The organism is Saccharopolyspora spinosa NRRL 18395 (assembly GCF_000194155.1).
GTDB classification, from domain to species: domain Bacteria; phylum Actinomycetota; class Actinomycetes; order Mycobacteriales; family Pseudonocardiaceae; genus Saccharopolyspora; species Saccharopolyspora spinosa.
The window spans coordinates 2,722,126-2,777,728 of the sequence record NZ_GL877878.1 but is presented as its reverse complement, the minus strand read 5'-3'; the positions used below and the strand labels follow the sequence as shown (position 1 = coordinate 2,777,728).

Here is a 55,603-nt window from a genome sequence, read left to right as displayed (position 1 = left end):
GGCGCGTACGCGGATGGCTCGTCGTGGTCGGACGTGATCGAGCGACTGCAAGCGGCCGGCCTGAACGTAACCTCGGTGCAGAATCCGCTCACCTCGCTAGCTGACGACGTTGCGGCAACTCGGCGTGCCCTCGCTCGCCAGGAGGGACCGACGGTCCTGGCCGCTCATTCTTGGGGAGGAACGGTCATCTCGGAGGCGGGACTTTCCCGAATGTCACCGGTCTGGTTTACGTCGCCGCTCGTGCACCAGACGTCGGCGAGGACTACGCCGCCCTCGCGGCGCGGTTCCCGCAGCCGCCTGCGAATTCCGGAATCGTCAAATTCGGCGACTTCGAACAATTGAGCATGGAATCGTTCCTGCGCGATTTCGCTGGCGACGTGCCCAGAAGTCGCGCGCTTGGCCTCTACGCCGTGCAAGGCCCCATATCCAATTCGCTGTTCTCGTCGAAGACGAGCGTCGCGGCGTGGAGGCACAAACCGACCTGGTACGCGGTGTCGAAGAATGACAGGACCACGACGCCCGATCTTGAGAGGTTCCTCGCTGCGCGCATGGGGGCGACGACCATAGAACTCGACTCCAGCCACCTGTCGATCGTGTCGCACCCCGAAGCGATCGCGGATCTCATTCTCAACGCCGCAGGTGTTCGCCCCCGGGTTCCCTCGGCGCCATCGCCCGCGCCGGTTCCCATGCACCACGCCGTGACCGGCTGAGCCGGCCAATGGGCAACCTAGATCAATGAGTCCAATACATGTTTTCAGCTGATCTATCTCGATGCACGATGGTTTGACCGAGCAACCGGAGGTCGACCTCCACCGGCTTTCATCCGAGGTGTTCGTGGACTTCACGGCGGGAACCGCCAGCCGTGCCCAATCCGACCTGGCGGTCTCGGCGGCGGGCCTCGACCGCGATGTCGCCTTCGAAGTGCAGGCCCCCGATCTCACGGCGAAGCTCATCCGGCAGGGCCTGGGCATCGCGCTGCGTCCGTCCACCTACGTCCCCCAACTCGCCGGCGCGCGCACCATCCCCGTGTCCGACGCGTCGGCCCGCGTCGAGCACCTGGTCTGGAACGATGTCGGCCTGACACCCGCGGCGAAGGCCTTCCTGGCCGTCCTCGACACCCCGACCGAGCACTTGGCGGAGCGATCCCGAGGCGCGCCCGCAATGAAGAACTCGCATTGTTCCTGGTCAGGGCCGTGCCGGTCCGCCGCGTGCAGGGGCGGGGAAGAATTTTTGTCCCGGGTGTCCATACGGGCGTTCCCCGTTCGTGGTTGTGTCGTGCGGCGACGCTGCCGCACTTTAAAACGGACGCCGAGGGAGTCGGACCATGAAGTACATGCTGCTGATCAACGCCGGTGCGGTTGGCGAGAGCGGCGGGGCCGCCGAGTGCAACGTCGAGGACTGGATGGCCTACGACAAGGAGGTGCAGGAGGCGGGCATCCTGGTCGCCAGCGAATCGCTGGCGGACCTGGTCACCGCCACGGCCGTGCGGGTCGACGAGGACGGTCGGCGGACCGTGACGGACGGGCCGTTCGCCGAGACCCGCGAGATCCTCGGCGGTTTCTACGTCATCGACGTGCCCAACCTCGACGCGGCGCTGGACTGGGCCGCGCGTTGCCCCGGCGCGCGGGGTGACGGGTCCGTCGTGGTGCGGCCGGTCGCCGACTTCGGGGCCTGACGTGCGGGACGAACGGGCCGCCAGCGCCGCCATGCCGGTGGTGGAGGCGGTGTTCCGCGAGGAACGCGGTCTGCTGCTGGCGGCCCTCGTCCGCCGCTTCGGAGATCTCGACTTGGCCGAAGAGGTCACGTCCGAGGCCATCGAGGCGGCGCTGGCCAACTGGCCGGTGCACGGCGTTCCGCCCAAGCCCGGTGCCTGGCTGATGACCACCGCGCGGCGCAAAGCGGTCGATCGGCTGCGGCGCGACCAGGCGTTCGCCGCGCGGTTGGCCATCCTGCAGGTGGAGGCGGAGCGAGCGGAACGCGTCGCCGGGGCGGACGTGGGCGGTGACCTGCCGGACGAGCGGCTGCAGCTGTTCTTCACCTGCGCCCACCCGGCGCTTGCGGCCGAGGACCACGGTGCTTTGACCCTGCGGTGCCTCGCGGGGTTGACGACGGCAGAGGTCGCGCGGGCCTTCCTCGTTCCCGCGGAGACGATGGCCAAGCGGATCGTGCGGGCGAAGAAGAAAATCCGTGAGGCCAGGATCCCGTTCCGGGTGCCCGGTGCCGACGAGTTGCCGGAGCGGCTGCCGGGCGTCCTCCAGGTGCTGTACTCGATCTTCACCGAGGGGTATGAGGCCAGCTCGGGCCCGCAGTTGCAGCGGCTCGATCTGGCCGAGGAAGCGATTCGGCTGGCCCGGATATTGCGTCGGCTGCTGCCACCCGAGCGAGAGGTGGCCGGGTTGCTCGCGCTGATGCTGCTGATCCACGCCCGGCGGGACGCCCGGACCGGGCCCGACGGCGAGCTGGTGCTCCTCGATGAGCAGGACCGGGGCCGTTGGGATCGCACGATGATCGAGGAGGGCCGTTGCCTGGTGCCCGTCGCGCTAGTCGGCGGCGCACCTGGCGCGTACGGCGTGCAGGCCGCGATCGCCGCCCTGCACGACGAGGCAGCGGATGTCGCCACCACCGACTGGCCGCAGATCGTGGCGCTCTACGACGTGCTGTTCGCGCTCACGCCTTCACCGATCGTCGCGTTGAATCGGGCGGCGGCAGTGGCGTTGCGCGATGGCCCGGAAGCGGGCCTGGCACTGCTCGACGAGTTGTCCAACGAGCCGCAGCTGCGCGCCTACCACCCCTACCCGATGGCGCGGGCCGACCTGATGCAACGGCTCGGCCGGTTCGCCGAGGCCGCAGCGGCGTACCGGGAGGCGCTCGAACTGGCCGGTACCGAACCCGAACGCGCGCATCTGCGGCGCAGGCTGCATGAGGTCGAGCCGACCGACCGTTGACGCGGTCAGCGTTGTTCGGTCACGGCCAGGCGGATTCCGAGACCGCTGAGGTCGGTCGCCGTGATCCGTTGGCGCCACTGGGCGAACCTGGCGTTGCTCGCGAGCCTTTTCGACATCGCTCCGGCCGTGATGCTCCAGGCGCAGTCCTACAGCACCGACAGCCACACCAGGCAAACCGCTCGATCTTCATCGCCGTGAACGCGGCCGCAGAAGTCGTCAGCACTGCGGACAGTCCCGCTGCCGCGGCTGTCGCGTGCAGCAGTGTCGCGGCGTTCAGCCCAATGTGGTGACCGCGCCTGCTCGCCGACGGCCGTTGGCGACCCCGGCCAGCACCAGCGCCTAACCAGCCCAGGCAGCAGCACGATTGTCGCTGCTGCGGCGAGGAATCCGGTCAACGTCGCTACGTCGAACATGCCGCCAAGCTAGGGCGCACCATCGACAACTCGTGGTTCGCGCCAAATGCGGTTGCAGGTGGGACCGCCTTTCGGGAGCGCCGTCGGATCGTCCAGCGGCTTGAAGCCGTATCGTTAGTAGAGGGCTTGGTTTCGCGGCGTGCTCGCTTCCAGGTACGCCGGTTGCGCATCGGCGTCGGCGCGTGCGAGGCGGTGCCGCAGGACCGCAGATGCCGTCGACCCGGCCCAGCTGGATAAGTGGTTCGAGTTCGGCCTGCAGCGCGTGCTCGACGGGGTGGCTGCGTTGCTGCCGTGTCACCGGACTGCCCGTGAGAACCTGTAGTGGGAAAGGGTTTTCGGTCCCCACATGACAATGGCCGCAGTCGCCACGATCAGCATGACCAGGCTGGTGACTGCAGGGTTGTGGGACCAGCCGTCGGTCGACACCGAGTAGGTCACGTTCATCGTGGCGTGGAAAAGGACCGCCGCGAACACGCTGTTCCCCGTGTTGTTGTGGAGCCAAACGATGATCACCCTGGCGACGATCGTGAAAGCGCACTGCCCGAGCGCCCAACTCGGTTCGTGCAGCTGGAGGTACGGCAGGAAGTGCCACGCCGCCCACACGGTTCCGATGATCACGCTGCCCCCCGAGCGCCCCACCGCTGCTGCGCCGGGCCGGTGGCGTAGCCGGTACAGCCCACTTCTTCGGCGACGCCCGCGACGAAGTAGAGCGCGAAGTAGACCAGCACCGCCGCCGACAACGAGATGTGCGGTTCGGGGAGCGGCTCCCCGGCGATGCGCATCAGCCAGTACGACACCAACGTGACCACGGGCATGATGAGCAGGATCGGCGCGTACCACGCCCGCTTGATCCTCTAAGCGTCGAAGGCGCTTCGGAGCAGCCTGCGCACCCCGCCGCTGCCGTCGTTGAGGTGGACGAGGATCACCGCCGCTACCAGCGGGACGACGAACTGCAGGGCGCTCAACGGCATGTTCGCCGGAAACCGCACGTCGGAGAGCTCGCCGAGGAGAGTGAACGGGGCGCCGAGGACGAAGACCAGCGCAAAGAACGTCCACGGCGACCTCGACCAGGACGTCCTCACGCAAGACTCCCTCGATCGTTCTACTCAGGACGGGAGAATCCTCCGGCTGTCCCTTCGCCCGCGTATCGGGGAGAAACCCCGATGCGTCCAGGATTTGAGCCCGGGTGTCAGCGGAGCGCTTCGGCGAGTGCGCGGTAGGACGGCAGCGGGTCGTCGCCGAGGGCTTGGATGCTCACGTGGTTCGCGCCCGCATCCAGGTGCGCGTTGATGCCTTCGGCGATCTTGGCCGCGGTGCCGTGCAGAGCGACGGCGTCGATCAGGCGGTCGCTGCCGGGTGGCGCGATGTCGTCGTCGGTGAAGTCGAAGCGGCGCAGGTTGCGGGTGTAGTTTCTCAGGTTCAGGTACATGCCCACCGAGGCGCGACCGGTGGCGCGGGCCCGGTCCCGGTCGGTGTCGACCACGACCTTCTGCTCCGGGGCGAGCACCGGTGCGTCGCCCAGGATCTCCCTGGCCTGCCTCGTGTGCGCGGGAACCGTCAGGTACGGGTGCGCTCCCGCAGCCCGGTCACCTGCGAGCTTGAGCACCTTCGGGCCGAGCGCGGCGAGCACCCGGTCGGTCTTCGGTACCCCGGCGGCGTCCAGGTGGTCGAGGTAGTCGACCAGCGCCTGGTACGGCTTGGTGTAGGTGTCCGTCATCTCGCGGTGCCCGGCGCCGACGCCGAGGACGAAACGGTCCGGGTGCTTCGCGGCGATCCGGTGGTACGACGCGGCGACGGCCTGCGGGGCGGAATTCCAGATGTTCACGATCCCGGTGGCGACCGTGATCGAGTCGGTGGCGTCCAGCAGCCGTTCCGCCAGCGCCAAGTCCGCTGGTGGCGAGCCGCCAATCCAGATCGTGCCGAATCCGAGCTTCTCGACCTCGATCGCCAGTTCGGGGTCGAGTGCCGTGGAAATCCGCCAGATGCCGAGCCTGCCGAGGGTTGCGGTCATGTCACTGGCCAACGGAGGCGGTCGGTCAGACATTCCCGGTGTCGCCGAACCGGGTCATTGCCGGCGGGCCTTCATGACTGCGGCCAGCCCGCCGTCGACGATCGTGAGCACGGCCATTCCGATCACGCCCGCCGGGGAGCGCTGGGTCCGGTAGTGGTTGGCAATCACCAGGTTGAGCGCCGCCCGCCCGGCCATCCACGGCCAGCGCGGGCGGCCGCGCAGCAGGCCAGGGGTGATCGCCAGATCGCCAGGTCGATGATTCCGGTGGCGTGGGCGAAATCTGCGTGCTCGCCGTATCCGAGCGCCTTCGCGACCGGCCGCGGGGCGGCGGTCAGCCGGCACCGACCACCAGGGTCCCCGCGCCGACGACGTTCGCGAGCTGTTCCGCGTTCACCCGACTCGTGATCACCACACTCGTCGACCGGGTGCCGAGAGGCAAGGGCGAACGTCCGGGCTCAGTTCGGGACCAAGGAGCCGGTGAATGTTTTTCGGTGTCCTAGCGCCCAAACGCACTCACCAGCCACGGAAGGATCAGCCGTCCTTGCGCCAGACGTAGGCGGCGGAGATCGGGTGGTTGCGGAAGCGCTCCCACTTCGGCTTCACCGCGACCCACGCGTCGCCGATCACCCCCTCGTGCAGCTCCGCCAGTCGCCAGCCCGCCGCCAGCGCCGCCGCGACGTGGTCGCTGACGAGGTGCACGTTGGTGGTGATGGCCACCGATTCGCCGGCGCTGTTGGTGTAGTGGGTGGGCATGCCCGAGGTCATGATGAAGTGCGGGTGGAACGTCACCAGGACGAACGCGGCCTTCGGCGCGGCCAGCCGCCACGCCTCCCGGTACAGCCGGTTCAGGTCGTCGAGGTGCTCGTCGATCAGCGAGGAGATCACCAGGTCGTAGGCCGAGTCCGCCAGGCCGGTGGCCGCGACGTCGGCCTCCACCAGCCGGTCGTGGGCGCCGCGGCGCTGCGCTACGGCGAGCATCTCCGGGGTGAGGTCCACCCCGTCGATCGCCGGAACTCCCTTGCCTCGCAACCACTGCCCGGTCCGGCCAGTCCCGCAGCCGAGGTCGGCGGCCCGGGTGACGGCTGCCCACGACGGCTCCTGGAGCCGGTCCAGCAGCGCGAGGTCCATGACGTCCTCGACGGTCTGCTCGTAGTTGGCGACCCACTCGCCGTACCCGGTGCGCACGTCAACGGTGCGATAACCCCGCGCGTCGAAGTTCCTGAACTCCATTGCACCAATTATTCCGCCGGCGCCCCCGCCGCGAAACAGATTTTCCACCGGCCGGTTCAGTGCAGCGGGAAGCCGACGTAGTTCTCGGCGAAGGTGGTGGTTGCCGCGGTGGAGGTGCGGAGATAGTCGAACTGGGAGCGTTGCAGGGTGGCGGTCGAAGGACGCGTCCGGGCCACCGAAGCGGTGCATCATCGACGGCATCCACCAGGAGAACTGCTGGACCCGCCAGACCCGCCGCGGGCAGGCCACGGAGTATTCGTCCAGGCCGGTGGTGCTGCCGGTCCGGTAGTGGCCGGCGATCACGGCGGTCAGACTATCCACATCGGACACCGCGAGGTTGTGGCCCTTGGTGCCGGTCGGTGCGCTCGTAGGTGGTGCGCGCGTCAGTCGGGATGGCATTGCGGCAGCCGCGCGAACAGCACCTGGCCGCCGTCGCGCTGGCGGAAATCGCCGAGGTCCTTCACCACTCCTGCTGGCCGTACGCGGTGTGATCGCGCGGCCGGTGAGTTCCGGGACCGGGATGTTCCGGCGCGCCTCGTCGAACTGCAGGTGCGCGCCGCCGTGCACCTAGCCCTCGCGCAGCATCCGGTCACCGACGAGCGCGTCGCGGAGCAGGTCCACGGTGCCCTGTTCCAGCGCCCCGGCGCGCACGTGGCGCTGGACGTGCTCCTGGCTGCGCCGTTCCAGCACGACGGAGTCGATCCCCTGCTGGTGCGGCAGGTGGGAGAGCGGCAGCCTGGCGGGGGCCGCCGCCGACGATCGCGACCTGGGTGCACAAGGCAGCTCCTTTTCGCCGCTAGCACCGCTTCGCTGCCGGTTCCCGGATGGTGCAAGTGGGTTCGGGTGCTTCCGCTGGTCGGAACCCGGCTGCCCGGATTCGCGATTTCAATGGAAGTCGGCGTGCCGATTTCCATTGAAATCGCCACCCGCCAGGATGGGGTGGTGGCGAAGGCACAGCGCGCCGGGCGGCCCCGGGACCCAGCGGTGGACACGCGCGCCCTGGCGGCGGCGCGGGCTGTGTACGCCGAGCGCGGCTGGAGCGGTTTCTCGCTTGACGAGGTCGCCCGGCGCTCCGGGATCGGGAAGGGCTCGCTCTACCTGCGGTGGCCGAACAAGGCCGCGCTGCTGGTCGCCGCCGTTCGGGAGCGCACCCGGTTCATCGCGGAGATCGACACCGGCGAGCTGCGCGCGGACCTGGTCGAGTTCGCCCACGGCTGGCTGGAGTACCTCGGCGCCGACGAAGGCGCGCTGACCTCACGGCTCGGCGTGGACGCGCAGTTCTCGCCCGAGCTGGCGGAGTCGTTGGCAGACGACCCGTACCCCGAGCACATCAGGGCGACCCGTGCGATCGTCCGCCGCGGCATCGAGCGCGGCGAACTGCCGGCCGGCGCTTCGGTGGCGCTGATCGCGGACCTGATCGCCGGCGCGGTGTCCAACCACGTCCGCGCCACCCCGCGCCACCTGCGGGGCCAGGTCCGGGCCGGGTCTGTGGACTACGTGACCGAGCTCGTCGACACCGTCCTCGCAGGTGTGCGCGCTCGGGCTATTACGGACGGGAACCGTCGGAAATAGCGTGCGGCGCGTCGGACTCAGTGCGGAACCGGGGGAGGTTGCGAATGAGCCACTGCCGCGACGACGATCCGCCCGCTCCGCTGCGGGGCCTGCGCGTGGTCGACACGACCGACGGTCGGGCCGGGATGTGCGGGCGGCACCTGGCCGGCCTCGGTGCCGAAGTGGCCCGGGTGGAACCCCGGGCGAGGGCCGGTACCGGTACCCGGGACGGCCTGGCCGGTATGGCGGTATCAGCCTCCGGGAGGCCACCTACAACGCCGGGAAGTTCGGCGTAACGCTCGACCTCGACGATCCGGCCGGGCACGCCGGCCTGGTGCGCCGACTGGTAGGACTTATGTCCACTTCGGACACCTGGGTGACTACGGTGCGGACGCTGGACTTCACCGAGATCCGCCGTCGGGTAGATCCTGGTGATCGTGTCCATCACCGATTTCGGACTCACAGGCCCCTACCAGCGCGTGCAGGTGGAGCTCAAGCAGGGCCCCTCGTCTTCGCTGGCGTCGCTGGGGAAGCTGCTGATGTCGCGGCTGCTGCACGAGACCGGCGGGGTGCAGACGGCGATCGTCGGGCGGAGGCGATGCTGGAAGGAGCGGATCACCCCGACGGTTACGATGCCAACTTCGCCGCGATGAACGGCTACTGCAACTCCATCGGCGGGAGCGCGGACCAGATCCAGCGCAACGTCATCGGCGAGCGGATCCTCGGTCTGCGCAGGGAACCCGAACCGTTCGAGGACGTATCCTTCAGGAATATCCCCAAATCGGGGTGACCGCTGCCGACGTGGTTCGTCCGGTGAAGCGAACGGACTGTTCGCCTCGTTCTGCGGAGCGAACGGTCCGTTCGCTCCACATCCACCCCACATCGCGGCCGGTCGACAGCTCGGATGAGAGGACTTCAGAACTGACTCGAATTCCACTTCCTCGGCCGTGGTCTGGCCGCCGACACTCCCAGTGCACAGTCAACTGGACTGACCGAACTTGTTGTTCTTGAGGCCTTGCATCAAGGAGTCGGCCTGGACGCGCGTGAAGAGCAGAACACCGGCTTTGGGAGCCTTGCCGTCGCGGATAGCGAGCCAGCCGTCCCTTGTCCACGCGACCTCGACGCAGTTGCCGCCGCCGACGCCGCCACCACCGGAGTAGCTGCTCTTGCGCCAGTTCCCAGGACGTAACGCGCCCTGCTCGATCATCTTCGCGGCTAGTCGGGGTGGGTCAGGTGTCTTCGGGGCATCCACCCGACACGTTCGTCGTTGATCCATCGGGAAAAACTCCGATGCGCAGCGCCGAACAGTTCGCTGTGGTCGCAGAAGATCTGGTTGCTGATGCGGCGTCCAGTCTGTTCGCGGTTCTCCAGGAGTACGGCGAACGCGTGGATGTGCGTATTGCCGCCTGGGGCATGGCATTCGGGTAGCGGGTCGAGGTCATCAGCCCCGACCGCAGGCTCCTCATGGGGGGGGGGGAGTCCAGTGTGCCTACAGCTGGGGTAGCCATATCTCGGGCCGTTTGGTGTGGGCCCGGTCATTAGCGCGGAAGAAATGAGTGAGGGGCGCCCGTGACCGAGTAACCCGGTCACGGGCGCCCCTCAGCGGGTTCGGCGAAGCTAGCAGCAGCGGGAGCCGGGGGTGGCGTCCTGGCGGTCCACGTGGCGGCGCCAGAATTCCCGCTCCTTCAGCGGTACTTCGTCCGGATGGTTTCGGCGGTGGTGGTCGAGGTAGCGCTCGTAGGCGTTCTCACCCACCACGCCGCGCACGATCTGCCAGGCCGTGCGGGCGGACCCGCGCAGCCTGGCCAGGATCGGCGTGCCGGTCATGTGCTGGCCTCGGCCTTCCCGGCCGCTGCCAGCTCCTTCTGGGTCTGCTTCTCCTCCACTGTCGGGATCAGCCCGGACGGGGCCCAGATCTTCGACTCCACGTGCGGTGCCTCGGTGCTTGGCAGCGGCGCGCTCGTGCGCAGCGCCTTGATCCAGATCCGGACCGCGTCCACCAGCACGATCACGATCAGCAGCGCGAACAGGATGCTGAGCACACCGTCCACAGTGGAGTTGATCACGACCTTCTGCATCTGCTCGACGGTGTGCGCCGAGCCCTTGCTGGTCTGCCCGGCGTCCAGCGCCGCCTGGTAGGCCGCGCGCTGCGCGAAGAAGCCGATCTTCGGGTCGGCGGAGAAGATCTTCTGCCAGCTCGCGACCAGCGTCACCGCCGCGTCCCAGGCCAGCGGCACCAGCGTCACCCACGCGTACTTCGCGCGGCCGGACTTGATCAGGATCGTCGTGGCCACCGCCAGCGCCACCGCCGCCAGCAGTTGGTTGGCGATGCCGAACAGCGGGAACAGCTGGTTGATGCCGCCCAGCGGGTCGTTGACCCCGGCCCACAGGAAGTAGCCCCAGGCGCCGACGATCACCGCGCTGGCAATCCAGTTGCCCGGCTTCCAGCTGACGTCGCCGAAGCGCTTCCAGACGTTGCCCACGGTGTCCTGCAGCATGAACCGGCCCACCCGGGTACCTGCGTCCACAGTGGTCAGAATGAACAGCGCCTCGAACATCACCGCGAAGTGGTACCAGAACGCCTTCATCTCGTCCCCGCCGATGACCTGCGAGAACACCTCGGAAAGCCCGACGGCCAGGGTCGGTGCGCCGCCGCTGCGGCCGACCAGCGTGTGCTCGTCCACGGCCGCCGCGGCCGCCGCCAGCTGGTCCGGTGTGATCTGGAAGCCGATCCCGGCGACCGCCTGCGACGCCGACTGCAGCGTGTTGCCGAGCGCCGCCGACGGCATGTTCATCGCGAAGTACAGGCCGGGGTCGATGATGCACGCCGCAGCCAGCGCCATGATCGCCACGAACGATTCGGTCAGCATCGCGCCGTAGCCGACGACCCGGACCTGCGACTCCTTCTCCAGCATCTTCGGCGTGGTGCCCGAGGACACCAGCGCGTGGAAGCCGGACAGCGCACCGCAGGCGATCGTGATGAACACGAACGGGAACAGCGAGCCGGAAAACACCGGGCCCTGCCCGTTGAGCGCGAAGTCGGTGATCGCCTCGGTCTTCATCATCGGCATCGCGATCAGGATCGACACCGCGAGCAGCACGATGACGCCGACCTTCATGAAGGTGCTCAGGTAGTCGCGCGGCGCCAGCAGCATCCACACCGGCAGCACCGAGGCGATGAAGCCGTAGGCGACCAGCGCGAAGGTCAGCTCGTTGCCGGAGAGCGTGAACATCCCGGCCAGCGACGAGTCCGCGACCCAGCTGCCGGCGACGATGCTCAGCAGCAGCAGCGCCACGCCGATCACCGAGGTCTCGACGATCTTGCCCGGACGCAGGTAGCGCAGGTAGAAGCCCATGAACAGGGCAATCGGGATCGTCATGCCGATGGAGAAGGTGCCCCACGGGGAGCCCTTCAGCGCGCCGACCACGACCAGCGCCAGCACCGCCAGCAGGATGATCATGATCGCCAGCACCGCGATCAGTGCCGCAATGCCGCCCACCGGGCCGATCTCCTCGCGGGCCATCTGCCCGAGGCTGCGGCCGTTGCGGCGGGTGGAGAGGAACAGCACCACCATGTCCTGCACCGCGCCGGCGAAGATGACGCCGAGGATGATCCAGATGGTGCCCGGCAGATAACCCATCTGCGCGGCCAACACCGGGCCCACCAGCGGGCCGGCCCCGGCGATCGCCGCGAAGTGGTGGCCGAAGAGGACCCGGCGATCGGTCGGCTGGAAGTCGGTGCCGTTGTTCAGCCGCTCCGCCGGCGTCGCGCGGGTGTCGTCGACCTTCAGGATCTTGTACGTGATGAACCGCGCGTAGAAGCGGTAGGCGATCGCGTACGAGGCGAGCGCCGCGAAAACCAGCCAGGCCGCGGAGATCTCCTCGCCGCGGACCAGTGCGATGACGCCCCATGAAATCGCGCCGACGACCGCCACCAGTACCCAGATGGCGATTTCCTTGGGACTCATCTTGCGCTTCCGAGCCGCCCCAGTGCTCGGTGCCGTTATCTCAGCCACCGTCCCCGGACCCCATTTCTCCGTTGTACTGTGCGATTCGACTGGCACAGCAGACACGAGGATCGACTCGCATGTCCCGAATGTCCAGCACATTGCCCGGAAGTAACCAGGATGTAAGGCACACCTGAATTCAGGTCACCGGCGTCCAGCGAGGTTTGCGACCGCTCGTTCAGCCGAGATTTTCGGCGAGTTCGGCCAGTTCGTCCAGCCTGCGCGAGGATTCGTCGCGCGGCCGGGTCGGCAGGTAGAACAGCGTGCGGTCCACCCCGGCCGCCGCGTAGGACTCCAGTACCGCCGGATCGCACGGCGCCGCGTAGACCGCGACCGGCACCCGCCAGCCCGCTCGGTCGCGTACCTTCGCCACCAGTTCTCCGAGGTTCTCAGTGCCGCCGCGCGGAAGCCAGCCGCCGCCGTACTCGGCGACCCGTGCGAACGACCGCTCGCTCTCCCCGCCGACGTAGATCGGCGGGTGCGGCCGCTGCACCGGCTTCGGCCACGAGTAGATCGGGTCGAAGTCGACGTGCTCGCCGTGGAACTCGGCCGCGTCCTTGGTCCAGATCTCCCGCATCGCCCGGATCCGCTCGTCCATCAGCGCGCCGCGGGTCGCCGGGTCGGTGCCGTGGTTGCGCATCTCCTCGCGGTTCCAGCCCGCCCCGACGCCGAAGATCACCCGGCCGCCGGAGATCAGGTCCAGGCTGGCGACCTCCTTGGCGGTGGTGATCGGATCGCGCTCGACGACCAGCGCGATCCCGGTGGCTACCAACAGCCGCTGCGTGACCGCGGCGACCGCCGCTAGCGCGACGAACGGGTCCAGCGTGCGGTAGTAGATCCGGGGCAGCTCGCCGCCGGCCGGGTAGGGCGATTCCCGGCTGGCCGGGATGTGCGTGTGCTCGGCGATGAACAGCGAGTCGAACCCGCGTTCCTCGACGGCCTGGCCCAGATCCGTCGCGCCGATCCCCTCGTCGGTGATGAACGTGGAAATCCCGAACTTCATCGCATCCTCCTGAAGGCTGTCGCCGGACTCGTTTGCGTGACGGTGCGGGTGGCGGAACCTTGGGCTCCGGAATCCCGAGTCGTGCGTGTCCGATGCGGAGCGCTGGGGACTGGTCTCGCCAAGAGCCCCGATCGATTGGGCCGAGCCCCTTCGGCGCTTTGAAGGCGAGGTTCGAAGCTATTTCCAATGCAGCCTCCCGCCACGTCAGCACCACAGGCCTACCGCCGGGGACGGCCGGCGGCAATATTTCCCATCGGAGGCTGCCGCTTACCCCAGTCGCGCGCGGCGGTAGTGCATGGGGCTGACCGGGCATGATCCATCTGGGTGTCGGGGCCCGCAGAAGCCGCCGGGAGATCATCATCGACTGGTGCGCCGGTAAACTTCGCCGCCGTTGGGCGCAGCCAATTGATAACGAGTGAATTCCGGCCGCAACCAAGGAGGGGGTCTTGGGCGTCGTGCAGATATGTGACGGTGTCGATCGCATTGCCCGTGACCGCCTGGCCGGGCGACGGGCTGGCGGCAATGGATGAACTGACTAGCAAGCTGACCGACCTGTACCAGGAGCACTACCGGCGACTGCTGCGCATCGCGATCCTGCTGGTGGACGACCGCGCCTCTGCGGAGGACATCGTGCAGGACGCCTATGTGCGGGTCTTCGACTCCCGCTCCCGGCTGCGTGATCCGGACAAGGCGCTCGCCTTCCTGCGCCAGGCGGTGCTCAACCGGGCGCGGTCCATGCTGCGGCGCCGGTTGATCGCCAAGAAGTACCAGCCGAAGCTCGCCATCGAGGACAGCCAGCCGGACGACACGGGACGCGGGGTGGACCGCGCGGTGCTGGCAGCGGCGCTGGCGAAGCTGCCGCGCCGGCAGCGGGAGGCCGTGGTGCTGCGCTATTACGCAGATCTCAGCGAGGTCCGCACCGCCGAGATCATGGGCTGCAGCCAGGGTGCGGTGAAGTCGTACTGCTCGCGTGGGGTTTCGAGACTGTCGGATCTGCTGGGGGAGTGGGTGTGAACGACGGGAACAGCACAGGGGACGTGGACCTGCTGAGAGCGCAGCTGCACCGGCTGGTCGAGGACGTGGAACCCAAGCCGGACGCGCTGCCTCGGCTGCTGGCGGCCACGCGCCGGCGGAGGTCGCCGCGCCGCCCGCTGCTCGCCCTGGTCGGCGCGGTGGCCGTTGCGGCGGCCGCGTTCGTCGTGGCCTCGCTGGTCATTCCCGGCCAGCAGGAACCCGAGCCGGTCAGTGTCCAGCCGGACAGCTATCTCGCCGCGCCAGCGCCCGGCGTGATCGCCTCCTTCGACGTGCGGTCCGGCCGGGAGAACCAGGAGGTCGCCCGCGTCGACGGGGCCGACGCAGGTGTCCTGGCCACCGACCACGACCGGGTCTACACCACGGTGTCCACATCGGACGGTCGCCGGATCGTCGAGGTGCTGCTGCGCGGCGGGCAGCGGGTGCTGCCCGGCGACGTCGGCGACGGGCGGTTGCTGACCGCGGGCGGCGAGCGCGTCGCCTACCTCGACGGGAACGCCGTGGTGGTCGTGCAAGGCGGCGGCCAGCGGCAGCGGATCGCGATCCCGCCGGAACTGCGGGTGGACGACCTGGCGTTGGCCGATGACGGCCGCCTCGCGGTGCTGGCCGGGCAACAGGGCAGCCGCCAGTCCCTGGTGCTGCTGCTCGCGCCGGACGCGACCTCGCTGGCCGGGCACGTCGATGCGGTGCCGGACGCCACCTGCGGCCCGGTGGCCATCGCCTGGTCCGGGCGCGACGTCGCGGCGCTGCAACCGGTGGACTGCGGCGGCGAGCAGTCCCGGGTGGCCACGTACGCTGCGGACAGCGGGCGCAAGATCGGCGCCGGGGTGCCGTTCCGGACCCCGCCGCTGGCCGCGGGCCAGGCACGGCTGTCCACGGATCCGCTCGGTCGCTTCCTGGTGTCGACCAAGGGGAAGGGGCAGTGGCTCGTGGACGGCTCGATGATCCGCCCGATCCCACCGGCCTGCACCGACGACGGTGCGTGCGCGGAAGGGCCCGGGGTCTTCTGAAGCCGATCACGCTCCGCAGCGCGGACACGCCCTCGATTTGATCAATGCCGGACTTGATCGCCGCCGGGCACGGACGATCGGCAGCGGCTTTCCGGTCCCGAGGACAGGGGTGGACGTGCAGGCGCAACAACGGGAACTGGCGCGGCTCTACCAGGCCGCGCTGGACCGGCCGAGGTGGCAGCAGGTCCTCGCGTTCGGGGTGTCGCTGTGGACGCTGGCCTGGATCGCCGGCCAGTTCCTGGTGCCGGAGGACGGGCCGACCGCGCTGGACGTGCTGGGTCGGCTCGCCGCCCGCTTCGGGCTCACCGGAGGCGAGTGGGCCGAGCGCCTCACCGAGACCTGGCAGAGCAGCGGCGGCGGTTTCGCGCTGCTGGGTGGACTGCTTTGGGCGGCCACCACCGAGCGCGGCCAGCTGCCGGCGCTGCTCGGCTGGATCTCGGTCATGCTCGGCGCGGAACGGCTCGGCTACCAACCCGCGATCCTGCTGGCGGTGGCGACCCTGGCGGGGTTCGTGCTCGTGCTGTGGCTGGCGGCGCTGACCAGCGACCGTTTCGTCGACCGCCGGACCACGTTGCTGCCGCGCGAAGTGTTGCGCGCGGGCGTGACGGCGGCAGCGTTGTCGGCCGTCGTCCCGCTGTTCGCACCGGCGTTGTTCCTCGCCCGGCTGGGAAATCCCTACCTGACCAAGGCCCCGAAGATCCTCTCCGCGGACCGCGCGCCGGCCCGGGGCGGCTCGTCCCGGATCCCCGGGCAGCCCAAATCGAACGAAGTTCGCGAACCCGGGCAGTCGTGACCGCGCAATCCGCCGCAATTTCCATTGAGGGGTTTCCAGCCTCTTCTTGCGTTGCGGTGCGGGTAGCGCAACCTCGGCGGCCTTCTCGACTCCGCGATCCCGGACTTGTGTATGACCGATGGCAAATCGCGGCGGACCCGGAGCGGGGAGAGCGGTGCGTCAGGGCTGGGGCGTCAGGCGGAGGCCGCGTTCGGCAAGCGCGCGGAGTCCCACGTCGTCCGGACTGGAGGATCGGTGCCGCCACACGGTTTGCACGATCCGCACCTGGTTCCCGTTCTGCTGCACGGCCTGCGCCGCGTCGTCGAACCCGTCGGGGCCGTCCGGCCAGCCGGAGCCCTCGGCGATCAGATCCGTGACGCCACCGGTGCCTGCGGCATCGGCGAGTTTCCGCAGCTCGCTGGCCGCCCCTTGGTCGGGCAGTTCGACGATGACCACCGATACGGCTGCCGACCGACCCGAAACCTGAGTGTCGAACACCGCGCGCGTCAGGCTCCGGCACGGCCGCTGCTCGAACCAGCGCTGCACATCGCCGAACGAGTGCTGCGCGCACGAGGCGTCGCGAGCGGTCACCATCTGCGCGAACTCGACGCCGTCGGCCCGCTGGATGGGCGGGGTCCGCGGCGGCGGGCTAGCGGCGGGTTTGCCGAGCGTCAACCACATCCCGATGACGCCGCAAAGCAGCACCAGCGCCGTCGCCGCTACCGCGATCAGCTTGTCGCGCGGGGCGAATCGCCGCGCCGCCGCTGCTGCGGGATGGTCGGTGTACTTCGGGATCAGCATGGTGTCCGCTGTGGCCAGATCCACGGCCCCGGATACCGGGAAGCCCTCGTCGGCCAGCTCGGTGAGGCCGAGCTCGCAGTTCTCGTCGAGCACCCGCAACAGCCGCTGGGCGGGGGCAACGGGGCACGGGCGTTCGTAGGTGGCCAGCTCGCGGGCGGCGGCGAGGATGCTGGTCGTGTTCGGCGAAACCACCCGCACCCCGCGGTGCAGGTCGGTGGTGGGCTGCGTGACCTGACCGGCATACGGGCCGACTACCACGATCGCGGCCACCGGCAACGGTTCCAGCCCGCGCGACTGCAGGCTGCGCGCCAGCGCGGCCGCCGATTCGAGCCCCTCCAACCCGGGGTTGACCGCGCCCTCGGTGCGCACCAGCGGCCAGCCGTCGACCCTCCACGGGGTTTGCAGCGGCGCGTCGACCTTCAACGCGGGCGCGGGGAGATCGAGCCCGAGCACCACGACCACCCCGCGGGGCAGCACGATCACCGCGTCCAGCGGGCGCGGGCTGCCGGGCGGGCGGCAGCCGAAGGCGGCGACCCCGCCGAGCACCGAGCAACCGGTGCCCCATGCGGAGATGGCCGCCCGGATGTCGGCGCCGACCTGGGTCGGTTCCGCACCGAGCCGCACCAGTCGCATGACGACCTCCAAGATCCGGCGGACACCGCGCGCCCGACGATCACCCGCTGTTCGAGCTGAGACGTTAGTCGGGGGACCAAGTATTGTCCCGAGGTTCCGACTTTCGTCCGATCGAGTGGTATCCACCACTCTCCGGCCAGTCGTGCACTGGTGCTTTCGAGCGACCCGGAAAGCCCACGGCAACGCCCCGGATCTGCGATTACCACCATTCGGAGCAGTCGGTGCGGGGCCGGGCCGAGCGGTGCAGGTCGCTCGCGGGCGCGAGACGGATGACGACGTTCTGGTGGCGGACCGCTCCATCCGCAATGCAGAATGACGCCGCACCTGTTGATCGCCAAGTACGCGAGGTCGTAGGGGAAGACGTCCCTCGTCGAACAGCGGAGGTCAGCAGTGAGCACCCGTGGCAGCGACCGTGGCCGCACGTCTGGTGTGGTCTACGTCCACTCGTCGCCGTCTGCGGTCTGCCCGCACGTCGAGTGGGCAATCTCTGGCGCACTCGGCATTCGGACAGAACTCCGCTGGACGGCACAACCGGCAGCCCCAGGGCAACTCCGCGCGGAGTGCAACTGGACGGGCGAGCCGGGTACCGGAGCGCGCTTGGTCACCGCGCTGCGCGCGTGGCCGATGCTGCGCTTCGAAGTCACCGAAGACCCCAGTCCCGGGGTCGACGGGCAGCGGTTCTGCCATGCGCCCGGGCTGGGCCTGTGGCGGGCCTGCACCAGCGCCAACGGCGACATCATGGTCAGCGAGGACCAGCTGCGGACGCTCGCGGCCAACACCAAGAGCCCCGAGGCCTTCGGCCACCGCGTGGACCAGCTGCTCGGTGCGGCCTGGGACGACGCCCTCGAACCGTTCCGCCGCGCCGGCGACGGCGCGCCGGTGACCTGGCTGCACCGGGTGGGCTGACGCATGGTTCGCGAGGGTGATTTCCGGTTCTTGCCGGAACCACCGCTCGCGAGCGATCTCGGTGTGAAAGGCTGAGACCGTGCGTTCCTGGTTCAAATGGGGTATTCCGCTGGCGATCGTCGTGCTGCTCGGTGCGGCGGGCGGCGGGGTGCTGCTGGCCGAAAACGTCTACCCGCGCACGCTCACCCAGCAGAACTCCCAGGCCTCGCAGTCGGCCGAGTGGGTCAAGTCCCCGATCGGCATCGTCTACACCCCGGATGCCGCGGCGAGCCCCGATCTGGCGGGCGTGCAGTCCCTGCTGGACCTCCACTTCAGCTCCATCAACGAGCGGAACTACGACCGGTGGAAGTCCACGGTGGTCCCCGAGAAGTGGCAGGAGCTGCCCAAGGACAAGTGGTTCGACAGCTACGACACCACCCACGACTTCGGGTGGACGGTGCACCGCATCGACCAGGGTGCGGACGGCTCGCTGCTGGTGATGCTGACCTTCATGAGCACGCAGGGCCTGGAAGACGCGCCACCGCAGCTCAAAGCGACGTGCGTGGCCTGGAACGTCGTGTACCCGCTGGTGTTGGACGATGCGGGCAGGAGCTTCCGGCTGGACACCAGCAAACTGCCCAACAGCGCCCTGCTCGACTACTGCAACCAGTGATCCGCGATCACCCCGCCGCCGCGAGGCGGTACTCCGCGGGCTGAAATCGAAGTGTCGCTTGCAGGCGTTGCTGAGCGCGAAAGCGCTGCCGTAGCCGACCTGGCCGGCCGGCGAGTCGATCGTCGCGTCCGTCTCCCGCGCGCGGGAGGCCGCCTTCAGCTGCCCTGAAATTCCGGTTACAGTGGGATGTTGCCGTGCGAACCGCGGCCCGCGGGGGCGGCGGCCAGTGCTTCGGCGACCCGGCGGCGGGTGGTCTTCGGGTCGATCACCTCGTCGACCACGCCGATCGACATCGCCCGGCCCACCCCGCCGGCAACCCGCTCGTGCTCCTCGGCGAGCCTGGCCTGCAACGCCTCGCGTTCCTCCTCGGGCGCGGCGGCCAGCGCCTTGCGGTGCAGGATGCCGACCGCGGCCTTGGCACCCATCACCGCGACCTCGGCCTCCGGCCAGGCGAACACAGTGGTCGCACCCAGCGAGCGAGCGTTCATCGCGATGTACGCGCCACCATAGGACTTACGGGTCACCAACGTCACCCGAGGCACCACCGCTTCACCGAAGGCGTGCAGCAGCTTCGCACCACGCCGCACCACACCGCCCCACTCCTGACCGACCCCGGGCAAGTAGCCCGGCACATCGACGAGCACCAGCAGCGGCACGCCGAACGAGTCGCACATCCGCACGAACCGCGCGGCCTTCTCCGCCGAAAGCGAGTCCAGACAACCGCCCTTGCGCAACGGGTTGTTGGCGATCACACCAATGCTGCGGCCACCGAGCCGACCGAGACCGACCACGATGTTCGCAGCCCACTTGGCCTGCAACTCCTCAAAGTCCGCACCACCATCGGCGCGGGCGTCGAGGATGCCACGGATCACCGGCTTGACATCGTAGGCACGCTGCGGACGGTCCGGCAGCAACGCGCGCAGATCCTCAGCGTCCCGCACGCAACGCAGGTCGAACACGCCCGGCTCGGCGAACAACCCCGTCAGCCGCCGCGCCCGCACATACGCGTCGGACTCATCATCGGCGACCACATGCACCACGCCGGACTTCGCACCGTGCGCGGAAACGCCACCAAGACCCTCCTGATCGATCTCCTCACCGGTAACGCTCCGGACCACCTCCGGCCCGGTCACGAACACACGCCCGGCCGGGGACATGATCACCACATCGGTCAACGCCGGACCATAAGCCGCACCACCGGCGGCCGGGCCCACCACCACAGAGATCTGCGGCACCCGACCGGACGCGCCGATCATCGCCGCGAACATCCGGCCCATGCCATCCAGCGACTCCACCCCCTCGGGAATGCGGGCACCGCCGGAATGCCACACGCCGATCACCGGACAGCGCTCACGCACCGCCACATCGATGGCGTCCACGATGTGCCCGCAGCCCCCCGCACCCAGCGCACCACCCATCTTGGTGGCATCACTGCAGTACACGACCACCTTCGTGCCATCGACACGGCCGCGCACCGCGAACATCCCGCTGCCATCGCGCCGGTGCAGCGGCTCGATCGACCCCGGATCAAGCAGCTGGCCCAGCCGCACCTCAGGATCCCGCGGATCCCGCTGTTCCTGGTCGCTCTCCGGCCGGCTGGCCACTGCGGTCATCGGATCCTCCGGGAGTCGGTCTCAGACGGCCGCCGGGCGACGGGGCGTCGCTGACGGGCGACCGGCCGCCTGCGGTTTCGTCGTACCGCAGAGCGCGAAAGGACGGGCTGAACAACGGCTCAGCCCGTCCTTTCGGGGAACGGTCATGCCCTGGCGAAGGCGAGCGCGACGTTATGCCCGCCGAAGCCGAAGGCGTTGTTGATCGCTGCGGTCTGCTCAACCTGCCGAGGCTTGTCGGCGACCACGTCGAGCTCGACCTTCGGGTCGATCGTTTCCAGGTTCCGGGTGGCCGGGATGATGCCGTGCCGCAGCGAGAGGATCGTGATGATGCTCTCCACCGCACCGGCCCCGCCGACCAGGTGGCCCAGCGATCCCTTCGGCGCGGTGACCACCGCGCCGTCGCCGATCGCCTTGCGCACCGAGTTCGCCTCGCCCAAGTCGCCGACCGCAGTGGACGTCGCGTGCGCGTTGACATGCCCGATGTCCGAAGGCTGCAGGCCCGCGGTCTGCATCGCCTTGCGCATCGCGGCGACCTGGCCGCGGCCGTCCGGCGGACTACCGGTGATGTGGTAGGCGTCGGAGGTGATGCCCACGCCTGCCAACCGGCCGTAGATCCGAGCGCCGCGCGCCTTGGCGTGCTCCGCGCTCTCCAGGATGACCGCGCCGGCTCCCTCGCCCATCACGAACCCGTCGCGGTCGACGTCGAACGGGCGCGAGGCGCGCTCCGGGTCGTCGTTGCGGGTGCTCAGGGTCCGGGCCTGGGCGAAACCGGCGATGGTGATCGGGTGGATGCAGGCCTCCGCGCCACCGGCCACCACCACGTCCGCTTGCCCCTGCTGGATCATGTCGAAGCCCTTGGCCAGGCCCTCGGCGCCCGAGGCGCAGGCCGACGCGGGGGAGTGCACTCCGGCGCGAGCCCGCACGTCCAGGCTGACCATCGCGGCCGGGCCGTTGGGCATCAGCATCGGCACGGTCAGTGGCGAAACCTTGCGCAGCCCGCTCTGCTGCAGCAGGTCGTTCTGCTGCAGCAGCGTGACCGGTCCGCCGATGCCGGTGCCCAGCGACACGCCCAGCCGGTCCGGGTCGACCGGCTCGTTGTCGTCGGTGGGCAGCTCGAAACCGGCGTCGGCCCAGGCCTCGCGGGCGGCGATCACGGCGATCGCCTCGCAGCGGTCCATCCGCCGCAGCTGAACGCGGGGCAGCACCTCGCTCGGGTCCATCGCCAGCGGGGCGCCGATCTTGGCCGGGAGTTCGAGCCGGTCCACCCACTCGGCTTCCAGCCGGCGAACGCCGGAGGCGCCGTTGACCAATCCGTCCCAGGTGGACGCGACGTCACCGCCAAGCGGTGTCGTCGCGCCCAGCCCGGTGATCACGACATCCGTTGTCATGCGTTCTTGGTGATGTAGTCAACCGCATCACCGACGGTCTTGAGGTTGGCCAGCTGGTCGTCCGGGATCTTGACCCCGAACTTGTCCTCCGCCTGCACGGCGATCTCCACCATAGACAGCGAGTCGATGTCCAGGTCGTCGACGAAGGACTTGTCGACGGTCACGTCGGCGGCGTCGACACCGGCGACCTCCTCGACGATGGCGGCGAGACCGGTGGTGATTTCCTCGTTCGACACTGGTAGTTCCTTCCTGGTTCTTGCGTTCCGCACCGCGGCTCGGTGGACCCGCGGCAGCTTTCGGGTGGGCTCAGGGGCAGATTGCGACCTGGGCCGAGTAGCACAGCCCGGCGCCGAAGCCCACGAGCAGCATCACGGCACCGCTGGGGATCTCCCCCGCCGCCCGCATGTGGTCGATGGCCAGCGGGATGGACGCCGACGACGTGTTGCCGGAGTAGACGATGTCACGCGCGAGCACTAGGTCGTCACGGGCACCCTGGGACTGCAGCTTCTTGGCAATGGCCTCTACGATCCGCAGGTTCGCCTGGTGCGGCACCAGTACGTCCACATCGGACATCTGGAGACCGGCCGCCTCGACCGCGCGAACTGCCACCGGGGCGATCTGCGTGGTCGCCCACCGGAAGACCGACTGGCCCTCCTGGTAGATGTATTTCCCGTCGCGCAGGTAGATGGTGTCCGCCAGGTCGCCGGCGCTGCCCAGCACGCCAGGGCCGAGCTCCGGCTCCTCGGCCGGACCGACCAACACGGCACCGGCGCCGTCGGCGAAGATGATGCAGTTCCCGCGGTCCTCCCAGTCCAGCCATTCCTGGAACCGTTCGGAGCCGATCACCAGCACGTTGCGGGCCGAACCGGCGCGCACCGCGTCCGAGGCGGTGGACAGCGCGTAGACGAACCCGGCGCAGGCGGCGTTGAGGTCGTAGGCGCTCTTGGCCTTGATGCCGATCTGATCGGCGACCTGGGCCGCGGCGTTCGGGATGCCGCCCGGCATGGTGCAGGTGGCGACCATCACCTGGTCCACATCGGACGGTGTCAGGCCCGCGTCGGCGACCGCCTTCGCGCCGGCCTCGACGGCCATGCTGACCACCGTCTGGTCGGCGTCGCCGAGCCGGCGGTGGATGATGCCGACGCGCTGCCGGATCCACTCGTCGTTGGTGTCGACGATCTTGGCCAAGTCGTCGTTGGTGACGATCCGGTTGCCCTGCGCGCTGCCGAAGCCGAGCAGCTTGGTGCCGGCCGAGATGGGGTTCTGGGCAATGCGGGGTCGCGTCACGCGTCGCTCCTGAGCAGGTCGGCGACCTTGTCCAGGTCGGCAGGGGTCTTCAGAGCGACGGTTTTGACGCCCTTGAGCTCGCGGCGAACCAGGCCGCTGAGAGTGCCGGCGGGCGGGAACTCCACGACCGCCTCGACACCGTGTTCGGCCAGTGCCGCCATGCAGGTGTCCCAGCGCACCGGGCTGGTGACCTGGGAGACGAGCCGCTGCACGATCTCGGCGGCGTCCGTGACGACCGCACCGTCGGCGTTGGACAGCAGCGGCAGGGCGGCGTCGGTCACGGTCACCTTCTCCGCGTGCTGGGCCAGGCTTTCCCGAGCGGGCGCCATGAAGCGGGTGTGGAAGGCACCGGCCACCGGCAGCGGGCGCACCCGGGCACCGACTGGCGGTTCGGCGGCGAGCTGTTCGAGCGCGGGCACCCGCCCGGCGGCCACGATCTGGCCGGCGCCGTTGCGGTTGGCCGGGTCCAGGCCGAGCTGTTCGAGGTGGGTGACCACGTCGTCCGCCTCGCCGCCGAGCACGGCGGCCATGCCGGTTGGCTCCAGCGCGCAGGCGGCGGCCATCTCCCGGCCGCGCACGGCGGCCAGCGAAACGGCGTCGTCGAAGGCCAGGGCACCCGCGATGGCGGCGGCGGCGAGCTCACCGACGGAGTGCCCGGCGACCGGGGTGCCGTCCGGGATCGTCACCCGGCGGCGCAGTTCGTCGGCGGCGATCAGCGACAGCGCCACCACGAGTGGCTGGGTGACCGCGGTGTCCTTGATCTCGTCCGCGTCGGCGGTGGTGCCGAGGCGGTGCAGGTCGAGGCCGGTCAGCTCGGACCAGGTGCCGATGCGTTCGGTGGCACCGTCTAGTTCGAGCCACGGGTTGAGCATCCCTGGGGTCTGTGACCCCTGTCCGGGGGCTAGAAGCGCGATCACTCTTGCTACTGAACACGTCCAGGGCTGATCGACGTGATGACGGAATTGACGAAGTCCGGACCGCAATGTTGTGGAGTGTCTACAAGCGAGCGGGTGACCAGACGCTGCCCGGTCCCGAATCGTTGTCGGCCGTGCCCGGTTGGTGGCTGAGCCGTGAACATCGGTAAATGCTTGCTACGGCGGGTGATCGGTGCGGTCACCACAGGCCGCGGGACTTGGCGAGCCGACCCACCGCGAGGCCGACCCGGAGGACGTGGGCGTCGCGGGCGTTGGACGGCGTGTGGCCGGTGAGTTCCGCCACTCTGCGCAGCCGGTATCGCACGGTGTTCGGGTGCACGTAGAGCTGCCGCGCGCAGTTCTCCAGCACACCGCCGACCTCCAGGTAGGTGTCGACGGTTTCCATCAGCGCGCCGCCGGCGTCCACCAGCGGCAGCACGATCCGCTCGACCAGCTGCCGTTCGGCCTCCGGGTCGCCGGCCAGCGCACGTTCCGGCAGCAGGTCGCCGGAGGGCACCGGGCGCGGCGCGGTCGGCCACGCCACCACGGCCCGCAGCGCGGACATCGCATCGCCGGCCGACCGGTGCGCCTCGGCGAGGCTCGGCACGGTCGGCCCGACCACGACGGGGCCTTCGTCGAAAGCTTCGGACAGCCGCTTGGCCGCCTCATCGTTGGTGCGTGCGTCGCCCGGCCCGCCGAAGACCACCACGAGCCGGGTGCCCTGCACGCCGAGCAGCACCGGGCAGCCGAGCCGCGCCGCCCGGCTGCGCACCTGGTAGATGATGGTCGGCGGGTCGTCCGACGGTGCGTTGCCGACCAGCGCGGTCGCCTCCGACGACGGCTCCCAGCCGAGCGCGGCGGCGCGGGAGAGCAGCGACTCCTCGGCGTCGCCGCGAACGATGCCGTCGACGACGAGCGCTTCCAGCCGCGCGTCCCACGCACCGCGGGCCTCAGCCGCAGCGGCGTACGAGGTGGCTGCCGCGAACGAGATCTCCCGCGTGTAGCGCAGGATCGATTCGGTCAGGAGGGTGCGGTCGGGCACCTCGGCCGCCAGTTCGGGCAGCTGCCGCTCGAACACGTCGATGGCGACCCGGACCAGCTCCAGGGTCTGCCGCAGGCTGACCCACCTGGACAGGTCCCGGGGCGCGGTGCGGAACGCTTCGGCGGTCAGCCGGATCGCCTCGGTCGGGTCCTGCAGCCACGCAACGAAGTTGTTGGCCCCGGTCTGGGTGACCAGCAGCACGCTCGCCCGCTGGTCGGCGGGCAGCCGCCGGAACCACGGGAGGCGCTGTTCCATCTCGCTGACGCTGGCGCTGGCCAGCCCGCCGGTGCCCCGTTCCAGTCGACGAAGGGTGGCCGCGGAGACCTGCCGCTGCGTACCGGTATCCCGCTCACCTGCGCGTTCGGTACTCATGCCCTCAGAATCGCACGCCGCCGATCAGCCCCGGCGGGCAGCAGCCGTCCCGTGCGGGCGGGCTCACAGCGCACCGGAACTCCAGCGGGTCGGCAGATCGACGATCATCACATTGACATGATCGTCACTGCGGTTGATTTGAGCCTTTTTCATCGTGGCGGATCCGCAGCCGCGACGCTGGCAGCCCCGCGGTAAGGGGCTGCCGCAAGCGGCGTAGCCGCCTTGGCACCCCTGTCCCTGCGGCGCAGCCGCAAAGGGGCCGACCGGCACCAGCCCGTCCGGCAGCAGGCTGGGGTGACCGATCCGGCCAGTGTGCATCACCTGTGCGACAAGGTCTCGAAGTGCAGTGCTCATTCGGCGCCGTGGTGGCTGATCTTGACGTGATCGTGCTCGGGAAGCGACGCGTTGGCGAGGAAAGCGGTGGTGGTGGCCATGTCCTCGCTCAGATACCCAAACGAGGGAAAGAACCGCTCTTTCGGGGAGCCTGTCGCGGTTGCCGTTAATCCATTCGCCCGAAACGATCTCCGGCGCACGCGAATTCGCTTTTGTTTTGTCGAGGAGGAAAAGTGAGAGCCCTCCAACAGGGACTGGCCGGGGCCCGGGCCGCGATCGAGACGTTCGTCCCGAAACTGGCCATATTCCTCGTCGCCGGGCTCGGCGGCGGTCTGATCCGGCCGATGCGGCAGCGCTGGAGCCGGTGGCTGAACAACGCCCAGGCCCTTTTCGCCGCCGACTCCAAGGGCAGCAAGAACGGCGCGAAGCCCGAGACCGGCGACGCCGGTGTGGGCGGTCACGCGTGATCGCGTGTCGTACCGACTAGTGGTTGGGACTCACCCCGTGGGTGGGTCCCGCCCCTTTTTTCACGCACTTGGCCGTGGTCGCGCGCGTGCGATCACGCCACCATGAGTGAACGGATCAAGCCGGGAGAGTGATCAGAAGTGGCCTTGCCTCTCGTCTGGCTAGCGGACGTGTTGCGCGCGGCCGGGTTGACCGTGGTCGAGACCGACGGTTGGCGGGACCGGACCGCGACGTCGGGGCCGCAGCCCGCACCGGTAGGCGTGCTGGAGCACCACACCGCGACCCCAGCGTCCTACGAGAACCCCGCGCCGAGCGTGCGGTTGTGCATCGACGGCCGACCCGACCTGGCGGGACCGCTGTGCCACGCGGTGATCGCCTTCGACGGCGTCGTGCACATGATCGCCGCCGGGCGGGCCAACCACGCCGGGAAAGCGAAGGCCTCCGGGCCGAACCCGGAGGGCGACGGGAACACCCTTTACGTCGGGTTCGAATGGGACTACCAGGGCGTGAACCAGGGGCCCAGCCCGGAGCAGTACCGGGCGGCGCTGAAGGCGACCACCGCGGTGCTCAACCACCTCGGGCGCCCGATGGACGCCGCGCGGGGCCACAAGGAGACCAGCGTCACCGGCAAGATCGACCCCGGTCACGTGGACATGGACCGGTTCCGCGCCGAACTCGGGAAGAAGGACCAGGAGGACGTGATGACTCCGGAGCAGGACGCGATTCTGCGGCGCCTGGAAAACGAACTGCTCGGCCCCCGCGGGCCGGAGGGCGAGATCCAGGGCTGGCAGACCGAGGTCGGCCCGCGCACGATCGTCGCGATGCTCGTCGACCTGGTCAACGAGGTGGTGGCGAAGCAGCAGCCGGCCGGTCCCGCGCCAGGGCCGGGCCCCAACGCGGACGCGATCAAGGCGGCGTTCCAGGCCCTGTCGGCGGACCAGGCAGCGCCGCTGCTGGCGGAGCTGGTCCGCATCCAGCAAGCCCGCCAGATCACCCCCGAGCAGTACGCCCAACGCCCCCAGTCGTAGGAGCCAGCGCCGCTTCAGAAGACCCGTGAGTGGTTAGCTGTTGTAGGGGCCGTTTTGGAAGTGGTCGTCCGGGCTGTGGCAGGGCGGGCTTTTGTTTTTGAAGCGGCCTTAGCCGCTTAGTCCGCCTAGTCATACACAAGCCGGGGATCCCGGAGTCAGGCCGCGTCTGGGTTCCGTTACCCGCATCGCTACGCAGAACGAGTTTGGAAGCACCCGCTATAGCGCTCAACGCACTCGCGGGTCTCGAGCAGCTGAAACGGTGCTGTACCAAGAAGTTTCGGGCCTCGGCATCGCTAGTTCGGCCGAGGCTCCGGGCGTCAGCGATCCCTGGCGGTGCGGCGCTGGGCCCGTTGGTCGCGCCGGTTCTGGAGGCGCTTGACCAGGGCCGGTTGCTGCTGCAGCGCTTCGGGTTCGTCCAGCAGGCGGTTCAGCCGCTGGTAGTAGCGGTTCGGGGAGAAGCCGAAGCGCTCCTGGATGACCCGTTCCTTGTTGCCTTGGTAATGCCAGTGCTCCAGCTCGAAAGCGAGGATGGCGCGGTCGGTGTCGTTCATCCGGCGTGCCTCCCTCTGGCGGTGCTGCCGAGCGAGTCTACCGACAGGGGCACGCGTGTTCGATCGGCCATCCCGGTCTGTTGCGCGCGAATTCCGTTGTCACTCACGGCGAACGGGCAGCGACGGCGCGTCGCAGGTGGATCAGGTGGCGGAACAGCGCAAGCCCCGCCAGCAACATCAAGAGCACCCAGGACGAGCGGCGCAGCTGGGGCTCGGTGCGCAGCAGTTGAAGCGACTCGGCCAGCAGGGCCGGATACCGCCGCCGGGATCACGCGGGCCCGGGCGCAACCGGATTTCCGGGTGAGCCTGGGCGGATCGAGCTGTGATCCAAACCACATGTCGACCTTGGAACAGATCCACTGGCACACGATGTTGAGCTGATCGAACGAAGTCGTGCGCTCCGGGGCTCGGTGAAAATCCGAACCGGCGGTGAAAGTCCGCGAACCAGCGCCTCCACCGCGGAGGTGTCGGCCGATCCGGTGAAATTCCGGAACCGACGGTGAAAGTCCGGATGAGAGGCAGCGCACGGGCGGCCGCGGTCGGCCATCGGCGTACCACGTCGGCGGTCGTCAACGTCGGCTACCCGCGTGTACCCCCGGTGCGATCGCAGCCGGTGGGAGGAGCGGGCGTGCAGGCAATCGCGGAATGGGTGCTCGGCAACGGAGTCACCGTGCTGGGCCAGAAGATCTCCTGGGCCGAACTGGTCGGGCAGCTGTGCGCGCTCGCCGTGGTCTTCCTCGCGCAACGCAGAACCCTGGCTACCTGGCCGGTGCAGGTGTCCGCAACGGTGCTGCTCTTCGCCGTCTACGCCTCCGCTCACCTGGGCGGGCTGGCCATCCGGCAGGTGATGATCATGCTGATCTCCGGCTACGGCTGGTGGGCCTGGACCCGGCGCAGCGATCCGGTCTACGGCGTGGTGGTGCGCAAGGCCCGCGGCCTGGAACGGCTCGTGCTGATCGCTGCGCTGGCGCTCGGCACCGCCGCGTTCGCGCTACTGCTGTCCGCGCTGGACGCCTCATGGGCCCCGTGGCCGGACGCCTACATCTTCATCGGCACCCTGGTCGCGTTCTGGGCGCAGGGCCGCGGACTGGTCGAGTTCTGGCTGGTCTGGCTGGCCGTCGACGCGGTCGGCGTCCCGCTGCAGATCGCTTCGGGGCTGTACTTCAGCGCGGCGATCTACGTGGTCTTCGCGGCACTGGTCATCCACGGCTGGTGGAGCTGGAACCGCACGGCGCGCGCGCAGCGCACCGACAAAGCGTCCCGGTCGGCAGCTGACCCCCGAGCGGCAGGGTGAGGCGGAGGGCGCCTCGGACCGGCTGGGTCGTCCGAGGTGCCCTCCGCGCACCGACTGGTCAGGCCACGCCGGGGTCCGAGGTCTGCGGGCCGGCGGCCTGGACGTCGTCCAGGCGGTAGCGGCGGGTCGCCTCGACCACCTTGGCCTTGTCCACCTGGCCGGTGCGGGCCAGCGCGGCCAGCGTCGCGACCACCGTGGACTCCGCGTCGACCAGGAACACCCGCCGCGCGGCCGGTCGGGTGTCGGAGAACCCGAACCCGTCGGCGCCGAGGCTGATCATGTCGCCGGGCACCCACGGCCGGATCAGGTCCGGTACCGCGCGCATCCAGTCGCTGACCGCGACCACCGGGCCGTCGGCCTGCGACAACACCCGAGTCACGTGCGGCACCTGCGGCTCGGCCTCCGGGTGCAGCAGGTTGTGCCGATCGGCAGCCTCCGCTTCGCGCCGCAGCTGCGACCAGGACGTCGCCGACCACACATCGGCCTGTACGCCCCACTCCTCGGCCAGCATCTGCTGAGCCTTCAAGGCCAGCGGCATGATCACGCCCGAGGAGAGGATCTGCGCTCGCGGCCCGGAACCGCCCGGCGCGGCCCGGTACCGGTACAGGCCGCGCAGCAATCCGTCGACGTCCAGGTCCTCCGGTTCGGCCGGCTGCTGGTACGGCTCGTTGTAGACGGTCAGGTAGTAGAAGACGTTCTCGGCGTCCTCGCCGAACATCCGCCGCAGGCCGTCCTTGACGATGTGCGCCACCTCGAACGCCCACGCCGGATCGTAGGCGACCACCGCCGGGTTCGTCGCGGCGAGCAGCTGCGAGTGGCCGTCCGCGTGCTGCAGGCCCTCACCGGTCAGCGTGGTCCGCCCGGCGGTCGCGCCGAGCACGAACCCGCGGGCCATCTGGTCCGCCGCCGCCCAGAAGCTGTCGCCGGTGCGCTGGAAGCCGAACATCGAGTAGAAGATGTAGACGGGGATCATCGGCTCGCCGTGCGTGGCGTAGCTGGTGCCCGCCGCGGTGAACGACGAGGTCGACCCGGCCTCGTTGATGCCCTCGTGCAGGATCTGGCCCTGCTCGCTCTCCCGGTAGGCCAGCATCAGCTGGTAGTCCACCGGCGTGTAGAGCTGGCCGAGCGGGTTGTAGATCTTCTGCGACGGGAACATCGAGTCCATGCCGAACGTGCGGGCTTCGTCCGGGATGATCGGCACGATCCGCGGCCCGATCTCGCGGTCCTTGGCGAGGTCCTTGATCAGTCGGACGAACGCCATCGTGGTGGCGACCTCCTGCTTGCCGGAGCCGCGCCGGATCACCTCGTAGACCTTGTCGCCGGGCAGCACCAGCGGCTTCGCCTTCGCCCGCCGCTCCGGCAGGTAGCCGCCCAGCTGGCGGCGCCGTTCGTGCAGGTACCGGATCTCCGGCGAATCCTGCCCGGGGTGGTAGTACGGCGGCAGGTAGGGGTCGAGCTCCTGGTCGCTGATCGGGATCCGCAGGCTGTCCCGGAACAGCTTCAGGTCGTCCAGGGTCAGCTTCTTCATCTGGTGGGTGGCGTTGCGGCCCTCGAAGTGCGGCCCGAGGCCGTAGCCCTTGATCGTCTTGGCGAGGATGACGGTCGGCTGGCCGTGATGCTCGGTGGCCGCCTTGTAGGCCGCGTAGACCTTACGGTAGTCGTGGCCGCCGCGGCGCAGGCCCCAGATCTGGTCATCGGTGAGGTGCTTGACCATCTCCTTGGTGCGCGGGTCGCGGCCGAAGAAGTGCTCCCGGACGAAGGCCCCGTCGTTGGCCTTGTAGGTCTGGTAGTCGCCGTCCGGGGTGGTGTTCATCAGGTTCACCAGGGCGCCGTCGCGGTCGGCGTGCAGCAGCGCGTCCCACTCGCGGCCCCAGATCACCTTGATCACGTTCCAGCCGGCGCCGCGGAAGAACGACTCCAGCTCCTGGATGATCTTGCCGTTGCCGCGGACCGGTCCGTCGAGCTGCTGCAGGTTGCAGTTGATCACGAAGGTGAGGTTGTCCAGCCCGTCGTTGGCCGCGACCTGCAGCAGCCCGCGCGACTCGGGTTCGTTCATCTCACCGTCGCCGAGGAACGCCCACACGCGCTGCTGGCTGGTGTCCTTGATGCCGCGATCGTGCAGGTAGCGGTTGAATCGCGCCTGGAAGATCGCGTTCATCGGCCCCAGCCCCATTGAGACCGTGGGGAACTCCCAGAAGGCCGGCATCAGCCGCGGGTGCGGGTAGGACGGCAGACCGCCGCCCGGACCGGCGTGCGAGTACTCCTGGCGGAACCCGTCGAGCTGGTCGGCGGACAGCCGGCCCTCCAGGAACGCGCGGGCGTAGATGCCGGGGGAGGCGTGGCCCTGGATGTAGAGGTGGTCACCGCCGCCCGGGTGGTCCTTGCCGCGGAAGAACCAGTTGAAGCCGACCTCGTAGAGGCTGGCGGAGGACGCGAAGGACGAGATGTGGCCGCCGACGCCGATGCCTGGTCGCTGCGCGCGGTGCACCATCATCGCCGCATTCCACCGCATCCAGGCGCGGTAGCGGCGTTCGGTCTCCTCGTCGCCGGGGAACCACGGCTCCTTCTCGGTGGGGATGGAGTTGACGTAGTCCGTGCTGGTCAGCGACGGGACACCGACGCCGCTCTCGCGGGCGCGCTGGAGCAGCCGCAGCATCAGGTACCGGGCGCGCTGCTGCCCGTTGGCCGACAGCACCGAGTCGAAGGACTGCAACCACTCCTCGGTCTCCTGCGGATCGATGTCCGGCAAGTGGGAGGCGAGACCGTCCCGGATGACCCGCACCCGTTGGGCGGGGACGGCGGCGTCGTCGTTGTTGAGCGGGGACAAAGGAACTCCTCGACTACGTCGTGGACGTGGCAGGGTGGTGTCTGACAGTGATGTCCGACACTCTCATGGTCCCCCATTCTGGCCACTGGTGCGTACACCGGCGGCGGGAGGATCCGGCACCAGGCTGTTGGTCCGTTGCTCGTCGGTCTACAGTCGAATCTCAACACATTTGCTACGGCGTGTCGTGCCGTCAGCAGTTGCGCGGGTAGCGGTTGGCAGTGTTCGCTATCCACCAAATCTGGAAGATGTGCGGCGTCGGACGGTCGCCGCACCTGTGCATTGGAGGAGTGAGCAAACCGTGGTCGCCGCGGGAGACGCCGGTAAAGGCGAAGCCGACGTCGCCGAGAGGCTCGACATCGAGCCCGAGATAGTTGTCCAGGAGCTCGGCTGGGACGAGGACGTCGATGATGACGTCCGTGCCGCGATCGAGGAGCGCTGCGGAAGCGAGCTGCTCGACGAAGATGCCGACGAAGTGGTCGATGTCGTGCTGCTTTGGTGGCGCGAAGATGACGGCGACCTGACGGACACGCTTCTCGATGCCATGACGCCACTGTCCGACGATGGGGTCATCTGGGTGCTGACCCCGAAGACCGGCCGGGAGGGCTACGTCGAGCCGGCCGACATCGCAGAGGCGGCATCGACGGCGAACCTCGCCCAAACGGCGAACGTCAGCCTCGGCGAGGGCTGGATGGGCACCAGGTTGGCCTACCGCAGGGCGAAAGCCCGGCGCTGATCGGCCACCGCCAGTCGCTGCGCGCAGCGTTCCACCCCGTGGGCACCGATGCTCGCCATCGGTATGCTCGCCATCGGTGCCCACGGCGGTCGGGTCGGTGTAGGTTCGGCGTTGACAAGGTCACGTCGATCAGGAGGATGCACTCATGACGGTAGAGGTCGGTGCGCAGGCGCCGGACTTCACGCTGCCGGACTTCAACAAGGAGAAGGTCTCGCTGGCCGACTTCTGCGGTAAGAAGAACGTGCTGCTGGTCTTCTACCCGTTCGCGTTCAGCGGCATCTGCCAGGGCGAGCTGTGCCAGGTCCGGGACGACCTCGGCGAGTTCCAGAACGACAAGGTTCAGGTCCTCGGCGTCTCGGTCGACTCCCCGTTCGCGCTCAAGGCCTGGGCGGAGAAGGAGGGCTACACCTTCCCGCTGCTGTCGGACTTCTGGCCGCACGGCGAGATCGCGAAGGCCTACGGCGTGTTCAACGAGGCGGCCGGGATGGCCAACCGCGGCACGTTCCTGATCGACACCGAGGGCACGGTCCGCTTCGCCGAGGTGAACCAGCCGGGTGAGGCCCGCGACCAGGACGTCTGGAAGAAGGCGCTGGCCGAACTCGTGGAGTGACGAACGCCTGCAATCGGCGTGGTGGCCGACCGGGTGCCGGGAGCGGCGCACAACACCGGTAGGGTGTCCCAGGTGATCCGATCGGATGAAGCGGACGGCCACCAACAGGGCGCATAGCTCAGCGGAAGAGCACTTGCCTTACAAGCAAGGGGTCGCTGGTTCGAACCCAGCTGTGCCCACCTCTGTGACAGGCCCTGTGATCTACTGAAACAGCAGGTCACAGGGTCTTCGTAGTTCCACTTGTTGATCTTGAAGATGATCCATTGCGGTCTGGAATCCAGTATTCGACCGCGATGGGAGGATTCGTTCGGGGCAGGTGTCTGCGTTGGCGTGCAGCCGACGAAGATACGCCGTCCGATCGGCTTCACCTGTGGTTTGCTGCCAGGTTTTACGGGGCCGGCGGGGGTGAGTGGCTCGACGAACTTGACGTCGATCTGGACCCGGTGTCCTGGGCGCTGCTTCTCATAGCGCTTCCGTCGGCGGTCGTGTGGTTGCGGTGGTTGGAGTTGGCGATGGTGAACTGCCGCAGTGGCATGAAGTGGGCTTCGATCGGCACCGCCGCCAGCATTCGTGGTCGCCGGTGCTGCCGGATGTGGCAGGTGAGGGCGCGGGCTCGGGTAGAGCCGATGCCGAACTTTCGACGGAGCGTGTCGGCTGAGATCGGACGTTGATACAGGATCCAGTGTTCGGCTTCGAGTCGGTACGCCTCCTTGCGGAGCGGATCCTTACCGTGCGGCGTCTCCGGACAGCGCCCGTACTGTTCGTGCTGTGACCAGCCACGTTGTCCACCACCATGCGCAGCGATGGTACATCCTCAGCCTCCTCTGGATCTTCCAGTGACGGGCTGGCCTCGGCACCTCAAAGTGGAACAAGGTGGAACACCGGCTGTTCTCCCACATCACCATGAACTGGCGCGGCAGGCCCCTGGCCAGCCATGAAGTGATCGTGCAGACCATCGCCGCGACCACCACCCGCACCGGCCTGAGCGTGCGCGCCGAACTGGACACCGGCTCCTACCCGACCGGTGTCACGGTCAGCAACGCCGCGCTGGCCGTCCTTCCGATCACCCGCCACGGCTTCCACGGCGACTGGAACTACACCCTGCACCCCGAAACCGGCGGCTACACAAGCGAACCCGACCCACCCCCGCATCCACTCTGGCGGACACGGCCACCCTGTCCCGGCCCACACTCACCGGCATGTCCCACTCCGAGTTGAACACCCTGACCACAGCACTGGACACCCTGCGGCAAGCACGCGCGGACGCCCACCACCGCGCACACCAGCAACACCGTGCAGAGCAAGGACTCCGCCCGCACGCACCCCGCTCAGGAAGGCCACCACGCCTGACATTCCCGGACCAGGTCCTGGCCACCATCCTCCACATGCGACTGTCCCTCCCCCCGGGACACCCTGGCCGAGCTGTTCACCTGCAGCCGCAGCGCAATCCACCGCACGATCGAACAGACCCGGCAACTCCTCGACCATCACGGCACCACGATCGAGCCAGCCACCCTACCCATCCCCATGACCGACCGACATCGGCCTGACCGCCCCCGAGCCCACCCTCGACGACTGGATGGCCACCGCCGACTGCGCAGGCCTGGTCCTCCTCGCCCGCCAGCCCACGACGGCGGGATCCACCGCCGAACCCGCCCGCGCACGTGGCCACGGAGCAGCGACGCGCCGAACGGGCCTGAAAATCGGCTCGTAGCACCACTCCTGGCCAGGGGCCTGAAGTCATCGTGAAGAAGGTATGAACCCAAGTTGGGCATGCTTCGTTACGAAGGTATGGGAAGCCGATACTTGGGAGTGCGGACATGATGGCAAACGATCACGGCACGGTACTCGCCACCATGACCTTCAACCTGGTAGCCCCGGCGGGAGTGATCGCGCCGGTCGGTGTGGAACTCCGGTACGACAGCCGCAACCCGTACGAGATCGCCATGAAGCTCAACGTGGGCACGGACGGTCAGGTGGACTGGGTGATCGCCCGCGGCCGGCTGGCCGACGGGCTGATCGCCGAGGCAGGCGAAGGCGACGTGCGCATCCGCCCTCGACTGGACGATCCGACGTTGGTCGTGATCGAGTTGAGCTCGCCGTCGGGGCAGGCCTCCTTCGAGGTGAACGCCGATCAGCTTGCGGACTTCGTGAACGACACCTACGACGTGGTCGAACCCGATGACGAACACCGGTGGATGAACATCGACGAGACGCTGAGCCAGCTGCTCTCGCACAACCTGTAAGAGCCTGGTTCTCCCGAAGCGCCGCACGCCAGGCGGCCAGCCGCGGGACCTGACGGCACCTCGTCCGCCGGGCCGGGCTCGGAGCCTGGCCGCCGCCAGGCCGTGCAGCTAGCGGGTACAGCGACTGAGCAGGCCTGCTGATTCAGCCCGCCGGGAACGGACGGAACCCTGCCCATCACGCTCACCGTAACTGCGTTCGCAGCGACTGCCACTGAGGGGTGGGGCCCTGGGTGGCAGTTCGGAGAATGTCTTCCAAGGAAACAGTAAGGCTCTTGGCCTGGCGGCTCAGGTACAGGCACACCGTGCGGAGCCGGAACTCGTCGTCGCGGTCGCACAGGACGTAGCCGTGTCGCAGATAGAGATCCCACAAGTCGGTGAACGCATCGATCAATGCGGGTTCGTGCCGCCGCTCAGGAGTGTGGTCGGGGTCGTTCGCGTGGACTTCCGCGAAGAAGGATCGGCGAAAGTCCGGCTGGCGGGTAGGGCCCCAGCGGTGACCCAGGGGATCCAGCTCGGCGACGTCAAGACACAGCCCGAGCGCTACGCGCTGCTGTTCGTCTATCTGGGCAGGGCGAGACGTTCGTCGCCAGTGCTGCAGCAGCCGATCCACATTTCGGTCGTGGGGTGAGGGCGGTGTCGTGGTCGTAAATCCGGCGGCTGCCATCAGCGCACGGTAATGCTCGGCGGAAGGAAGGACACCAGGTTCCAGTACCCGGGTTCGGCCGCAAGATCGAGTCCGATGCGTAGGTCGGCCGCGGATCTCAGCCATTTGGCATTGGCACCGTCGAACACCTGAAGGGGTCTGTCCGGCTCGGAGGAGAGCTCGCGCGTCCACTGCTCAACGATGAGTTTCCGTTGGGGCAGCCAGTCGTCGAGAAAACGGTATAGCGGACTCAAAGGGTTGCACGACTGACCGGCCGCACCGACGGGGCTGCCCAGGGTTTGGTTGACACCTGATGTGTGAGGCTTCGGTCTCGCTTGGAAGGATGCCACCGTGCCCAAGCCCTATCCCCGTGAGTTTCGTGATGACGTCGTGGCGGTTGCCCGTCGTGGCGAGGCTCCGTTGAAGCAGGTCGCGAAGGATTTCGGGATCTCCGAGTCCTGCCTGGCCCACTGGTTGCGCGCCGCTGATGTCGAGAACGGCGCGCGGCCCGGCGTGACGTGTGAGGAGTCCGCTGAGCTGCGGGAACTGCGTAAGCGCAACCGCCTGTTGGAGCAGGAGAACGAGGTCCTGCGTCAGGCCGCGGCCTACCTGGCGCAGGGCAACCTGCCGGGAAAATAGTCTTCTCGCTCGTCCGTGAACTGGCTGCGGCCGGTGCCCCTGTGCGGGTGCCGGTCGCGGTGACGTGCAGGGTGCTGGGCATCTCCCGGCAGGCCTACTACCAGTGGCGATCTGACCCGGTCTCACAACGAGACTTCGATGACGCTCAGCTGATCAACGCCGCACTCGACATCCATGCCGACGACCCGGCCGACGGGTACCGGTTCATCGCCGACGAACTGTCTGCCCGCGGCTTTGCCGTGTCGGAGAACCGAGTGTGGCGGATCTGCTCCATCCAACGGATCTTTTCCTTACACGCTAAGAAAAAAGCCCGTTACCGCAAGGCTGGGCCGCCGGTGCACGACGACCTCGTGTGCCGGGATTTCACCGCGAACGCGCCGAATGTGAAATGGTTGACCGATGCCGTCACCGCGTTGCGCAACGCCATCGCCCTACGCGACCCGGCGGTGTGATCGTACACTCGGACCGCGGCAGCCAGTTCCGGTCGAAGAAGTACCGGTGCCTGCTGCGCAACCATAAGCTGACCGGGTCGATGGGCAGGGTCGGGGCGTGCGGCGATAACGCCGCAATGGAATCATTCTTTTCCTTGCTGCAAAAGAACGACACACGACGCTGGCGCACCCGGGAAGAACTACGCCTGGCCATCGTCACCTGGATCGAGACAAAATACCACCGCAAACGCCGACAACGGGGCCTGGGCAAACTCACCCCGGTCGAGTTTGAGACCATCTACACCGCCGCAACAGCGGCCTGAAAACAGTCAACCCCCAGTGACAATCAAAGTCTGGGCAGACCCGTTTCGATGGTGTTGCAGCCGCTGAAGTCGCCTTCCATCTCGTAGCTCTCTTCGGGACAGCGCGAGGCATCCGCGCCGCCCGCGTGCTCAGGCATGGAGTGCTGTGACACCGCTTCTCTGATGCCTGCTGCGGTTCTCTGCGGGAGTTGCTGCGTGTCGACTTGATGCGATCGACCTCAAGCCTGGTGGCGTCCAACCCGACTAGGTTGAGGCTCTCGCTGGACCTCGACCGGGACCCCGCGATCCGGTGCCCAGCCGCCCAGCCTGAGCCCAGCCGCAAAAAGGACTTTCTGCCGTGGTCTCGTTAGCAGCACCCATATCTACGCTGAATGCCGTGGCTTTGCCTGCTGGGACTTTCAACCGGGCTCGGTGCAGTAACGCGATCTCGGGAAGCTGTGGCAGCGCAACCTCAGGCCGGATACGGCAGACACGCTTGCCGTGTGCCCACTACTGACGCGTTGGGGCGTAGGAATGGTTCCTGTGCATCACCGGATCGCCAAGGTCCAGGGTCTACGGGTGTTCTACCGGGAAGCAGGCTTCGCAGATGCTCCAGCCGTGGTGTTGCTGCACGGTTTCCCGACCAGTTCGCACATGTTCCGCCACCTCATACCTGCGTTGGCGGATCGCTATCATGTCATCGCTGCTGACCACATCGGTTTCGGTTACTCATCCATGCCTTCGACCAGCGAGTTTCCGTACACCTTCGAGTCGCTGGCCGATGTCACCGCCGCCCTTCTCGACGACCTTGGTGTCGACCGGTTCGCGATGTATGTGCAGGACTACGGGGCACCCATCGGGTGGCGCCTCGCGCTCCGCTCACCCCAACGCATCACCGCGATCATCACGCAGAACGGCAACGCCTACACCGACGGCTTCGTGCGATCCTTCTGGGACGGCCTGTTCGCCTACGCCGCGGCACCCGGACCGGATACTGAGCCACCGGTGCGTGCGGCGCTCACGCTGGCAAGCACCCGCTGGCAGTACGAGAACGGTGTCACCGACCCGACTTTGATCAGTCCGGACACCTGGACCCTTGATCAGGCTTTGCTGGACCGCCCCGGCAACGACGAAATCCAGTTGCGGCTCTTTCGTGACTACCCGAGCAACGTCGATCTCTATCCCAGGCTGCAGGAGTATTTCCGCACCTCTCAGGTGCCCGTGCTGGCCGTATGGGGCGCACGCGACGAGATCTTCGGTCCCGACGGTGCGCAAGCCTTCCAGCACGATTTGCCCCACGCCGAGATCCACCTACTGGACACGGGTCACTTCGCGTTGGAAAGCCATCTTGAGGTCATCACGGGATACATCCGCGGCTTCCTTGGCCAGGTCTTCGCTGAAGCGCCATCGGCCGCCCCACAACAACGGCAACCTGCGTCCCGACAGGAGATGCCAACCGCTTGAGCAGCCAGCCTAGCCGCAGGCCGGTGTCGAGGGTTTCCGATGCACCGATCGGGGAAGAACGCCGGGAGTGTTCGTGCCACCCCGTTGGATCCTTCGTTATCGGCAGGTGGCAGGTCATTCATGGACGACAACCAACTTGCCCTTGGCCTCGCCGGCCTCCATCACGCGATGCCCTTCGAGCACGTCCTCGAAGCCGAATACGCGCGAGGGTTTCGCCTTTAGGCGGCCCGCTGCGACTTCCTCCGCGATTGTTTGCAGCGGCACGTCAGACAGCGGGAAGCCAGGCGCGCCGAACACGAAGCTGGTCGGCGATCCGCTCTGGAAGGTCCGGGCCCTCCAGCTCAGCTCACTCCGCGCCCAGATTCTTAAGCAGGGCAAACCGCTCACGCTTGCGAGAGGTGCCTATGACGTGCACACCGGCCGTGCACACCGGCGTTGACTGCCAGATTGATCGCGGCCTGCCCGAAGGCTGACGTTGCGCCCCGGATGACCAAGGTCTGCCCCGGGGTAATTTCCAGATTCCCGAACAGACACGTCCAGGCGGTCGCGTAGGTTTCCGGGATCGCAGCCAGCTCGGCCCACGAACAGACGATCTCCGGCCATCGCTCCGACGACCTGACCTGAGAGGTGGATCCAGACTCGCAATTCTCCTGGCTCAGTGGTTGCGGTGTAGGACAAGGCTGGCAAGGCCGGTCAGACCAGCGCGCGCGGTGGGTACGCAGTTCGCGTCGTCCAGACAAGCAACGGCCGCCGCCATTTCCTCGTCCGCACGGGTACGCGCCCAGTCACGGCCCCCTGCCAATTCCACCAGCTCACAAGCTCGATCGACTCGGATCGGGTCCTCGGCTGCATACACTGCGGCCAGCTCCGCTCCCGCAGGTGTACCGGAGGCCAGCGCCGCGACGACCGGCAGTGACTTCTTTCGCCGCGCCAAATCCGATCCCACCGGCTTGCCGGTCACCTGTGGATCGCCCCAGATCCCCAACAGGTCGTCCAGCAGCTGGAACGCGATCCCGAGGTGGAGGCCGAATCGGCGAAGCAGCTCCACCCGATCGGCGTCAACACCGGCGGTGAGCGCGCCCAGGGCGCACGACGTGCCTAGCAGGGACGCCGTCTTACCTTCGACCATGCTGATGCACTCGGCCAGATCTACCTGAGCACGCTGTTCGAAGGCCACGTCGGCGAGCTGGCCAGCACACAGCTCGATCATGGATTCGTTGAGCCAGCGCCGCGCCGTCGCCGTCCACGGAAAGTCCAGATCGGACAACAGTTCATTGGCCAGCGCGACCATTGCGTCCCCAGCCACGATCGCCTGCGGGATCCCGAACACCGACCAGGCAGTCGGTCGATGCCTGCGCAGCTGGTCGGCATCCATCACGTCGTCATGCAGCAAGGAGAAGTTGTGCACCAACTCCACTGCCACCGCAGCTGACAGCGCGTCGATACCCGATCCGCCCACCGCCTCGGCCGACAGGAGTACCAGCAAAGGACGCACGGCCTTGCCCGTATCGCCATCAACCGGCGTGCCGTCGGCGTCCCACCACCCGAAGTGGTATCCGGCGATCCGGCGAAGCATGCCAGGCAGGCGGTCGACGGCCGCACGCAACTCGTCGTCCAAGATCTGCCGTCGCCACGACAGTAGGTCAGATGCCGTCATTGCGGCCCTACCTCTCAAGTGTGGGTCTGATCTGGTCATTCGTAGGACCCGGAGGGGCCAGGTGCTCCGGGTGTGGCTGTCATTTTGCTGCCGTTGGACGGCTGACGGACATTGGTCAACCGGCTGCGGGCCCAATTGCTGGAGATCTTCCCCGCGCTGTGGACCTGACCAACACGGGCCGGCCCCGGTCATGCTGCTGACCGGCTACCAGACACCGCCGCGATCCGCCGCGCCTGCGTCAAACGTGTCGAGAACTGCCTCATCCGCGACCGCATGTGCTGTCAAGCCACACCGCCCGTCACCGTGGCGGCCTGACTATCGCATCAGGTACCTCCTTCGCTGCGCGATACCATTCGGAGGAGCGATATATTTGCGCGGTTGCATGGATGAGTTCATCGTAGAATGGCACTACACCCGAAGTTGTCAACTCAGAAAATTGCCCGAGCTCCCCGACTCTCCTCGCGTACTCACGCCGGCGCTCCTCGAGCATACCAACGACACGGTCAACCGCTTTGTCGATCGGGAGCTGCCAAGCTTCACGGCCGACCAGTACGAGGTTGAAATTTTCCTCGATCTCTCTTTTTGCGGAGAAAAGGTCATTGGTCCATCCGATGTAATCAGCTACAAGATTGGCAAGGGTCGCGTCTTCTTCGGACGTTGAAACTGGAATTCCGCGCAACGCGCGCTCGACACTGAGAAAGGTCGTAACCGGGACATGGCGGCGTACCTGGATGAATCTATCCAGTGGCAGCGTGACGCCATCGCCGATAGCTTCGTACTTGATCACCATTGAATCAGCCAGGCACCGAGAAGAATCGGCAAGAACGGGCCATTCGTTTGGCGCGGTCAGAGATGTCAAACGTTCCCAAAAATCCGCAAAAATCTTAGCGGGTGATCCTTGTGATGAGGATGGGGCTCTGAACTCAACAGTGCGATGCACGCCGTCTGCAATGTTGTGCACCAGATCGACGTTGACCACTAGCCTGTCGTCAATTTTTCTGACGGAATGGCTGTCGGCCAGGTAGTAAAACAACATGAAGAGCTTTCGTGTCGCCGACCGTTCGTCATCAAGCGGCTGCAACCAGTTTATAGCAGATTCGATGTGCAGCAGCATCGATGTCATATTCCGTTCGGCCGGGGCCATTTTTCTCCTTGGCTGCCGTACTGTCATTTTTGGAAGCGCGAACCCGAACGAATGTTATGCCGGACAGTGGTCTACGGCAATTCTGCATCGGTAGCTACCAGAAAATCACTCAAAGCCCGCAACGGAAATCTAGGCAGACGATGAGGGCTTTGCCCGGAGACCAAGTGGAGATTCGGAAAATTATGCGCAAGCTTGTCGAGTGCGATGGAAAGCTCCAGCCGGGCGAGTGCGGCGCCCACGCAATGGTGCGGACCACCACCGAAGGCTAGGTGAGACCGAGCGTTCGACCGGTCGATCAAGAATTTATTGGGATCGGGGAAGACCTCTTTGTCGCGGCTTCCCGCGCCGAACGCCAAGAATATTCGAGACCCCTTAGGGATGGGAGTTCCAGATATTTCGCAATCGGCTTTCGCGGTCCGAAAAAAACCGCTGATCGGGCCATCGAACCGTAGCCCTTCCTCAACCAAATCTGGCGACTTCACAGAACCCTCAACCAGCGCACGCCAGCCATCTGGCGTAGTAAGCAGCCTATATGTGATAGATGCGAGAGCCTGTGCGGTTGACTCATGTCCCGCGGAAATAAGCGTTGGAATCTGCGCCACCACTTCATCCGCCGTCATCTTATTCCCGCGGATATCGCTGTGCAGCATGTTGCTGATGAGATCTTCGCGCGGATGCTTCAATCGGTCGGCCACTATACTGCGGCTCATAGCGACAAAGTCGCGCAACCCCTTGAGGCATCTCTGTTGCACCTCGGCCGGGGGAGTCTCCCGGGGAAGTAGTACCGCAATACGCAGTTCTGTCCATTCTCGGCAGGAATCATGGTATTCTTCCGGAACGCCGAGAACGGACAAGATCGCGGACAGTGGAAAGGGATACGCAAACTCTGAAATAAAGCTGAAGGTTGACCTGCGGCTCATGCTCTCAATTAAGGAGTCGGCGACCCGGATGATCTGGGGCTCGTAGGAGTTGAGCATACGCGCGGTGAAGCCGCGGCCCGCCACGGCGCGGATTCTGGCGTGCTCGGGACCATCGATGGACCCCATAGGAGGCGCGTTGCCACGCCAGGTCTCCAAGGCGTGAAGCAATTCGGGAGACAGTGTTTTGGGCGGGCGAGGGTTGTGATCACGACACGAGAAGAGAGTGCTATCCCGAAGTACCCGCTCAATGTCCGAATGCCTGGTGACACACCACGCTTCAAGGCGATCGGAATAGAACACCGGGTGCGTCTCTTGAGCGGACAAGAGATAAGGATAAGGATCCTCCCGGTGAGTAGAAAAGGGATCGAAATCGACAGATTTAAGCACCCGTAGCCCCTTATTGATCAAATCGCTACTAGCATCGCGTTCTATCGTCAGAGTTGCCCCAATGCATCATCTCTTTCCGTGTCAAATGCGAACTTTGAGAAATCGTGGAGGCCAGTGGAGGCGAACGCGTGAGTGTGTGACGGATAATGGTTCAGAAGCGGCCGAGGACCTGCCATGAGCGGAGAGCCAGCCCATGTTCCTCGATCGTTCTGATTACCGATGAGAAAATTTGCCGCGTTGCGCAGCACTTGGTCTGGTGTTTCTTTCGATCTGGCAAGCACGGAGAGCGCAAGGCCAGTCGCGGCGGCAGACGAACTGGAATCGTGATCAAAGGCAGGCCATCCCCCGTCGGCCCGCTGTTGGCTGATCAGGCCTTGGGCCGCGCGACGACTGGTCTTGTGGTCGATGCCGACAGCAGCGCTAATCTCCCGCACCGCATAGCTTTGCGTCGGATACCAATGAGCGGTCCACCCGGCTTCTTCGTACTGCCTAACCAGCCATCGCACAGCCCGCGAAGTATCGAGAGAGGTCATGGAGTGGGTGGTCGCCGCAGAAACAACGTGAGCTGTCACGTCAGGAGACGGAACATCGTCAGCGGACTGCCATGTCATCCACAATCCGTCATCACGTTGAACGCGACGTAAGTAGTCCACAGCGCGGCTTGTTGCTCGGCGCCCCGCTGCGGTTCCCGCTAGCGCCAGGAGCGCGGCACCAGTTGTATCGTTATCTGATTCAAGGCCCCTTTTGCACGCCCACCCGCCATCATCGGACTGAGTTCGTTCAACGAAGCTCAACGCGGCGCCCAAGGATTTTTCATCGAATAGTCGGTACCCGCGCAGCGAGCGAACCATGAGCGCGGTATCCCAGATATCAAATGGAGGATATCGCCAGGTTCCGTCGGCGCATTGGTTTTCAAGTAAATTTGTAAGGCAATTCCGTGCCGCCTCGTGCTCGTTCGCAGTGAGCAGCGCTATGCATGCAAGGGCGGATACCGAGGGCATGAGACAAAATCCGCCATCAGTCCGTTGTTCAGCGACAAGATTGGTCACTGCATTTCTGGGGATCGAATTTCCCAGGCTGGCGTCAGCAATAATCTCCGCTGCTGCCAACAGGGTCCTCTGCCATTGCTTTACCTTTTTTCCCCGAAGGGCTCTGACGATGTCGAGGAGGTGCGCCGCATCCGAAGACGGGCAATTTTCGATTACGGAGATCGATTCGACCAGCAGAACGCGTCCCGACCATGTTCGGTTAGTGCTCGACAGGTTGGGAGCTGGCTTCTTTTCTGCACCAAGCGCCAGCGCGCGCAGCCATTCCTCTAGCGCTGTCACAACGGGGTCGTGGCACTGCGGCACCGCGTTCATGAGCCATTGCCGTGCGCGCTCGACCGCTATGGACGCTCCACTCCTTGTTTTTGCCAAGCACAGAGAGACGATAGCGGTATCGAATATTCTGGGATCAGGCGGAGTCTCCCAATACCCATCTCGGTGCTGAGTGCTGCAGGCAAATCGCGCAGCAGCCTGAAGTGACCGTTTCGTTTCTTCCTTCAAATCGGGAGCGAACCGGTTTGCGTCTCGGAATGAACCGTTCGACACTGAGGTGATCTCAGTAAGGTATTCTGCCAAACTCGATGTTCCCCGTGAACTGGTGGTCTTCCTCAGCAAGCTGCTAGGCGGTGAACGCCGCCGGAAAGGGACCCGCAAGGGCCGCCGGGCGTTGACCACGTTCTGGCAGGCTGTGCTGGTCCTGCGGTGGTTCCGCGACCGCACCGACACCACCACACTGGCCCGCGATCACGGTGTCGCCCGCGCTACCGGCTACCGGTATATCGACGAGGGCATCGAGGCGCTGGCCGCGCAGGCCCCGGATCTGCACGAGGCCCTGCAGCGCGCGAAAGACAACGGCGACGCCTATGTGCTTCTCGACGGCAAAAACTTCTCTTCCGACCGTCTCGGCGAAAAGATCACCAGCGTCAAAGGAACCGAGATCGACCGGTGGTACTCCGGGAAAACCCGCGAACAAGCGGGCAACATTCAGGCGGTGATGGACCCGAAGGGGTTCCCGCTGTGGGTTTCCGACGTGGAGCCGGGGTCGGTGCACGACATCACCGCCGCCGAAGACCACGTCCTCGGGGCCCTGTACTGGGCCTACTCCCAGCTCGACCTGCCCACCCTGGCCGATGGCGGCTACCAGGGCGCCGGAGCCGGGGTGTTCACCCCGATCAAACATCCCAAAACCAGCAAAGGCCGCCCACTCGACGTCGACAACCAGACCTACAACAAACTGCTGCGCGGCCTGCGCGCCCTGGCCGAACGCGGATTCGCCCTGCTCACCGGCCGTTGGCGCACCCTACGACACTTCACCACCAGCCCCCGCAAAATCGGCCCCATCGTCCAAGCCGCACTCGTACTCACTCATTACGAACACGGCCGACTCGCATAGCCCCTACTGAGATCAGCTCACTGTAGCCCTCAATTTTCAACAGGAGTGGCAGAAAAATCATGTGGACAAAATCGCGACGTCGCGGAGGCCCAGCCAAGCGGGCGGCGTCGGCAGTCAAGATCAAATGATAGAAGCCTCTATGTTGACATCGAATAAGCTGGTTGCTGGCTCCAGCGTCGCCAAGGCGAGAAGTTCGTGATACGTGCCTTTTAGCTCTCGTGGCACCTTTCAAGGTTGCACGCCTCCCGTGGCGAGGCAGCCGCCGATTGGGTGAAGCCTGACTATTTGGAAGCGTTTTCAAGTGACGGATTTCCGAAAAGATGAGTAGGCGACCAGGGGGACGGTGCCCAGCGAGGTGGACGGCGGGCCTGGTCGTAGCCGCCCATGTCCTTGAGGGCATAGGAATGTGCGCGTTAGTACTCGGCCTTGGTGCAAGGTTCTAAATCTTGCTCGCCTCGTGATCTGCGATGCGCAGGATTTGAAGGCCATGCGTGGAGCGTCGGGCTGGTTGCCGACCTGATGCGCGAACGCGGGCTGGTCGACACAGCCGCGGGCCTACGAACGCAAACACTGCTGAACTCCGTCGCGTTGGCGCGCGGGTCGTCCCTCGCGACGACGAGCGAGCAGCGGTCCGGCCACGATCCCGGCGAAGGCGCCGGTGTCGACGAGCCAGCACAACGGGACGGCGACCACGACGTGCGCCACACGGCCGGCGCAGGACACCCGTCGCTTCCCCACGCGGTCGGCGAGGATCCCGAGCGTCCACGCGTAGCCCAGGTTGATCGCGGTGGCCGTGGTCAGTGCCGCCATCATCGTCGTGCCATCCCCCCCCCGGGGACGCAGGTTCGAGTACGACAGCATGAAGGTCGCGACGACGAAGCCGGCAGTCGTGGTGCCGAGGTGCATGCAGGAGATCGCGCTGCAAACATTCGCGGGCCGGATTCGCGATGGAGCCATTCGCGTTTCAGCACACGGCGCGAACCATTAACTTGACAGACTCTTGGCAAGGGCGCGTTGCCCCCTGATGGTCACAGCAACTCGGCGATGTGGAAGGCGAGGTCGAGGGACTGGCCGCGGTTGAGCCTCGGGTCGCACGCCGACTCGTAGCGGTGGTGCAGGTCGTCGACCAGGACCTCGCTGCCGCCGCCGATGCACTCGGTCACGTCCTCGCCGGTGAACTCGACGTGGATGCCACCAGGGTGTGTTCCGAGGGCGCGATGAACGTCGAAGAATCCGCGCACCTCGTCGACGATGTCGACGAACAGCCGGGTCTTGTGGCCGCTCGGCGCCAAGAAGGTGTTGCTGTGCATGGGATCGCAGATCCAGATCGGTTTCCCTCCAGCATCCTGCGCAGCGCGGACCAGCTCGGGCAGCCGGTCGCGGATCTGTCGCGAACCCATCCTGGTGATAAAGGTCAACCGTCCTGGTTGGCGGTCCGGGTCCAGAATATCCACATAGGAGCGGACATCGGCGGGTGCGGCCGTCGGGCCGAGCTTGACTCCGATGGGGTTCGCGATGCTTCTGAAGTAGGCGACGTGCGCGCCGTCCAACGCGCGTGTGCGCTCGCCGATCCAGAGCATGTGGCCGCTGGTGGCGTATGCGCGCCCGCTGTCGCGGTCGATGCGGGTGAGTGCGTCCTCGTAGTCCAGCAGCAGGCCCTCGTGGCTGGCAAAGATCTCGACTGAACGCAGCTCCTCGGGTTGGGCACCGCAGGCGCGCATGAACTGCAGCGCGTGATCGATCTCGTATGCCAGCTCCTCGTAACGGGCGCCGGCCGGCGAATTCGCCACGAAATCCCGGTTCCACCGGTGCAACTGGTCGAGGCCCGCGTACCCGTTGTGCGCATAGCGGTCGACAATGCCCAATGTAGACCGTGAAGCTTCGTACATCCGCCATAGCCTTGCCGGGTCCGGAACACGTACCACGGGATCGAAGTCGAAGCCGTTCACCGCATCGCCGAGATACACCGGAAGAGTCACCCCGCCTCGGGTCTCGGTGGGGCTGGAGCGCGGTTTGGCGTACTGCCCCGCCATTCGGCCGATCTTGACGACTGGCCTCGCCGCCGCATAGGTGAAGATGACGGCCATCTGCAGCAAGGTCTTGGTCTTGTTCCGTATCGCTTCGGGTGTCGCACCGTCGAACGTCTCCGCGCAGTCGCCGCCCTGCAACGCGAACGCCTCTCCGTTTGCCACCGCGGCAAGTCTGGATCGCAGATAGTCGCATGCGCTTGGGGTGACCAATGCTGGCGCCGCGGCCAGCCTGGCGAGCACGTTCTTCACGGCAGCGCGGTCCGGCCATTCCGGCTGGTGCGCTGCGGGCGCGTCACGCCACGAGGCGAGTAACTCGGAATTCGTCACGATCGGCAGACCACCACAATCCCCTTCTGGCGCGCAATGAATTGACCGAGTGGTCCGGTTGGCAGGGCGTCGATTGGTCTGGCTAACCGCGACTCGGGCTTGGTTAGCTTTCCCGGCGGCCAACAATGGGGAGGTGCGCGATCTCCGTGATAACGCAATTGCTGGACGTCACCGTGGACGCGGTCCGCGTGCGGACCGCTGCGAACGCACTGGCGGTGCGAACCGGACTGTGCCGACGATTCGGCGCCGAGGAGGTCTTCCTGCTGGAGGACCTGCATTCGGATGGTCTTCGCTCCGGTGGGGGCACGGGCAATGTGGTGGGGTTCGGCCGACTCGCCGAGATCTCGGTGACCGGCGAACGAGTCACAGTGCAGGGCAACGGTTCCGTCGCGGCGCTGTTGCGTACCTGCTGCGGCCGGACGACGACGAACGCCTGGGACATGCTCCGCGACGTCACGAGCCTGTTCCGAGTGCACACTGATGTCCAAGGGTTCGCCTTTGGGTTTCTTGCCACGGTTGGCTACGACGCGGCCGCGCTCATGGAGGACCTGCCACGTCGACGCACTGAACCGGACGTACCGGACCTGACCCTCACCCTGTTCCAGCACACCCTGTGGTTCGGTCGGGAGGGCGGATCGCCCGTCCTGGTCTCCGCCACCGGACCGGATCTGCCGGAACCGCTGTCGCCGGACGTTCTGCGTGACGTTTCCGGCGACGCGCCGGTACCAGCCGCGACTGCGCCGCTGGCGGTGCGCGACACCGTCGACAGGGACACCTTCCTGGGCTGGGTCGAGCGCTGTCTCGACCACATCCGCGTGGGTGACATCTACCAGATCCAGGTGGGCCACCGGATCGACGTTCGCAGCGTACTGACACCGGAGCAGGTCTACCGCCGCCTACGTGACCGCAACCCGTCGCCCTACATGTACCTGCTCACGCAATCCGGCACGACGCTCGACGCTCGTCGGCGCGAGCCCGGAGTTGCTGTTCCGGCTTGACGAAGGCCAGATAACCATGCGCCCGATCGCGGGCACCACACGCCGTGACCCGACCGGAGCGGACAACGAGCATCGGATCAAGGAACTACTGGCCAGTGACAAGGAGCAGGCCGAGCACGTGATGCTGGTTGACCTGTGCCGCAACGACATCGGCAGGGTCTGCCGTCCCGGCACGCTGAAGGTGGACGACCTGATGGCGGTCGAGGCGTTCTCGCACGTGTTCCACCTGGTTTCCACGGTGACCGGAACGCTGGCCGCCAACCAGGACGTCTGGGACGTGCTGTGCGCCACGTTCCCTGCCGGGACCATGACCGGGGCGCCGAAGCTGCGCGCGATGGAGATCATCGACCAGATCGAGGTCGAGCGCCGTGGTGCCTACGCGGGCGCGGTCGGACTGGTCGACGTGCGGGGCTGGGCCGAGTTGGCGCTCTGCATCCGGACCATCACGCATCGCGAACCGTCGCCAGGTGACCACCGATACGCCACGCAAAGTTGCGCGGGGGTGGTTGCGTTGTCCAAGCCAGTGCGGGAATGGGACGAGACCCTGGCCAAAATGGGCGCGGCCTACTGGGCACTCACCGGAGAGGAACTGGCGTGAAGGTGCTCATGGTGGACGCGTTCGACAGCTTCGTCCACATCATCGACCAGTACTTCCGCGAACTCGGAGCGGACACCAGAGTTGTCCGTTCTGGTCTGCACACTCCGGCCGAGCTGGCCGCGTGGCGACCGGACGCCGTGGTGCTGGGACCGGGGCCCGGTCATCCCGCCGACTCAGGCCACGTTGACCTGGTCCGGCGGTTCGCCGGCGAAGTGCCGCTGCTCGGCGTGTGCCTCGGGCACCAGGCCATTGCGTTGGCGTTCGGTGGTGTGGTCCGGCTCGCCGACAACCTCATGCACGGCCGCACCAGCATGATCGACCACGACGGCCTCGGCGTGTACGCCGGCCTACCCGACCAGTGCACGGTCACCCGGTATCACTCGATCGTTGTTGCCGAGCCGTTGCCGGCGGAACTCGTCTGCACGGCACGGTCGATCGACGACGGTTACCTGATGGGACTGCGTCACCGGGATCTGCCTGTCGAGGGTGTGCAGTTCCACCCGGAGAGCATCGCCACCCCCGATGGTCCGACGATGGCCGCGAACTTCCTGGCCGGCGTCACGACGCAAGCAGTCCGGTGACCTGGCCCATCACGGCGGCGAGCAAACCGACGGCCTCCGCGAGCAGGCCACGCCGCACCGCGCCGTAGCCGAGCACCACCCCGGGCGCGGACGGCCGGCCGTCGAAATGGAAGTGCCTGCCAGGATGCACGAGAACCGACCTCGTCCGTGCGACGGTTGCCAGCCGGACGTCGTCGACTCCGGCGGGCAACCGGACGTAGGCGTGCGTGCCGGCGGGTACGCCGGTCAGCTGGGCGCTCGGCAAGTGTTCTGCGACGGCGTCCTGCAGCACTGAACGCCGCGCCCGGTAGGTGCTCCGGACCTGCCGGATGTGCTGGTCCAGCAAGCCGGACGAGACGAAATGGGTGAATGCCAGCTGGGTGAGCGGGTCCGGAGCGCCCAACTGCGCCCGGCCGAGTCGACGCGTCACTACCTCGGGCGCCACCGACCAGCCGAGCTGCAAGCTCGGACCGAGCAGGCCACGGGTCGACCCGGCGTAGATGACCCGTTCCGTCCCACACCGCTGCAGGGCGAGCGGGCCACTGCTGGCGCCGAACCACAGGTCACCGTCCCGGTCGTGTTCCATCACCCAGCCGTCCACGTCAACGGCCCAGCGCAACAGCGCCTCCCGCCGGCTCGGCGAAAGCACGGCCCCCGTCGGTACCTGCGCCACCGGCGTGACCAGGACAGCGCGCGCCTCGGTCCGCGCGAGCGCTTCGACGTCGACGCCCTCATCGTCCACGGGCACTCCGGTGACCCACAGGCCTGCCCGCTGGGCGATCCTGACCTGCCACGGCGCACCGGGATTCTCCACTGCGATGTGGTCGACACCGAGCTCGCGAAGGATGTGGCACAACACGCCGAAGGTGTGGTCGAAATTCGCGGTGACGACGACCTCGGCGGCGGTCGCCTGGACCCCCCGCGAACGGCCGAGGTACGCCGCGAGCTCGGAACGGAGCTCCGGAACACCGAGTGGGCGCCGCCAGGGGCCGGGTCCACCGATCGATCGAACCACACCCTGGTATGCCTTCAGCCATTCACGCGCGGGGAAGAACTCCGTGCTGGTCGCGTCGACGCGCAGGTCGAAGCGGGCGTCCGCGATCCCGGCCGGCTGCTCGACCGCGACCCGGCCGAGATGGGGCAGATGCGTCGCCACTCTGGTTCCCGACCCCTGAGTGGCCCTGAGGTAGCCCTCGGCGATCAACTGTTCGTAGGCTTGAACCACGACGCTGCGAGAAACCCCGAGGTCTGCAGCGAGATCGCGGCTTGATGGCAACCGGACACCCGGGTGCAGGGTGCCGTCCCATATTCGTTCGTGGATGACTGACCGAATCTGTGCGGTCAAGGACAACGGCGACTTCCGGTCGATCGCGATCGGTAACATTCTTTCCCTCTTCAGCGCGGAAATGGCCCGCCGGCAGCGGCTTCGAATGGTCTTGGTCAGCGCCTCCGCTGGCTGGAACGCTGAACACGAAATAACAGCGGAGGAGTAGCGATGACCGGCCAGGAACCCGTACTCGACACGATTCGGAAAAAACGATGGGCGGAGATTCTTTCGGCGCTCACGGACGGCCAGGACCTCACCGAGCGCGATACGGAGTGGGCCTTGGGCGAGGTCATGCGTGGCGAGGCTGGCGATGCCAGGCTGGCTGGTCTGCTGATTGGCCTGCGGTCCAAGGGAGAGACCGTCGCTGAGCTCGACGGGCTGGTTCGCGCTATGGACGCGCACGCGGTCAAGATCGGTGTCGACGAACCGTTGCTGGACATCGTCGGTACCGGCGGAGACAACGCCGACACGGTGAACATCTCCACCATGTCGGCGATCGTCGTCGCGGCAACGGGTACACGGATCGTCAAGCACGGCAACCGGTCCGCGTCCTCGGCATGCGGTTCGGCGGACCTGCTCGAAGAACTGGGCATCGTTATCGACCTTCCGGCGGCGACAGTGCCGCGAGTGCTCACAGCGGTGGGTATCGCGTTCGCTTTCGCTCCGGTGTTCCATCCCGCGATGCGCCACGCTTCCTCCGCACGCAGGCAACTAGGCGTCCCGACGGTCTTCAACCTGCTCGGCCCGTTGACGAACCCCGCGGCGCCCGGCGCGGCCGCCATAGGCGTCGCCGACGCCCGGATGGCTCCGGTCGTCGCCGGTGTTCTTGCCCGTCGTGACCGCTCCGCACTCGTCTTTCGTGGCGACGACGGGCTCGACGAACTGACGATCACCACCACGTCCCAGGTGTGGAACGTGCGCGCGGGGACCGTACGCCAGGAAACGTTCGACCCGCGTGACCTCGACATTCCGCTGGCGTCACGAGGTTCCCTGCGCGGCGGCGGGCCAGCCCACAACGCGGAGATCACGCTGCGGTTCCTCGAGGGCGAACGCGGTCCGGTCCGTGAGGCCGTCCTGCTGTCCGCCGCAGCGGGACTCGCCGCGGCCTCGCCCGACGCCGCGCCGATCACGGAGCGGTTGGGCGCCTGCTTGGAGAGGGCAGCTCGTGCTGTCGACAGCGGCGACGCCAGGGCGCTGCTCGCCCGGTGGGTCATGGTCACGACCAAACTTGCGGAGAGCAGGACATCACCCGCCAGCTGAACGGACATCCTCGGCGAGTTGCTCGGCGAAACCGCGCGTCGTCGCGTGCCTCCAGGAAGGCCGTCGTCAACTCGGACAACGCGGCCAGCAGCGCCTCGGGCACGAACCGGCCACCGAAGCGTCCAAAGTGGCCGGTGTGGTCCGGCGGCTGGCCCGCGAACGCATCGGCCACCACGGTCTGGTAGTCCTCGCACCCGGTCATGTCACGTTCTCCCGCCGCCCCGCTGCCGCATCGCAACGCGGTCCTCGTCGCGCGTCACCCGACGGAGTCCAGCGGATGTCAGGGCGTACGCAATGGCCGGTGCGCGTACGCCGGACAAAGTCCTTGTGCAACAAGGGAACGCTGACCGACTCACGCACAGCACGCAGGTCGTCCAGCGAGCCGCCGACGTGTCTCGGCTCGGTCAGCACGCTGATCGCGGCCGCACCGCCCGCCGCGTACTCGGCTACCAGCACTCCCGGCCGTTCGATGGACGCGAGCCGACCCCGGGCCGGGCTGCCGCGCTTCACCTCGATGATCAGCCGCACGAGGTCGGTGCCGCGCAGTGCGGCACCAACGTCCTCCGGCGTCATACGAGGGCCACGGGACTTGGCCCGACACCGCAGAGCCTCCAGGCTCACTTCGGCCATGCGTGCCCGCAGGTCTGTGCGAACTCCGTCGATGATGTTGGCCAGCACGTTCACTTGGCACCGAACCTCTCGCAATCGTGACATCCACAATTCCTCAAAGTGCCCGGGTTAGTGCGCGGGCGAAGGGGTGCGATCGGGTGGCTGGCCGCACCGTGCCGCCGCCAACGACCATCGCGACGATCACCTGACCCGCCGCAGCGACGCACATCAGAATGATTGGTGCTTCCCAGCCGGAACCGACGGTGTACAGCAGCCCGAATCTTGTGGATGTTCGTTGCTGGTAGGCGCTCAATCGCGCAAAGCTGACCTTCGTGGTAAGACCCCCGGTTGTGTGCGCTCCACGCAATGAACATTTGCTCCGCGTTGAGCAAGGCAGAAAGCTACGCAGGCTCACGCCGTTTCCTACGGTCCCTACGGTTTCAATTACCCCTCCTCGCGGTGGCGGTTTTCCGCCTAGCCCGAGTGTCCCCATTGAACGCGGGCTACGACAGCTTTGGTGGCAGTTTTCCACCTGGCACTACAGCGGCAAGGCGTGATTTTTGGTCCTTGGTACCGTCGCCCGCCGAAAGGTGTTGTCAGCCTCTACGGGTGCGGTCCGTGCGAGTTCGTCGGCTCGAATCCGTCCGGGCAGGGTGTCGAATCGCTGATCGCAGGAGATGGCCATGACGTAGCCCAGGTCGCGGGATTTGCAGCCACGTCCGCAATCCAGGATTGCCGCTGTAGGCCTCATCCGTGGTGAAACAGCAGATGCTGCCACCTGCATCGGAGTTTTGCAGGTGTTCCAGCATGCGCTGTGCCTGTTGGGGTTTGGTCGAGAACCGGCGCATTGGTCAAAAACACGCCCAGCTTCCAGTTCTCGATCCGCCCGGCCGTACCCGAGTTCTGACGCTGGACACCGACGGATTTGTTGCCCTTCTGTAGAAAAGCCCGTCTAATCAGCGACCACGATCCCGCTGCGATCACCAAGATTGCGGTAGAAGTTCGGCAACCGCTGCATGCCGTCGGATATCACACCCGCGGCCTGCTCGGTCAGCCCCCACGAGTTCATCCGCTCCGCACCCGAGATCAACGCCAGCAATACCCACTTGGCCCCGCGACGCGAGTCCGCCTGTGCGAAAATCCGCTGCCATCGCGAACATCTCGTCAGCCCGGCCTGTCACCGAGCGAGACGATCACCGACCCGACTTCGATGCCGAGATCAGTTCCGTGTTCACCAAAGGTGACAGCGACCGGCCTGCCGAAACACTCGCCAGCAGGGCGTGATGCCAGTAGCGCTCACTTCTTCCGGGCGCGCAACCAAAATCCTGTGACGTTGTGTGCCACAGGATTTCGTGGACCCGCTTCCCCAGTTGACACTATTGGTCAGACCTTCGCGGTCAACGCCCATGCGGGGCCGAGAAGTCGTACGTGATGATGTCTCCGCTGCGGCTCGGACGGAAATTGCCGCTCTGGATCCAGAACGGGGATGGGCTCCGGGCGCCGAAATCGTTGATCGGCTCGACGGCGGTGCTGGACCCAAAACCAGCGAACTTCTGGCACTGGCCACTGTTCACGTGCTGACTGGTGGTGGCTGAGGCGGGCGTCGTAGCAGCACGGCGGCGGATGCCGGTATGCCGACAGCGATGGCGGAAGAATTTGTTCGCTTGAGTGCGTTCGCGAAGGGCATATTTTCTCCGTTTCAGCGTCTCTGCGTCGAACCACAATTGCTGCGGGCACGTGAAAATTGCGTTGTGAAAATATGCCGGAGAGATTCTGCCCTGCAACAGGGCACGAACGGATCTGCCCATGCGGGCATGAAACTATTCCCTTCCGGGTCCGCCGTCAGGCATCCTCGATGCCGCGCTGCACGGTCCGTGAGCGCAGCCGATGCGCCGGGATTCCAGCCAGGTGCGGAACGTCGAGTATTGCCCGTAGGTTTCGTCGGCGGTTATCCGGCGGGCGGGCACCCCGGCTTCCAGCGCCCGAGCCACCATCGCGCGGGCAACCACGGGTTTGGCCGCGAACTCCGTCTCATCAGTTCCCATGCCGCAAGATCTTCGTCGACAACCACCAGAACAACAGCAGAGATCACCAAGTGCTCCTGGCGAACTAGGCAGTCGCCAGGTACGTCCGTGCGCGACCCGCACCGCAAGTTCGCCGAAGTTCTGTGCGATCCGCAACGCGTCTCGCGGTGTGCCA

Annotated in this window: 60 protein-coding genes, 1 tRNA gene, 6 pseudogenes and 1 riboswitch (2 of these 68 running past the window's edge); of the genes and pseudogenes, 31 read left to right on the top strand and 36 right to left on the bottom strand. The window is 66.9% G+C overall.

The features are described from left to right. From SSPN_RS62580 to SSPN_RS0113910, 5 genes and pseudogenes are all read left to right on the top strand, one after another. Positions 1–159, top strand: a pseudogene (locus SSPN_RS62580) (lipase family protein); its annotated part reaches 312 nt to the left of the window's first position; the annotation flags it as partial. 11 nt (positions 160–170) lie between these two features. After that, positions 171–710 carry an alpha/beta fold hydrolase gene (locus tag SSPN_RS58380; protein WP_010695568.1) on the top strand — a complete coding sequence of 180 codons (540 nt, stop codon included), beginning with the start codon at positions 171–173 and terminating at the stop codon, positions 708–710. Positions 711–771: 61 nt separating this feature from the next. After that, a pseudogene (locus SSPN_RS50990) lies at positions 772–1,053 on the top strand (LysR substrate-binding domain-containing protein); the annotation flags it as partial. A 271-nt stretch (positions 1,054–1,324) separates the two neighbouring features. Further along, positions 1,325–1,675, top strand: a complete 351-nt coding sequence (locus tag SSPN_RS0113915; RefSeq protein ID WP_010695566.1) for a YciI family protein — start codon at positions 1,325–1,327, stop codon at positions 1,673–1,675. Between the two features lie 31 nt (positions 1,676–1,706). Next, positions 1,707–2,945, top strand: coding sequence for an RNA polymerase sigma factor (locus SSPN_RS0113910; RefSeq protein ID WP_044573972.1), 1,239 nt, complete (start codon positions 1,707–1,709; stop codon positions 2,943–2,945). A gap of 707 nt (positions 2,946–3,652) precedes the next feature. Here the strand turns inward: SSPN_RS0113910 and SSPN_RS56685 are convergent. The 8 genes and pseudogenes from SSPN_RS56685 to SSPN_RS59690 form a co-directional block, all read right to left on the bottom strand. After that, positions 3,653–3,976 carry a hypothetical protein gene (locus tag SSPN_RS56685; RefSeq protein WP_010695563.1) on the bottom strand — a complete coding sequence of 108 codons (324 nt, stop codon included), beginning with the start codon at positions 3,974–3,976 and terminating at the stop codon, positions 3,653–3,655. Then, the gene (locus SSPN_RS56680) at positions 3,973–4,173 is read right to left on the bottom strand and encodes a hypothetical protein (protein WP_101376475.1); all 201 of its coding nucleotides are present in this window, start codon (positions 4,171–4,173) and stop codon (positions 3,973–3,975) included. Before SSPN_RS56680 ends, SSPN_RS56685 begins: the two co-directional genes overlap by 4 nt. Positions 4,174–4,212: 39 nt before the next feature. Continuing rightward, entirely contained in the window at positions 4,213–4,440 is a 228-nt protein-coding gene (locus tag SSPN_RS56675) for a hypothetical protein (protein ID WP_010695561.1), read from the bottom strand. A gap of 107 nt (positions 4,441–4,547) precedes the next feature. Then, the gene (locus SSPN_RS0113895; protein ID WP_010695560.1) at positions 4,548–5,369 is read right to left on the bottom strand and encodes an LLM class F420-dependent oxidoreductase; all 822 of its coding nucleotides are present in this window, start codon (positions 5,367–5,369) and stop codon (positions 4,548–4,550) included. 54 nt (positions 5,370–5,423) lie between these two features. Next, positions 5,424–5,711 (bottom strand): hypothetical protein, encoded by a 288-nt coding sequence (locus SSPN_RS54680; RefSeq protein WP_148271959.1) that lies wholly within the window; start codon positions 5,709–5,711, stop codon positions 5,424–5,426. 189 nt (positions 5,712–5,900) lie between these two features. Continuing rightward, positions 5,901–6,599 (bottom strand): class I SAM-dependent DNA methyltransferase, encoded by a 699-nt coding sequence (locus SSPN_RS0113880; RefSeq protein WP_010695558.1) that lies wholly within the window; start codon positions 6,597–6,599, stop codon positions 5,901–5,903. Between the two features lie 219 nt (positions 6,600–6,818). Beyond that, positions 6,819–6,998, bottom strand: a pseudogene (locus tag SSPN_RS62135) (FAD-dependent monooxygenase); the annotation flags it as partial. A gap of 168 nt (positions 6,999–7,166) precedes the next feature. After that, a complete protein-coding gene (locus SSPN_RS59690) occupies positions 7,167–7,334 on the bottom strand; it encodes an FAD-dependent monooxygenase (RefSeq protein ID WP_420187952.1) in 168 nt (55 codons plus the stop codon). Between the two features lie 165 nt (positions 7,335–7,499). Between SSPN_RS59690 and SSPN_RS0113865 the strand changes: the two genes are divergently transcribed. The 4 genes from SSPN_RS0113865 to SSPN_RS54670 all read left to right on the top strand — a co-directional run bounded on the left by SSPN_RS0113865 (position 7,500) and on the right by SSPN_RS54670 (position 8,940). After that, on the top strand, positions 7,500–8,171 hold the full coding sequence (locus SSPN_RS0113865) for a TetR/AcrR family transcriptional regulator (protein WP_203218527.1): 672 nt from the start codon (positions 7,500–7,502) through the stop codon (positions 8,169–8,171). A gap of 44 nt (positions 8,172–8,215) precedes the next feature. Next, positions 8,216–8,446 (top strand): CoA transferase, encoded by a 231-nt coding sequence (locus SSPN_RS54675; protein WP_143539503.1) that lies wholly within the window; start codon positions 8,216–8,218, stop codon positions 8,444–8,446. 141 nt (positions 8,447–8,587) lie between these two features. After that, positions 8,588–8,803, top strand: coding sequence for a hypothetical protein (locus SSPN_RS59685; protein WP_148271958.1), 216 nt, complete (start codon positions 8,588–8,590; stop codon positions 8,801–8,803). Continuing rightward, positions 8,749–8,940 carry a hypothetical protein gene (locus SSPN_RS54670; protein WP_143539504.1) on the top strand — a complete coding sequence of 64 codons (192 nt, stop codon included), beginning with the start codon at positions 8,749–8,751 and terminating at the stop codon, positions 8,938–8,940. The genes SSPN_RS59685 and SSPN_RS54670 overlap by 55 nt, the downstream gene beginning before the upstream one ends. 189 nt (positions 8,941–9,129) lie before the next feature. Here the strand turns inward: SSPN_RS54670 and SSPN_RS0113850 are convergent, their stop codons facing one another. Beyond that, positions 9,130–9,357 (bottom strand): DUF397 domain-containing protein, encoded by a 228-nt coding sequence (locus tag SSPN_RS0113850; RefSeq protein ID WP_010695553.1) that lies wholly within the window; start codon positions 9,355–9,357, stop codon positions 9,130–9,132. Between the two features lie 83 nt (positions 9,358–9,440). Here SSPN_RS0113850 and SSPN_RS59680 point away from each other — a divergent pair, with 83 nt between their 5' ends. Then, positions 9,441–9,578, top strand: coding sequence for a hypothetical protein (locus SSPN_RS59680; RefSeq protein ID WP_010695552.1), 138 nt, complete (start codon positions 9,441–9,443; stop codon positions 9,576–9,578). 189 nt (positions 9,579–9,767) lie between these two features. Here the strand turns inward: SSPN_RS59680 and SSPN_RS0113840 are convergent, their stop codons facing one another. The 3 genes from SSPN_RS0113840 to SSPN_RS0113830 all read right to left on the bottom strand — a co-directional run bounded on the left by SSPN_RS0113840 (position 9,768) and on the right by SSPN_RS0113830 (position 13,160). Continuing rightward, positions 9,768–9,977, bottom strand: a complete 210-nt coding sequence (locus SSPN_RS0113840) for a YbdD/YjiX family protein (RefSeq protein WP_010695551.1) — start codon at positions 9,975–9,977, stop codon at positions 9,768–9,770. Next, entirely contained in the window at positions 9,974–12,118 is a 2,145-nt protein-coding gene (locus SSPN_RS0113835) for a carbon starvation CstA family protein (RefSeq protein ID WP_010695550.1), read from the bottom strand. Before SSPN_RS0113835 ends, SSPN_RS0113840 begins: the two co-directional genes overlap by 4 nt. 217 nt (positions 12,119–12,335) lie before the next feature. Then, complete coding sequence (locus SSPN_RS0113830) at positions 12,336–13,160, bottom strand: LLM class F420-dependent oxidoreductase (protein ID WP_010695549.1); 825 nt, start codon at positions 13,158–13,160, stop codon at positions 12,336–12,338. A 522-nt stretch (positions 13,161–13,682) separates the two neighbouring features. Here SSPN_RS0113830 and SSPN_RS0113825 point away from each other — a divergent pair. From SSPN_RS0113825 to SSPN_RS0113815, 3 genes are all read left to right on the top strand, one after another. Next, positions 13,683–14,174 (top strand): SigE family RNA polymerase sigma factor, encoded by a 492-nt coding sequence (locus tag SSPN_RS0113825; protein WP_044573964.1) that lies wholly within the window; start codon positions 13,683–13,685, stop codon positions 14,172–14,174. Next, on the top strand, positions 14,171–15,202 hold the full coding sequence (locus SSPN_RS0113820; protein WP_010695547.1) for a hypothetical protein: 1,032 nt from the start codon (positions 14,171–14,173) through the stop codon (positions 15,200–15,202). The genes SSPN_RS0113825 and SSPN_RS0113820 overlap by 4 nt, the downstream gene beginning before the upstream one ends. Before the next feature lie 109 nt (positions 15,203–15,311). Next, positions 15,312–15,995: a hypothetical protein gene (locus tag SSPN_RS0113815; protein WP_010695546.1), complete on the top strand. Its 684-nt coding sequence runs from the start codon at positions 15,312–15,314 to the stop codon at positions 15,993–15,995. A gap of 159 nt (positions 15,996–16,154) precedes the next feature. On the opposite strand, the gene SSPN_RS0113810 is transcribed toward SSPN_RS0113815, so the two are convergent. Beyond that, the gene (locus SSPN_RS0113810) at positions 16,155–17,408 is read right to left on the bottom strand and encodes a hypothetical protein (protein WP_010695545.1); all 1,254 of its coding nucleotides are present in this window, start codon (positions 17,406–17,408) and stop codon (positions 16,155–16,157) included. Between the two features lie 429 nt (positions 17,409–17,837). On the opposite strand from SSPN_RS0113810, the gene SSPN_RS0113805 reads away from it, so the two are divergent. Further along, positions 17,838–18,314 (top strand): DUF3145 domain-containing protein, encoded by a 477-nt coding sequence (locus SSPN_RS0113805; RefSeq protein WP_044573961.1) that lies wholly within the window; start codon positions 17,838–17,840, stop codon positions 18,312–18,314. Between the two features lie 79 nt (positions 18,315–18,393). Then, the gene (locus SSPN_RS0113800; protein ID WP_010695543.1) at positions 18,394–18,966 is read left to right on the top strand and encodes a hypothetical protein; all 573 of its coding nucleotides are present in this window, start codon (positions 18,394–18,396) and stop codon (positions 18,964–18,966) included. A gap of 33 nt (positions 18,967–18,999) precedes the next feature. On the opposite strand, the pseudogene SSPN_RS62575 reads toward SSPN_RS0113800, so the two are convergent. The 8 genes and pseudogenes from SSPN_RS62575 to SSPN_RS58370 form a co-directional block, all read right to left on the bottom strand. Further along, positions 19,000–19,095 (bottom strand): annotated as a pseudogene (locus tag SSPN_RS62575) (AraC family transcriptional regulator); the annotation flags it as partial. Between the two features lie 47 nt (positions 19,096–19,142). After that, the gene (locus tag SSPN_RS0113795) at positions 19,143–20,579 is read right to left on the bottom strand and encodes an acyl-CoA carboxylase subunit beta (protein ID WP_010695542.1); all 1,437 of its coding nucleotides are present in this window, start codon (positions 20,577–20,579) and stop codon (positions 19,143–19,145) included. 143 nt (positions 20,580–20,722) lie between these two features. Beyond that, positions 20,723–21,967: a beta-ketoacyl-[acyl-carrier-protein] synthase family protein gene (locus SSPN_RS0113790; protein ID WP_010695541.1), complete on the bottom strand. Its 1,245-nt coding sequence runs from the start codon at positions 21,965–21,967 to the stop codon at positions 20,723–20,725. Further along, on the bottom strand, positions 21,964–22,203 hold the full coding sequence (locus tag SSPN_RS0113785; protein ID WP_010695540.1) for an acyl carrier protein: 240 nt from the start codon (positions 22,201–22,203) through the stop codon (positions 21,964–21,966). Before SSPN_RS0113785 ends, SSPN_RS0113790 begins: the two co-directional genes overlap by 4 nt. A gap of 70 nt (positions 22,204–22,273) precedes the next feature. Beyond that, complete coding sequence (locus tag SSPN_RS0113780; RefSeq protein ID WP_010695539.1) at positions 22,274–23,254, bottom strand: beta-ketoacyl-ACP synthase III; 981 nt, start codon at positions 23,252–23,254, stop codon at positions 22,274–22,276. Then, entirely contained in the window at positions 23,251–24,171 is a 921-nt protein-coding gene (locus tag SSPN_RS0113775) for an ACP S-malonyltransferase (RefSeq protein WP_083821714.1), read from the bottom strand. Before SSPN_RS0113775 ends, SSPN_RS0113780 begins: the two co-directional genes overlap by 4 nt. Before the next feature lie 196 nt (positions 24,172–24,367). Further along, on the bottom strand, positions 24,368–25,582 hold the full coding sequence (locus SSPN_RS0113770) for a PucR family transcriptional regulator (RefSeq protein ID WP_010695537.1): 1,215 nt from the start codon (positions 25,580–25,582) through the stop codon (positions 24,368–24,370). Positions 25,583–25,645: 63 nt separating this feature from the next. Then, positions 25,646–25,936 carry a hypothetical protein gene (locus SSPN_RS58370; protein ID WP_083821712.1) on the bottom strand — a complete coding sequence of 97 codons (291 nt, stop codon included), beginning with the start codon at positions 25,934–25,936 and terminating at the stop codon, positions 25,646–25,648. 212 nt (positions 25,937–26,148) lie between these two features. Here SSPN_RS58370 and SSPN_RS0113760 point away from each other — a divergent pair, with 212 nt between their 5' ends. Both SSPN_RS0113760 and SSPN_RS48845 read left to right on the top strand, forming a co-directional pair. Then, the gene (locus SSPN_RS0113760; protein WP_010695536.1) at positions 26,149–26,382 is read left to right on the top strand and encodes a hypothetical protein; all 234 of its coding nucleotides are present in this window, start codon (positions 26,149–26,151) and stop codon (positions 26,380–26,382) included. Positions 26,383–26,520: 138 nt separating this feature from the next. Next, on the top strand, positions 26,521–27,408 hold the full coding sequence (locus tag SSPN_RS48845) for a peptidoglycan recognition protein family protein (RefSeq protein ID WP_010695535.1): 888 nt from the start codon (positions 26,521–26,523) through the stop codon (positions 27,406–27,408). Positions 27,409–27,725: 317 nt separating this feature from the next. On the opposite strand, the gene SSPN_RS0113750 is transcribed toward SSPN_RS48845, so the two are convergent. Next, on the bottom strand, positions 27,726–27,959 hold the full coding sequence (locus SSPN_RS0113750) for a DUF3263 domain-containing protein (RefSeq protein ID WP_010695534.1): 234 nt from the start codon (positions 27,957–27,959) through the stop codon (positions 27,726–27,728). Positions 27,960–28,352: 393 nt separating this feature from the next. Next, a riboswitch (FMN riboswitch) is annotated at positions 28,353–28,486 on the top strand. Between the two features lie 101 nt (positions 28,487–28,587). On the opposite strand from SSPN_RS0113750, the gene SSPN_RS0113745 reads away from it, so the two are divergent. Continuing rightward, the gene (locus SSPN_RS0113745; RefSeq protein WP_010695533.1) at positions 28,588–29,253 is read left to right on the top strand and encodes a nicotinamide mononucleotide transporter family protein; all 666 of its coding nucleotides are present in this window, start codon (positions 28,588–28,590) and stop codon (positions 29,251–29,253) included. A gap of 58 nt (positions 29,254–29,311) precedes the next feature. Here the strand turns inward: SSPN_RS0113745 and aceE are convergent, their stop codons facing one another. Beyond that, positions 29,312–32,080, bottom strand: a complete 2,769-nt coding sequence (gene aceE / locus SSPN_RS0113740; RefSeq protein ID WP_010695532.1) for a pyruvate dehydrogenase (acetyl-transferring), homodimeric type — start codon at positions 32,078–32,080, stop codon at positions 29,312–29,314. Between the two features lie 298 nt (positions 32,081–32,378). Here aceE and SSPN_RS0113735 point away from each other — a divergent pair, with 298 nt between their 5' ends. The 6 genes and pseudogenes from SSPN_RS0113735 (at position 32,379) to SSPN_RS0113700 (ending at position 36,297) form a co-directional block, all read left to right on the top strand. Next, positions 32,379–32,813, top strand: coding sequence for a DUF3052 domain-containing protein (locus SSPN_RS0113735; protein WP_010695531.1), 435 nt, complete (start codon positions 32,379–32,381; stop codon positions 32,811–32,813). Positions 32,814–32,958: 145 nt separating this feature from the next. After that, positions 32,959–33,423, top strand: coding sequence for a peroxiredoxin (locus SSPN_RS0113730; protein WP_010695530.1), 465 nt, complete (start codon positions 32,959–32,961; stop codon positions 33,421–33,423). Between the two features lie 107 nt (positions 33,424–33,530). Then, positions 33,531–33,602 (top strand) — tRNA-Val (locus tag SSPN_RS0113725). A 673-nt stretch (positions 33,603–34,275) separates the two neighbouring features. Beyond that, positions 34,276–34,536: pseudogene (locus tag SSPN_RS43725) on the top strand (ISAzo13-like element transposase-related protein); the annotation flags it as partial. A 707-nt stretch (positions 34,537–35,243) separates the two neighbouring features. Then, positions 35,244–35,669 (top strand): SsgA family sporulation/cell division regulator, encoded by a 426-nt coding sequence (locus SSPN_RS0113710; protein ID WP_010695526.1) that lies wholly within the window; start codon positions 35,244–35,246, stop codon positions 35,667–35,669. A gap of 346 nt (positions 35,670–36,015) precedes the next feature. Then, positions 36,016–36,297, top strand: coding sequence for a hypothetical protein (locus SSPN_RS0113700; RefSeq protein WP_143539505.1), 282 nt, complete (start codon positions 36,016–36,018; stop codon positions 36,295–36,297). Positions 36,298–36,332: 35 nt separating this feature from the next. Here the strand turns inward: SSPN_RS0113700 and SSPN_RS54665 are convergent, their stop codons facing one another. Further along, on the bottom strand, positions 36,333–36,671 hold the full coding sequence (locus SSPN_RS54665) for a hypothetical protein (RefSeq protein ID WP_143539506.1): 339 nt from the start codon (positions 36,669–36,671) through the stop codon (positions 36,333–36,335). Here SSPN_RS54665 and SSPN_RS50960 point away from each other — a divergent pair. After that, positions 36,664–37,705: pseudogene (locus tag SSPN_RS50960) on the top strand (transposase). The gene SSPN_RS54665 and the pseudogene SSPN_RS50960 overlap by 8 nt on opposite strands. 513 nt (positions 37,706–38,218) lie before the next feature. Next, the gene (locus SSPN_RS0113675; RefSeq protein WP_083821711.1) at positions 38,219–39,148 is read left to right on the top strand and encodes an alpha/beta fold hydrolase; all 930 of its coding nucleotides are present in this window, start codon (positions 38,219–38,221) and stop codon (positions 39,146–39,148) included. Between the two features lie 114 nt (positions 39,149–39,262). Here the strand turns inward: SSPN_RS0113675 and SSPN_RS58365 are convergent, their stop codons facing one another. From SSPN_RS58365 to SSPN_RS50945, 5 genes are all read right to left on the bottom strand, one after another. After that, entirely contained in the window at positions 39,263–39,535 is a 273-nt protein-coding gene (locus SSPN_RS58365; protein WP_202798815.1) for a zinc-binding dehydrogenase, read from the bottom strand. A 268-nt stretch (positions 39,536–39,803) separates the two neighbouring features. Beyond that, a complete protein-coding gene (locus SSPN_RS0113665; RefSeq protein ID WP_010695517.1) occupies positions 39,804–40,805 on the bottom strand; it encodes a family 2 encapsulin nanocompartment cargo protein polyprenyl transferase in 1,002 nt (333 codons plus the stop codon). 298 nt (positions 40,806–41,103) lie between these two features. After that, entirely contained in the window at positions 41,104–41,949 is an 846-nt protein-coding gene (locus SSPN_RS54660) for a terpene synthase family protein (protein WP_148271956.1), read from the bottom strand. Between the two features lie 71 nt (positions 41,950–42,020). After that, positions 42,021–43,256 (bottom strand): cytochrome P450, encoded by a 1,236-nt coding sequence (locus SSPN_RS50950; RefSeq protein WP_010695515.1) that lies wholly within the window; start codon positions 43,254–43,256, stop codon positions 42,021–42,023. A 47-nt stretch (positions 43,257–43,303) separates the two neighbouring features. Further along, entirely contained in the window at positions 43,304–44,617 is a 1,314-nt protein-coding gene (locus SSPN_RS50945; RefSeq protein ID WP_083821707.1) for a prenyltransferase/squalene oxidase repeat-containing protein, read from the bottom strand. Between the two features lie 238 nt (positions 44,618–44,855). Between SSPN_RS50945 and SSPN_RS0113650 the strand changes: the two genes are divergently transcribed. Beyond that, positions 44,856–45,695 (top strand): transposase family protein, encoded by an 840-nt coding sequence (locus SSPN_RS0113650; RefSeq protein ID WP_148271999.1) that lies wholly within the window; start codon positions 44,856–44,858, stop codon positions 45,693–45,695. A 555-nt stretch (positions 45,696–46,250) separates the two neighbouring features. Here SSPN_RS0113650 and SSPN_RS0113645 read toward each other — a convergent pair. After that, a complete protein-coding gene (locus SSPN_RS0113645; protein ID WP_010695513.1) occupies positions 46,251–46,601 on the bottom strand; it encodes an MFS transporter in 351 nt (116 codons plus the stop codon). A gap of 122 nt (positions 46,602–46,723) precedes the next feature. Next, entirely contained in the window at positions 46,724–48,052 is a 1,329-nt protein-coding gene (locus SSPN_RS0113640; protein WP_010695512.1) for a class II 3-deoxy-7-phosphoheptulonate synthase, read from the bottom strand. Positions 48,053–48,198: 146 nt separating this feature from the next. Here SSPN_RS0113640 and SSPN_RS58360 point away from each other — a divergent pair, with 146 nt between their 5' ends. The 3 genes from SSPN_RS58360 to SSPN_RS0113630 are packed head-to-tail and all read left to right on the top strand — an operon-like array spanning position 48,199 to position 50,229. After that, on the top strand, positions 48,199–49,050 hold the full coding sequence (locus tag SSPN_RS58360) for a chorismate-binding protein (RefSeq protein WP_202798814.1): 852 nt from the start codon (positions 48,199–48,201) through the stop codon (positions 49,048–49,050). Further along, on the top strand, positions 48,953–49,648 hold the full coding sequence (locus tag SSPN_RS58355) for an anthranilate synthase component I family protein (RefSeq protein WP_202798813.1): 696 nt from the start codon (positions 48,953–48,955) through the stop codon (positions 49,646–49,648). The genes SSPN_RS58360 and SSPN_RS58355 overlap by 98 nt, the downstream gene beginning before the upstream one ends. Continuing rightward, complete coding sequence (locus SSPN_RS0113630; RefSeq protein WP_010695511.1) at positions 49,645–50,229, top strand: anthranilate synthase component II; 585 nt, start codon at positions 49,645–49,647, stop codon at positions 50,227–50,229. Before SSPN_RS58355 ends, SSPN_RS0113630 begins: the two co-directional genes overlap by 4 nt. On the opposite strand, the gene SSPN_RS0113625 is transcribed toward SSPN_RS0113630, so the two are convergent. Continuing rightward, the gene (locus SSPN_RS0113625) at positions 50,207–51,592 is read right to left on the bottom strand and encodes an aminotransferase-like domain-containing protein (protein WP_010695510.1); all 1,386 of its coding nucleotides are present in this window, start codon (positions 51,590–51,592) and stop codon (positions 50,207–50,209) included. The genes SSPN_RS0113630 and SSPN_RS0113625 overlap by 23 nt on opposite strands. 111 nt (positions 51,593–51,703) lie before the next feature. On the opposite strand from SSPN_RS0113625, the gene trpD reads away from it, so the two are divergent. Continuing rightward, a complete protein-coding gene (trpD, locus tag SSPN_RS0113620; protein ID WP_010695509.1) occupies positions 51,704–52,795 on the top strand; it encodes an anthranilate phosphoribosyltransferase in 1,092 nt (363 codons plus the stop codon). Here trpD and SSPN_RS62570 read toward each other — a convergent pair. The 4 genes from SSPN_RS62570 to SSPN_RS62565 form a co-directional block, all read right to left on the bottom strand. Further along, positions 52,752–52,997 carry a hypothetical protein gene (locus SSPN_RS62570; protein ID WP_010695508.1) on the bottom strand — a complete coding sequence of 82 codons (246 nt, stop codon included), beginning with the start codon at positions 52,995–52,997 and terminating at the stop codon, positions 52,752–52,754. The two genes, trpD and SSPN_RS62570, sit on opposite strands and share 44 nt — an antisense overlap. Further along, positions 52,994–53,509, bottom strand: a complete 516-nt coding sequence (locus SSPN_RS61575; protein WP_083821706.1) for a beta/alpha barrel domain-containing protein — start codon at positions 53,507–53,509, stop codon at positions 52,994–52,996. The genes SSPN_RS62570 and SSPN_RS61575 overlap by 4 nt, the downstream gene beginning before the upstream one ends. 1,292 nt (positions 53,510–54,801) lie before the next feature. Further along, positions 54,802–55,188: a hypothetical protein gene (locus SSPN_RS54655; RefSeq protein ID WP_148271955.1), complete on the bottom strand. Its 387-nt coding sequence runs from the start codon at positions 55,186–55,188 to the stop codon at positions 54,802–54,804. A 36-nt stretch (positions 55,189–55,224) separates the two neighbouring features. After that, positions 55,225–55,603, bottom strand: partial view of a transposase gene (locus SSPN_RS62565; protein WP_083821704.1) — the 3' portion only. Its footprint extends 47 nt past the window's final position; 379 of the gene's 426 nt are visible here — the last part of the coding sequence; its start codon lies off the right edge, out of view; the stop codon is at positions 55,225–55,227.

Coding starts and splice junctions, on each gene's coding strand:
- SSPN_RS0113910 (WP_044573972.1), top strand. CDS start 1,707: ATGCCGGTGGTGGAGGCGGTGTTCCGCGAGGAACGCGGTCTGCTGCTG.
- SSPN_RS54670 (WP_143539504.1), top strand. CDS start 8,749: ATGCTGGAAGGAGCGGATCACCCCGACGGTTACGATGCCAACTTCGCC.
- SSPN_RS54675 (WP_143539503.1), top strand. CDS start 8,216: ATGAGCCACTGCCGCGACGACGATCCGCCCGCTCCGCTGCGGGGCCTG.
- SSPN_RS0113895 (WP_010695560.1), bottom strand. CDS start 5,369: ATGACCGCAACCCTCGGCAGGCTCGGCATCTGGCGGATTTCCACGGCA.
- SSPN_RS0113915 (WP_010695566.1), top strand. CDS start 1,325: ATGAAGTACATGCTGCTGATCAACGCCGGTGCGGTTGGCGAGAGCGGC.
- SSPN_RS0113645 (WP_010695513.1), bottom strand. CDS start 46,601: ATGCACCTCGGCACCACGACTGCCGGCTTCGTCGTCGCGACCTTCATG.
- SSPN_RS58370 (WP_083821712.1), bottom strand. CDS start 25,936: ATGAGCACTGCACTTCGAGACCTTGTCGCACAGGTGATGCACACTGGC.
- SSPN_RS0113825 (WP_044573964.1), top strand. CDS start 13,683: ATGGATGAACTGACTAGCAAGCTGACCGACCTGTACCAGGAGCACTAC.
- SSPN_RS0113770 (WP_010695537.1), bottom strand. CDS start 25,582: ATGAGTACCGAACGCGCAGGTGAGCGGGATACCGGTACGCAGCGGCAG.
- SSPN_RS0113665 (WP_010695517.1), bottom strand. CDS start 40,805: ATGACGGCATCTGACCTACTGTCGTGGCGACGGCAGATCTTGGACGAC.
- SSPN_RS0113840 (WP_010695551.1), bottom strand. CDS start 9,977: ATGACCGGCACGCCGATCCTGGCCAGGCTGCGCGGGTCCGCCCGCACG.
- SSPN_RS0113625 (WP_010695510.1), bottom strand. CDS start 51,592: ATGTTACCGATCGCGATCGACCGGAAGTCGCCGTTGTCCTTGACCGCA.
- SSPN_RS0113850 (WP_010695553.1), bottom strand. CDS start 9,357: ATGATCGAGCAGGGCGCGTTACGTCCTGGGAACTGGCGCAAGAGCAGC.
- SSPN_RS0113880 (WP_010695558.1), bottom strand. CDS start 6,599: ATGGAGTTCAGGAACTTCGACGCGCGGGGTTATCGCACCGTTGACGTG.
- SSPN_RS0113750 (WP_010695534.1), bottom strand. CDS start 27,959: ATGAACGACACCGACCGCGCCATCCTCGCTTTCGAGCTGGAGCACTGG.
- SSPN_RS0113675 (WP_083821711.1), top strand. CDS start 38,219: ATGGTTCCTGTGCATCACCGGATCGCCAAGGTCCAGGGTCTACGGGTG.
- SSPN_RS61575 (WP_083821706.1), bottom strand. CDS start 53,509: ATGTCACGATTGCGAGAGGTTCGGTGCCAAGTGAACGTGCTGGCCAAC.
- SSPN_RS0113790 (WP_010695541.1), bottom strand. CDS start 21,967: ATGACAACGGATGTCGTGATCACCGGGCTGGGCGCGACGACACCGCTT.
- SSPN_RS50945 (WP_083821707.1), bottom strand. CDS start 44,617: ATGAACGCGGTGCCGCAGTGCCACGACCCCGTTGTGACAGCGCTAGAG.
- SSPN_RS59680 (WP_010695552.1), top strand. CDS start 9,441: ATGCGCAGCGCCGAACAGTTCGCTGTGGTCGCAGAAGATCTGGTTGCT.
- SSPN_RS56680 (WP_101376475.1), bottom strand. CDS start 4,173: ATGCCCGTGGTCACGTTGGTGTCGTACTGGCTGATGCGCATCGCCGGG.
- SSPN_RS0113835 (WP_010695550.1), bottom strand. CDS start 12,118: ATGAGTCCCAAGGAAATCGCCATCTGGGTACTGGTGGCGGTCGTCGGC.
- SSPN_RS0113730 (WP_010695530.1), top strand. CDS start 32,959: ATGACGGTAGAGGTCGGTGCGCAGGCGCCGGACTTCACGCTGCCGGAC.
- SSPN_RS0113710 (WP_010695526.1), top strand. CDS start 35,244: ATGATGGCAAACGATCACGGCACGGTACTCGCCACCATGACCTTCAAC.
- SSPN_RS0113810 (WP_010695545.1), bottom strand. CDS start 17,408: ATGCGACTGGTGCGGCTCGGTGCGGAACCGACCCAGGTCGGCGCCGAC.
- SSPN_RS0113795 (WP_010695542.1), bottom strand. CDS start 20,579: ATGACCGCAGTGGCCAGCCGGCCGGAGAGCGACCAGGAACAGCGGGAT.
- SSPN_RS54660 (WP_148271956.1), bottom strand. CDS start 41,949: ATGGCCCCGGCCGAACGGAATATGACATCGATGCTGCTGCACATCGAA.
- trpD (WP_010695509.1), top strand. CDS start 51,704: ATGACCGGCCAGGAACCCGTACTCGACACGATTCGGAAAAAACGATGG.
- SSPN_RS0113830 (WP_010695549.1), bottom strand. CDS start 13,160: ATGAAGTTCGGGATTTCCACGTTCATCACCGACGAGGGGATCGGCGCG.
- SSPN_RS62570 (WP_010695508.1), bottom strand. CDS start 52,997: ATGACCGGGTGCGAGGACTACCAGACCGTGGTGGCCGATGCGTTCGCG.